This is a genomic window from Micromonospora citrea, assembly GCF_049629545.1.
GTDB classification, from domain to species: Bacteria; Actinomycetota; Actinomycetes; order Mycobacteriales; family Micromonosporaceae; genus Micromonospora; species Micromonospora citrea_A.
Map to the genome: position 1 here is coordinate 188653 of NZ_JBNADX010000007.1, position 55006 is coordinate 243658.

The 55006-nt window shown below is 74.2% G+C and carries 58 protein-coding genes and 1 riboswitch (2 of these 59 running past the window's edge); of the genes, 33 read left to right on the forward strand and 25 right to left on the reverse strand.

The window, feature by feature from the left end; genetic code table 11:
• From ACPFP2_RS10760 to ACPFP2_RS10770, 3 genes are all read left to right on the forward strand, one after another.
• Positions 1-165: the 3' portion of an antitoxin gene (locus ACPFP2_RS10760; RefSeq protein WP_424088519.1), read on the forward strand. It extends 18 nt beyond the left edge of the window; 165 of the gene's 183 nt are visible here — the last part of the coding sequence; its start codon lies beyond the left edge, outside the window; its stop codon occupies positions 163-165.
• A gap of 184 nt (positions 166-349) precedes the next feature.
• Positions 350-1558 (forward strand): cytochrome P450, encoded by a 1209-nt coding sequence (locus ACPFP2_RS10765; RefSeq protein ID WP_424088522.1) that lies wholly within the window; start codon positions 350-352, stop codon positions 1556-1558.
• Positions 1555-1791 carry a ferredoxin gene (locus tag ACPFP2_RS10770; RefSeq protein ID WP_424088524.1) on the forward strand — a complete coding sequence of 79 codons (237 nt, stop codon included), beginning with the start codon at positions 1555-1557 and terminating at the stop codon, positions 1789-1791. The genes ACPFP2_RS10765 and ACPFP2_RS10770 overlap by 4 nt, the downstream gene beginning before the upstream one ends.
• Positions 1792-1853: 62 nt before the next feature.
• Here ACPFP2_RS10770 and ACPFP2_RS10775 read toward each other — a convergent pair whose 3' ends face one another.
• On the reverse strand, positions 1854-2456 hold the full coding sequence (locus ACPFP2_RS10775) for a hemerythrin domain-containing protein (RefSeq protein WP_424088526.1): 603 nt from the start codon (positions 2454-2456) through the stop codon (positions 1854-1856).
• A gap of 209 nt (positions 2457-2665) precedes the next feature.
• On the opposite strand from ACPFP2_RS10775, the gene ACPFP2_RS10780 reads away from it, so the two are divergent.
• From ACPFP2_RS10780 to ACPFP2_RS10810, 7 genes are all read left to right on the forward strand, one after another.
• A complete protein-coding gene (locus tag ACPFP2_RS10780) occupies positions 2666-3925 on the forward strand; it encodes a cyanophycinase (protein ID WP_424088528.1) in 1260 nt (419 codons plus the stop codon).
• Between the two features lie 164 nt (positions 3926-4089).
• Positions 4090-5520 carry a hypothetical protein gene (locus ACPFP2_RS10785; RefSeq protein ID WP_424088530.1) on the forward strand — a complete coding sequence of 477 codons (1431 nt, stop codon included), beginning with the start codon at positions 4090-4092 and terminating at the stop codon, positions 5518-5520.
• A gap of 64 nt (positions 5521-5584) precedes the next feature.
• On the forward strand, positions 5585-6469 hold the full coding sequence (locus ACPFP2_RS10790; protein ID WP_424088532.1) for a MurR/RpiR family transcriptional regulator: 885 nt from the start codon (positions 5585-5587) through the stop codon (positions 6467-6469).
• Between the two features lie 91 nt (positions 6470-6560).
• Entirely contained in the window at positions 6561-7505 is a 945-nt protein-coding gene (locus ACPFP2_RS10795) for a transporter substrate-binding domain-containing protein (protein ID WP_424088533.1), read from the forward strand.
• 116 nt (positions 7506-7621) lie between these two features.
• Positions 7622-8476: an amino acid ABC transporter permease gene (locus tag ACPFP2_RS10800; protein ID WP_424088535.1), complete on the forward strand. Its 855-nt coding sequence runs from the start codon at positions 7622-7624 to the stop codon at positions 8474-8476.
• Complete coding sequence (locus ACPFP2_RS10805; protein WP_424088537.1) at positions 8473-9267, forward strand: amino acid ABC transporter ATP-binding protein; 795 nt, start codon at positions 8473-8475, stop codon at positions 9265-9267. The genes ACPFP2_RS10800 and ACPFP2_RS10805 overlap by 4 nt, the downstream gene beginning before the upstream one ends.
• Positions 9267-10427, forward strand: a complete 1161-nt coding sequence (locus ACPFP2_RS10810) for a M20/M25/M40 family metallo-hydrolase (RefSeq protein ID WP_424088539.1) — start codon at positions 9267-9269, stop codon at positions 10425-10427. Before ACPFP2_RS10805 ends, ACPFP2_RS10810 begins: the two co-directional genes overlap by 1 nt.
• A gap of 67 nt (positions 10428-10494) precedes the next feature.
• Here ACPFP2_RS10810 and ACPFP2_RS10815 read toward each other — a convergent pair whose 3' ends face one another.
• From ACPFP2_RS10815 to eccB, 8 genes are all read right to left on the reverse strand, one after another.
• Entirely contained in the window at positions 10495-11136 is a 642-nt protein-coding gene (locus tag ACPFP2_RS10815; RefSeq protein ID WP_424088541.1) for a C39 family peptidase, read from the reverse strand.
• Between the two features lie 310 nt (positions 11137-11446).
• On the reverse strand, positions 11447-11872 hold the full coding sequence (locus ACPFP2_RS10820; protein WP_424088641.1) for a pyridoxamine 5'-phosphate oxidase family protein: 426 nt from the start codon (positions 11870-11872) through the stop codon (positions 11447-11449).
• Between the two features lie 126 nt (positions 11873-11998).
• The gene (locus tag ACPFP2_RS10825) at positions 11999-12340 is read right to left on the reverse strand and encodes a hypothetical protein (RefSeq protein WP_424088543.1); all 342 of its coding nucleotides are present in this window, start codon (positions 12338-12340) and stop codon (positions 11999-12001) included.
• A 56-nt stretch (positions 12341-12396) separates the two neighbouring features.
• Positions 12397-13194, reverse strand: coding sequence for a hypothetical protein (locus tag ACPFP2_RS10830; protein WP_424088545.1), 798 nt, complete (start codon positions 13192-13194; stop codon positions 12397-12399).
• 139 nt (positions 13195-13333) lie between these two features.
• Entirely contained in the window at positions 13334-13690 is a 357-nt protein-coding gene (locus ACPFP2_RS10835) for a hypothetical protein (protein ID WP_424088546.1), read from the reverse strand.
• 214 nt (positions 13691-13904) lie between these two features.
• Positions 13905-15170, reverse strand: a complete 1266-nt coding sequence (locus tag ACPFP2_RS10840) for a WXG100 family type VII secretion target (RefSeq protein ID WP_424088548.1) — start codon at positions 15168-15170, stop codon at positions 13905-13907.
• Positions 15163-15531 (reverse strand): hypothetical protein, encoded by a 369-nt coding sequence (locus ACPFP2_RS10845; RefSeq protein WP_424088549.1) that lies wholly within the window; start codon positions 15529-15531, stop codon positions 15163-15165. Before ACPFP2_RS10845 ends, ACPFP2_RS10840 begins: the two co-directional genes overlap by 8 nt.
• A gap of 92 nt (positions 15532-15623) precedes the next feature.
• Positions 15624-17102, reverse strand: coding sequence for a type VII secretion protein EccB (gene eccB / locus ACPFP2_RS10850; protein WP_424088550.1), 1479 nt, complete (start codon positions 17100-17102; stop codon positions 15624-15626).
• 161 nt (positions 17103-17263) lie between these two features.
• Between eccB and ACPFP2_RS10855 the strand changes: the two genes are divergently transcribed.
• Positions 17264-18445, forward strand: coding sequence for a type VII secretion protein EccE (locus ACPFP2_RS10855; protein WP_424088552.1), 1182 nt, complete (start codon positions 17264-17266; stop codon positions 18443-18445).
• Here ACPFP2_RS10855 and eccD read toward each other — a convergent pair.
• The gene (eccD, locus tag ACPFP2_RS10860; protein ID WP_424088554.1) at positions 18429-19826 is read right to left on the reverse strand and encodes a type VII secretion integral membrane protein EccD; all 1398 of its coding nucleotides are present in this window, start codon (positions 19824-19826) and stop codon (positions 18429-18431) included. The genes ACPFP2_RS10855 and eccD overlap by 17 nt on opposite strands.
• Positions 19827-19993: 167 nt before the next feature.
• Between eccD and eccCa the strand changes: the two genes are divergently transcribed.
• From eccCa to ACPFP2_RS10890, 6 genes are all read left to right on the forward strand, one after another.
• A complete protein-coding gene (eccCa, locus tag ACPFP2_RS10865) occupies positions 19994-23956 on the forward strand; it encodes a type VII secretion protein EccCa (RefSeq protein WP_424088556.1) in 3963 nt (1320 codons plus the stop codon).
• 266 nt (positions 23957-24222) lie between these two features.
• A complete protein-coding gene (locus ACPFP2_RS10870; RefSeq protein WP_088977186.1) occupies positions 24223-24531 on the forward strand; it encodes a WXG100 family type VII secretion target in 309 nt (102 codons plus the stop codon).
• A 28-nt stretch (positions 24532-24559) separates the two neighbouring features.
• Complete coding sequence (locus tag ACPFP2_RS10875) at positions 24560-24838, forward strand: WXG100 family type VII secretion target (protein WP_091300322.1); 279 nt, start codon at positions 24560-24562, stop codon at positions 24836-24838.
• A gap of 84 nt (positions 24839-24922) precedes the next feature.
• Positions 24923-26332, forward strand: a complete 1410-nt coding sequence (locus tag ACPFP2_RS10880) for a S8 family serine peptidase (protein WP_424088559.1) — start codon at positions 24923-24925, stop codon at positions 26330-26332.
• Positions 26333-26365: 33 nt separating this feature from the next.
• Complete coding sequence (locus tag ACPFP2_RS10885) at positions 26366-26920, forward strand: hypothetical protein (protein WP_424088561.1); 555 nt, start codon at positions 26366-26368, stop codon at positions 26918-26920.
• A gap of 16 nt (positions 26921-26936) precedes the next feature.
• Positions 26937-28259, forward strand: coding sequence for a WXG100 family type VII secretion target (locus ACPFP2_RS10890; RefSeq protein ID WP_424088563.1), 1323 nt, complete (start codon positions 26937-26939; stop codon positions 28257-28259).
• 120 nt (positions 28260-28379) lie between these two features.
• On the opposite strand, the gene mycP is transcribed toward ACPFP2_RS10890, so the two are convergent.
• Together mycP and ACPFP2_RS10900 are read right to left on the reverse strand one after the other, a co-directional pair.
• Positions 28380-29618, reverse strand: coding sequence for a type VII secretion-associated serine protease mycosin (gene mycP / locus ACPFP2_RS10895; protein WP_424088565.1), 1239 nt, complete (start codon positions 29616-29618; stop codon positions 28380-28382).
• 53 nt (positions 29619-29671) lie between these two features.
• Positions 29672-30001: a helix-turn-helix transcriptional regulator gene (locus ACPFP2_RS10900; RefSeq protein ID WP_424088567.1), complete on the reverse strand. Its 330-nt coding sequence runs from the start codon at positions 29999-30001 to the stop codon at positions 29672-29674.
• A gap of 207 nt (positions 30002-30208) precedes the next feature.
• Here ACPFP2_RS10900 and ACPFP2_RS10905 point away from each other — a divergent pair, with 207 nt between their 5' ends.
• Positions 30209-30865 carry a carbonic anhydrase gene (locus ACPFP2_RS10905; RefSeq protein ID WP_424088569.1) on the forward strand — a complete coding sequence of 219 codons (657 nt, stop codon included), beginning with the start codon at positions 30209-30211 and terminating at the stop codon, positions 30863-30865.
• A 66-nt stretch (positions 30866-30931) separates the two neighbouring features.
• On the opposite strand, the gene ACPFP2_RS10910 is transcribed toward ACPFP2_RS10905, so the two are convergent.
• Both ACPFP2_RS10910 and ACPFP2_RS10915 read right to left on the reverse strand, forming a co-directional pair.
• A complete protein-coding gene (locus ACPFP2_RS10910) occupies positions 30932-31951 on the reverse strand; it encodes a coiled-coil domain-containing protein (RefSeq protein ID WP_424088571.1) in 1020 nt (339 codons plus the stop codon).
• 4 nt (positions 31952-31955) lie between these two features.
• Positions 31956-32086: riboswitch (cyclic di-AMP (ydaO/yuaA leader) on the reverse strand.
• Between the two features lie 166 nt (positions 32087-32252).
• Positions 32253-33602 carry a YibE/F family protein gene (locus tag ACPFP2_RS10915; protein WP_424088572.1) on the reverse strand — a complete coding sequence of 450 codons (1350 nt, stop codon included), beginning with the start codon at positions 33600-33602 and terminating at the stop codon, positions 32253-32255.
• 297 nt (positions 33603-33899) lie between these two features.
• On the opposite strand from ACPFP2_RS10915, the gene ACPFP2_RS10920 reads away from it, so the two are divergent.
• The 3 genes from ACPFP2_RS10920 (at position 33900) to ACPFP2_RS10930 (ending at position 37201) form a co-directional block, all read left to right on the forward strand.
• The gene (locus ACPFP2_RS10920) at positions 33900-35924 is read left to right on the forward strand and encodes a heavy metal translocating P-type ATPase (protein ID WP_424088574.1); all 2025 of its coding nucleotides are present in this window, start codon (positions 33900-33902) and stop codon (positions 35922-35924) included.
• 29 nt (positions 35925-35953) lie between these two features.
• On the forward strand, positions 35954-36499 hold the full coding sequence (locus ACPFP2_RS10925) for a hypothetical protein (protein ID WP_424088576.1): 546 nt from the start codon (positions 35954-35956) through the stop codon (positions 36497-36499).
• Positions 36500-36568: 69 nt separating this feature from the next.
• Positions 36569-37201, forward strand: coding sequence for a DUF305 domain-containing protein (locus ACPFP2_RS10930; RefSeq protein ID WP_424088578.1), 633 nt, complete (start codon positions 36569-36571; stop codon positions 37199-37201).
• A gap of 95 nt (positions 37202-37296) precedes the next feature.
• Here ACPFP2_RS10930 and ACPFP2_RS10935 read toward each other — a convergent pair whose 3' ends face one another.
• Positions 37297-37521 (reverse strand): SHOCT domain-containing protein, encoded by a 225-nt coding sequence (locus ACPFP2_RS10935; RefSeq protein WP_424088580.1) that lies wholly within the window; start codon positions 37519-37521, stop codon positions 37297-37299.
• A 125-nt stretch (positions 37522-37646) separates the two neighbouring features.
• Positions 37647-37946, reverse strand: coding sequence for a metal-sensitive transcriptional regulator (locus ACPFP2_RS10940; RefSeq protein WP_091300276.1), 300 nt, complete (start codon positions 37944-37946; stop codon positions 37647-37649).
• A gap of 96 nt (positions 37947-38042) precedes the next feature.
• Between ACPFP2_RS10940 and ACPFP2_RS10945 the strand changes: the two genes are divergently transcribed.
• The 5 genes from ACPFP2_RS10945 (at position 38043) to ACPFP2_RS10965 (ending at position 42828) form a co-directional block, all read left to right on the forward strand.
• The gene (locus tag ACPFP2_RS10945) at positions 38043-38252 is read left to right on the forward strand and encodes a heavy-metal-associated domain-containing protein (RefSeq protein WP_424088582.1); all 210 of its coding nucleotides are present in this window, start codon (positions 38043-38045) and stop codon (positions 38250-38252) included.
• A gap of 32 nt (positions 38253-38284) precedes the next feature.
• Positions 38285-39274, forward strand: coding sequence for a hypothetical protein (locus ACPFP2_RS10950; RefSeq protein WP_424088584.1), 990 nt, complete (start codon positions 38285-38287; stop codon positions 39272-39274).
• Between the two features lie 14 nt (positions 39275-39288).
• Positions 39289-41547 carry a heavy metal translocating P-type ATPase gene (locus tag ACPFP2_RS10955; protein WP_424088586.1) on the forward strand — a complete coding sequence of 753 codons (2259 nt, stop codon included), beginning with the start codon at positions 39289-39291 and terminating at the stop codon, positions 41545-41547.
• 142 nt (positions 41548-41689) lie between these two features.
• Positions 41690-41863 carry a CsbD family protein gene (locus ACPFP2_RS10960; RefSeq protein ID WP_424088588.1) on the forward strand — a complete coding sequence of 58 codons (174 nt, stop codon included), beginning with the start codon at positions 41690-41692 and terminating at the stop codon, positions 41861-41863.
• A gap of 449 nt (positions 41864-42312) precedes the next feature.
• Positions 42313-42828, forward strand: a complete 516-nt coding sequence (locus tag ACPFP2_RS10965; protein WP_424088589.1) for a hypothetical protein — start codon at positions 42313-42315, stop codon at positions 42826-42828.
• A gap of 48 nt (positions 42829-42876) precedes the next feature.
• On the opposite strand, the gene ACPFP2_RS10970 is transcribed toward ACPFP2_RS10965, so the two are convergent.
• The 4 genes from ACPFP2_RS10970 to ACPFP2_RS10985 form a co-directional block, all read right to left on the reverse strand.
• Positions 42877-43512: a dihydrofolate reductase family protein gene (locus ACPFP2_RS10970; protein ID WP_424088591.1), complete on the reverse strand. Its 636-nt coding sequence runs from the start codon at positions 43510-43512 to the stop codon at positions 42877-42879.
• Between the two features lie 29 nt (positions 43513-43541).
• A complete protein-coding gene (locus ACPFP2_RS10975) occupies positions 43542-44786 on the reverse strand; it encodes an RNA polymerase sigma factor (protein ID WP_424088593.1) in 1245 nt (414 codons plus the stop codon).
• Positions 44783-45142, reverse strand: a complete 360-nt coding sequence (locus ACPFP2_RS10980; RefSeq protein WP_424088643.1) for a YciI family protein — start codon at positions 45140-45142, stop codon at positions 44783-44785. Before ACPFP2_RS10980 ends, ACPFP2_RS10975 begins: the two co-directional genes overlap by 4 nt.
• Positions 45143-45241: 99 nt before the next feature.
• Positions 45242-46477, reverse strand: a complete 1236-nt coding sequence (locus tag ACPFP2_RS10985; protein WP_424088594.1) for a DUF2786 domain-containing protein — start codon at positions 46475-46477, stop codon at positions 45242-45244.
• A gap of 163 nt (positions 46478-46640) precedes the next feature.
• On the opposite strand from ACPFP2_RS10985, the gene ACPFP2_RS10990 reads away from it, so the two are divergent.
• Positions 46641-47522, forward strand: a complete 882-nt coding sequence (locus ACPFP2_RS10990) for a DUF3152 domain-containing protein (RefSeq protein WP_424088595.1) — start codon at positions 46641-46643, stop codon at positions 47520-47522.
• A 12-nt stretch (positions 47523-47534) separates the two neighbouring features.
• Here ACPFP2_RS10990 and ACPFP2_RS10995 read toward each other — a convergent pair whose 3' ends face one another.
• The 4 genes from ACPFP2_RS10995 to ACPFP2_RS11010 form a co-directional block, all read right to left on the reverse strand.
• Positions 47535-48722, reverse strand: a complete 1188-nt coding sequence (locus tag ACPFP2_RS10995) for a PP2C family protein-serine/threonine phosphatase (RefSeq protein ID WP_424088597.1) — start codon at positions 48720-48722, stop codon at positions 47535-47537.
• 73 nt (positions 48723-48795) lie between these two features.
• Entirely contained in the window at positions 48796-49224 is a 429-nt protein-coding gene (locus ACPFP2_RS11000) for an ATP-binding protein (protein ID WP_424088599.1), read from the reverse strand.
• A gap of 163 nt (positions 49225-49387) precedes the next feature.
• Complete coding sequence (locus ACPFP2_RS11005; RefSeq protein WP_424088601.1) at positions 49388-49993, reverse strand: STAS domain-containing protein; 606 nt, start codon at positions 49991-49993, stop codon at positions 49388-49390.
• A 117-nt stretch (positions 49994-50110) separates the two neighbouring features.
• Positions 50111-50521: an STAS domain-containing protein gene (locus tag ACPFP2_RS11010; RefSeq protein WP_424088603.1), complete on the reverse strand. Its 411-nt coding sequence runs from the start codon at positions 50519-50521 to the stop codon at positions 50111-50113.
• A gap of 163 nt (positions 50522-50684) precedes the next feature.
• On the opposite strand from ACPFP2_RS11010, the gene ACPFP2_RS11015 reads away from it, so the two are divergent.
• The 5 genes from ACPFP2_RS11015 to ACPFP2_RS11035 all read left to right on the forward strand — a co-directional run bounded on the left by ACPFP2_RS11015 (position 50685) and on the right by ACPFP2_RS11035 (position 53492).
• Positions 50685-50954, forward strand: coding sequence for a GlsB/YeaQ/YmgE family stress response membrane protein (locus ACPFP2_RS11015; RefSeq protein WP_424088605.1), 270 nt, complete (start codon positions 50685-50687; stop codon positions 50952-50954).
• Positions 50955-51047: 93 nt separating this feature from the next.
• Positions 51048-51377, forward strand: coding sequence for a hypothetical protein (locus ACPFP2_RS11020; protein WP_424088607.1), 330 nt, complete (start codon positions 51048-51050; stop codon positions 51375-51377).
• Entirely contained in the window at positions 51374-51808 is a 435-nt protein-coding gene (locus tag ACPFP2_RS11025) for a MerR family transcriptional regulator (RefSeq protein WP_424088609.1), read from the forward strand. The genes ACPFP2_RS11020 and ACPFP2_RS11025 overlap by 4 nt, the downstream gene beginning before the upstream one ends.
• 287 nt (positions 51809-52095) lie before the next feature.
• Positions 52096-52431: a YnfA family protein gene (locus tag ACPFP2_RS11030; RefSeq protein WP_091300237.1), complete on the forward strand. Its 336-nt coding sequence runs from the start codon at positions 52096-52098 to the stop codon at positions 52429-52431.
• Positions 52432-52475: 44 nt separating this feature from the next.
• A complete protein-coding gene (locus ACPFP2_RS11035; protein ID WP_424088611.1) occupies positions 52476-53492 on the forward strand; it encodes a phosphotransferase in 1017 nt (338 codons plus the stop codon).
• Between the two features lie 37 nt (positions 53493-53529).
• Here the strand turns inward: ACPFP2_RS11035 and ACPFP2_RS11040 are convergent, their stop codons facing one another.
• Positions 53530-54282: an FkbM family methyltransferase gene (locus tag ACPFP2_RS11040; protein ID WP_424088645.1), complete on the reverse strand. Its 753-nt coding sequence runs from the start codon at positions 54280-54282 to the stop codon at positions 53530-53532.
• Positions 54283-54551: 269 nt separating this feature from the next.
• Between ACPFP2_RS11040 and ACPFP2_RS11045 the strand changes: the two genes are divergently transcribed.
• Positions 54552-55006 carry the beginning of a cellulase family glycosylhydrolase gene (locus ACPFP2_RS11045; protein WP_424088613.1) on the forward strand. Its footprint extends 1657 nt past the window's final position, so 455 of the gene's 2112 nt are visible here — the first part of the coding sequence; its start codon is at positions 54552-54554; its stop codon lies off the right edge, out of view.

A 55006-nucleotide genomic window follows, 5' to 3' on the forward strand; every position in this document is an offset into this window, starting at 1 on the left:
AAGGCCAAGGACTTCGCCGACAAGCACGACAAGCAGGTCGACCAGGGCCTGGAGAAGGGCGGCGACTACGCCGACCGTCGTACCGGCGGCAAGCACGACGAGCAGATCGACAAGGGCGTCGACATGGCGCAGGCGCGTACCGGTGAGGGCGACCAGGGGCGCTGACCTCGTACGTCCGCTGCCGGGTCACCCGTGAGGTGGCCCGGCAGCGCTGTGTCCGGGGGTCGGTGGTCTGGTCAGCATCGACCACTCTCGCTACCATCCGCAGTCGGGACATGACTCGCTGTCGAGTCGTGTCCGGACCGGTCCGCCCGGCGCGGCGCGCCGCCGACGAGAGGGAGCCACCCCGGTGACCGACACATCCCAGGCCACGATCCCGCAGCGCTACCCGTTCAGTGACCCCCATCGCCTCGACGTCGACCCCCGGTACGCCCTGCTGCGCCGCGAGGAGCCGTTGACCCGGATCCGGATGCCCTTCGGCGAACCGGCCTGGCTCGCCACCCGGTACGCCGACGTGCGGACGGTGCTGGCGGACCCGCGGTTCAGCCGGGCCGCCTCCGTCGGCCGGGACCAGCCCCGCAACACCCCCCGCCAGGCCGACGAGGGCATCCTCGCGATGGACCCGCCGGAGCACACCCGGTTGCGCCGGTTGGTGGCCAAGGCGTTCACCGCCCGCCGGGTGGAGGAGCTGCGCCCGCGTACCACGGCGGTCGCCGACGAGCTGATCGACGGGATGCTCGCCGCGGGGCCGCCCGCCGACCTGGTCGCCCACCTGGCCACCCCGCTGCCGATCCGGGTGATCTGCGACCTGCTCGGCGTGCCCGTGTCCGATCAGGACCGCTTCCACGCCTGGTCGGAGGCGATCGTCTCGACCACCTCGCTGAGCCCGGAGACCGCCGAGAGCTACATCGACCAGCTGCTCGGCTACATGGCGGGGCTGATCGCGCAGCGGCGGGAGACGCCCACCGACGACCTGATCGGCGCGATGGTCCGGGCGCGGGACGAGAACGCCGACCGGCTCACCGAGGACGAGGTGATCCGGCTCGCCGCCGGACTGCTCGCCGCCGGTCACGAGACCACCGTCACCCAGATCCCCAACATGGTGTACGTCCTGCTGACCGAGGAGGGCGGCTGGGAGCGGCTGCGCGCCGATCCGACCCTGGTGCCGAGGGCGGTGGAGGAGCTGATGCGGTTCATCCCGCTCGGCGCGACCGCCGCCTTCCCCCGGTACGCCACCGAGGACGTCGAGCTGGGCGGGGTGCTGGTCCGGGCGGGTGAGCCGGTGGTCGTCTCGCTGCACTCGGCCAACCGGGACGAGCAGGTCTTCGCCGATTCCGACCGGCTGGACCTGGCCCGCGAGGCCAACCCGCACCTCGGCTTCGGACACGGCGTGCACCACTGCATCGGCGCGCAGCTCGCCCGGATGGAACTCCAGGTGGTGCTGGAGACGCTGCTGCGGCGTACCCCGGGGCTGCGCCTCGCGGTGCCGGTGTCGGAGCTGACCTGGAAGAGCGGCCTGCTGGTCCGCGGCCTGACCGCCATGCCGGTGCAGTGGTGAGCGGGGAGGATCCGGGCGGCTGGCGGGTGTTCGTGGACTCGACCCGGTGCATCGGGTCGGGGATCTGCGCGGGCGCCGCACCCGGGCACTTCGCGCTGGTGGGTGGGCTGTCCCGGCCGCTGAAGGAACAGGTCGACCCGGCGGACGAGGTGTTGGACGCCGCCGAGTCCTGCCCGATGGAGGCGATCATCGTGTCCGATGTGGAGGGCAGCCGGATCGCGCCGGAGCCGTGACCCGGACCACGGACGGCCACGTCCCGGGTGAGCCGGGGCGTGGCCGTCCGTGCCGGCGCGGGTCAGTGCTGCTGCTTCTCGCGCAGCTCCCGCATCGAGGTCGGGCGGCCGCTGAGCGCGTCGCGCATCCGGTCCACCAGGCCGGTGCCGGGGGCGAGCAGCTTGTTCGCCGGCGGGTGGTCCGGCGCGGTCGGGTGCGGTCGGGTCGGCGCGGACTTCTTCGCGGCCTGCACCTTGCCGGCCAGCTCGACCAGTTCCTCCTGCGCGACCGCGGCTCGCAGGCGGGGGAACAGGTCCGACTCCTCCTCCTGGACGTGGTGGCGGATCGTGCTGGTGAGGTGGGCCAGCAGCTCGTCGAAGCGAGCGTCGGAGGGGTCCAGCGACTCCAGCTCCTTCATGGTCCGCTCGGCGTCGGCGTGCTCGGTGATCTCGTGGTCGGCGATCTGGTCGCCGTCCGGCAGCGCCTTGCGGGCGGCCGGGTAGACGTACGCCTCCTCGGCGACGGAGTGGCGGACCAGTTCGGCGATGACCACGTCGGCCAGCTGCCGGCGGCGCTCCGGGGTGCCCTGCCGGGTCTCCAGCTCGACGAAGATCGCCTCGACCTCGCGGTGGTCGGCCATCAGAACGTCGACGACGTCCTGATGCGTGGTCTCGTGATGGCTCATGTCGTGCCTCCTACCGGTGCGGACGGTTCGGCTCTGCCGAGGCTCTACCCCGAGGTGGGGGACCGAACCCACCGTCACCGGATCCGGCGTCGGTGACGTCGTCGCCCCGGCGGCCGGGGCGAACGGGTCGTGCGCACCGTTGTCGGCACCGTCGCCCTGCCGTACGCTTCTGCTCGGCCCGCCCTCACGGTCTCCAGTGAGGAGCAGTCATGCCCTTGAACCGCCTGTTGACCCTCGGGGTCAGCGCGGGCGCGGCGGTCGTGCTGAGCGTGCCGACGGTCGCCGTCCCTGCCTCGGCAGCCCCGTCCCACCACCGCACCGGCGGCAGCCTGGTGCTCGTCGGCGGTGCTCTCGCCGACGACAACGCGACCATCTACGGCGACATCGTCCGGCTGGCCGGCGGCCCCGGCCGGGCCCGGATCGGCATCTTCACCGCCGCCGCCCCGGTGCCGTCGGAGGATCCCGACGCCGGCACCCCGGACTGCAACAACAGCGTCTGCAACGGCGACTACTACGCGGCCCTGTTCGAGAAGTACGGCGCGGCCGACGCACAGTGGATCCCGATCGACCTGGACCGTCCGGCCGCTGCGGACGACCCGGCCGTGGTCCGGCAGATCGAATCGATGACCGGCTTCTTCTTCGGCGGCGGCGACCAGTACCGCTACGTCACGACGATGACCCGGGGCGAGGCGCAGCGGGACTCGGCCGCCCTGGCGGCCGTACGCAGGAAATTGCGCGGCGGCGCGGTGGTCGCCGGCACCAGCGCGGGCGCCCAGATCATGGCCGGCCGCGACATGATCACGGGCGGCTCTACCGAGCCGGGCCTACGGGACGGCGCGAAGCCGGGTTACTTCGACGACCCGGGCGTGCTCGGGTACCTGCCCAAGGGGGGCTTCGGCTTCTTCACCGAGGGTCTGCTGGACACCCACTTCTCCCGCCGGGGGCGGGAGGCGCGTTCGATCCGGCTCGCCTCCGACACCGGGCACGACCGGGTGTTCGGGCTGGACGAGAACACCGCGCTGGAGGTGACCGGGGTCGGTGGCCGGCACCGGTCGCTGCGGGTGCTCGGCCAGCGCGGGGTGAGCGTTCTCGACCTGCGCCGGGCGTCCTTGACCAGCACGGACGGTGTCTGGGGCATCGAGGGGGTGCGGTGGAGTCGGTTGACCGAGGGTGACCGCTACCGGGCCGAGCGCTGGCAGCCGGTGGTCGCGGCGGGCAAGGAGCGGGTCGTCCCGGCCGCCGGCCCGTGCACGGTGCCGCCGTCGGACGACGTGTTCTACGACTACGCCCTGGTCGGGCTCGCCGAAGGGTTGGTCGACCGGGCCGGCTGCGCCTCGACCTCCGGCACCTCCTACGAGAAGGACCCGCAGTTCGCGGCCGAGGTGACCCGTGGGCGCGGCTTCGCCGGCTACCGGGTCGGGGAGACGACCTCCTTCGTCGGCGCGGTGATCGGCATCCGCCCGGCCTGACCGGTGGGCCGCCCCGGTCCCCGGACCGGGGCGGCCCGTCACCAATGTGGACGGATGACACCGCCGCCGATCGTCATCGCGCTGTAACAGAAGTTACGTCTTGAGCAGTGAACTTAATAGATGTAACTTCTGTTTCATCGATCCGTGGCCCCTCGGAGGTGCCCATGTCCCCCTTCCGCAACCGCCGCCGCCTGTCGGTGGTGGCCGCCGCCGCCGTCCTGACCACCCTGGCCCCGGTCGGGGTCACCGCCGCCCACGCCCAGGTCACCCGGATCCGGCAGGGCAGCGCCACCGACGTGTCCCGGGCCGCCTGGTCCGGTCCGGCGTACACGATGAACGGTTCGGGCGGCATCGTCACCGCCACCATGACCCGGGCGATCGACGCGATCCGGGGCGGCACCGGCGCGATCGACGTGGTGGTGATCGCCGCCTCCGGCACCACCACCCCGGAGTGCGACGTGATCACCGACCTGGCCGGGGTGAACTCCTGCACCACGCTCACCCTGACCGCCGCCCGGGACGGCAACGACGCGCAGGTCAACACCGACATCCGCAACGCCGAGTTCGTCTACTTCGCCGGCGGCAACCAGTGCAACTACGTGGCCTGGAAGGGCACCGCGCTGGAGGCGTCCGTCGAGTCCGTGGTGGCCAAGGGCGGCGGGGTCGGCGGCGGCAGCGCCGGGCACCACGTCAACAGCGACATCGTGTACGACGCCTGCGCCGCCAGCACCACCTCGGCGACCGCCCTCGACGACCCGTACCACCGCTCGCTGACCTTCACCACCGGCATGTTCCGCTGGCCGCACTACGCCGACACGGTCAACGACTCGCACTTCGTCGAGCGGGACCGGATGGGGCGCACGATGGCCTTCGTGGCCCGGGCGATCAAGGACGGTCGCACCAGCGGCGGTAAGGCGTGGGGCGTCGGGGTGGACCGCGACTCCTCGCTCTACCTCGACCGCAACGGCCTCGCCACGCTCAGCGGCGGCAGCGCGTACGTCGTGCTCGGCGACCACCAGCCGGAGGTGGCGGTGGCCGGTCAGCCGCTCACCTACGCCAACTTCAAGATCTGGAAGCTGACCAACGGCCAGACGTACGACTTCGCCAACCGGCCGACCTGCGGCTACTACCTGAAGAGCGTGAACGCCGGCATCCCGAGCAGCAACCTCTACAGCGGCACCCCGGTCACCGACTGCACGACGCCCCCACCGCCCCCGCCCGGTGGCGGCAGCTTCACCGAGGTGGAGCCGAACGACTCCCGCAGCGCCGCGAACGACGTCTCCGGCAACACCTACCCGCTCACCGTCACCGGCGACATGAAGAGCAGCAGCGACCGGGACTACTTCGCGCTCACCCTCAACAGCAAGCAGAAGCTGACGGTGGCCTGCGCGGTGCCGACGGCGTACGACGCCGACATCTACCTGCTCGACTCGGGCGGCAGCACGGTGACCCGCTCGGTGAACGACGGGGCGGGCGTCGACGAGTCGGCCAGCCTCACCCGCAACACCTCCGGCACCGGCACGTACTACCTGGACGTGGAGGCGTACTCCGGCTCCGGCACCGCCGACTACACCTGCACCCTCACCAAGTCCTGACTCGCACCCCCCGGCGGGCGCGGAGCGGGCTCGGTCCCGCTCCGCGCCCGGCTACGCTCAGCGCGTGTCGAACCCCGATCTTGTCGATGAGCCGCACGGCGTGGGAGTCGCGGCGCTGATCCGGCAGCGGCTCGGTGAGTGCAGTCCGGCTGAGCGACGGGTGGCCCGGACGCTGCTCGCCGCGTACCCCTCGGCCGGTCTGGGCACCGTCGCCGCGCTCGCCGAGCGGGCCGAGGTCAGCGCCCCCACCGTGCTGCGCTTCCTGGCCCGGCTCGGCTTCGGCGGGTACCCGGAGTTCCAGCGGGCGTTACGCGACGAACTGGCCGAGCGGGAGACCTCCCCGCTGTCGGCGTACCGGGCGGCGGAGCGCACCGGGTCGCCACCGGAGGGCGCGCTGCCCCGCGCCGCCGCGACCCTGCCCGAGGCGGTGGCCGGCACGCTGGCCGAGCTGCCCCAGGGTGAGTTGGACGCCGCGGTGCGCCTCTTCGCCGACCAGCAGTTGCGGGTCACCGCGGCCGGCGGCCGCTTCTCGGGGCTGCTCGCGCACTACCTGGTGCTGCACCTGATGCAGGTACGCGGTGGCAGCCGGCTGCTCCCGGCGACCCCGGTGGAGCGCACCGACATGCTGGTCGACGTGGGCCGGCGGGACCTGTTCGCGCTCTTCGACTTCCGCCGGTACGAGGAGCCGACGCTCGCGCTGGCCCGGGAGGTCACGGCGCGGGGCGCGAAGGTCGTGCTGTTCACCGACCGGTGGCTCTCGCCGGTGGCGGGACTGGCCGAGGTGGTGCTGCCCAGCCGGGTCGAGTCGCCCTCGCCGTACGACAGCTTCGTGCCCGCGTTGGCCCTGGTGGAGACCCTGGTGGCGGCCGTGATCGACCGTCTCGGGCCGGTCGCCGGCACCCGGCTCAAGGCGATGGAGGCGGCGCAGCAGACCTACGGGAGCGCCTGAGGTTCGTTACAGAAAATCGTAACCCCGCCGAAACCGTAACGTGCGTTACAGTCCGGGGGCTGGTTCGTTCTGGCCCCCGGAAGGACACCTCATGCGCATCCGCCACTTCGCCCTGGTCGGCGCGACCACGGCCCTCCTGTTCGCCACCGCCGCCTGCGGCGGCACCACCACCTCCGAGTCGGGCGGCGGTGACGTCACGCCGGTCTCCGTCACCATCGACGGCGTCGGCGCGGTCACCACCGACACCGCGCTGGCCGGGAAGGTCCCGGCCGACGTGCGCGCCCGGGGCACGATCACCGTGGCGACCAACGCCCCGTACCAGCCGTTCATCGACTTCAAGGTCGAGGGGAAGAACGACGAGTTCAAGGGCCTCGACTTCGACCTCTTCCAGGCCGCCAGCGCCCGGCTGGGCCTGAAGGCCACCTTCAGCCAGCAGCCGTTCGACGGCCTCGTCCCCGGGTTGCAGGCCGGCAAGTACGACGCCATCGCCGGGGGCATCACCGACAAGAAGGAACGCCAGCAGGTCGCCACCTTCGTCGACTACTCCGCCTCCGGCACCGGCTTCCTGGTCCGCACCGGCAACCCGGCCGGCGTGCGGACCGTCGCCGACCTCTGCGGCCGGACCGTCGCCGTGCAGAAGGCCAGCAACCAGGCGAAGAACCTCGCCACGTACGCCAAGGACAGCTGCGCCGGCAAGGCGATCGAGGTCAAGGAGTACCCGGAGAACCCGCAGGCGGTGCAGGCGCTGATCGCCGGCAACGTCGAGGTGGTCGCCGCCACCCGGGTCAACCTGGTGGACACCGCCGCCACGCTCGCCGGCAAGGCCGAGCTGGTGGCCGACCCGTCCGCCCCCAACGGCTGGCTGGCCAGCCCGAACGGCTTCGGCTTCCTGAAGGCGAACAAGGAGTTGGCCGAGGCGTACCGGGCGGCCGTGCAGAGCCTGATCGACGACGGCACCTACGGCAAGATCCTCGCGCAGTGGAAGCAGACCCCGATCGCCGTCGAGAAGGCCACCATCGACCAGGCCATCGACTGACCCGGCGGACCACCACCCCCTCCAGACCGCGGTCGCCGGACGCCCTCCGACTCCGTGAGGGCGGGCCCGGAGAGGCGTCCGGCGACCGCCGCACTTCCGCCGCAGGAGGCACCGCAATGACGAGCGACACCGAGACCGTACGGGTCGTGCCCGTACGCCACTACGGGCGCTGGCTGACCGCGCTGCTCGTGGTCGGGCTGACCGTCCTCTTCGTCCGGGCGCTGCTGGACAGCCCCAACCTCGAACCCGGCACGGTCCGGGAGTACCTGTTCAAGGACTACGTCCTCGACGGCGTGGTCACCACGCTCTGGCTGACCCTGTTGGCGATGGTGCTCGGCACCGTCGGCGGGGTGGTGCTCGCCGTGATGCGGCTGTCGGCCAACCCGGTGCTGCGCGGCGTCTCCTGGGCCTTCATCTGGGTCTTCCGGGGCACCCCGCTGCTGGTCCAGATCATCTTCTTCGGCTTCCTCGGGGCGCTGATCCCGCGGCTCACCCTGACCGTGCCGTTCACCGGCACCGTCCTGTTCGACAAGCCGACCAGCGTCGTGGTGACCGGCACGGTCGCCGCCGTCCTCGCCCTGTCGCTCAACGAGATGGCGTACGCCGCCGAGGTGATCCGCGGCGGCATCCTCGCCGTCGACGCCGGGCAGACCGAGGCCGCCGCCGCGCTCGGGATGAGCCCGGCGCTCACCCTGCGCCGGGTGGTGCTGCCCCAGGCGATGCGGGTCATCATCCCGCCGATGGGCAACGAGACCATCACCATGCTGAAGTCCACCGCCCTGGTGTCGATCATCGCCGGCCGGGACCTGATGACCGCCGTGCAGACCGTCTACCAGAACAACTACAAGGTCATCCCGCTGCTGGTGGTGGCCGCCATCTGGTACCTCGCCCTGGTCAGCCTGCTGTCGGCCGGCCAGTGGCTGATCGAGCGGCGCTTCGGCCGCGGCTTCGCCCGGGGAGGCGTCCGATGACGGTGACCGACGCGACGACGAGGACCGCGACCCGGCCCATGGTGCGGGCCGAGGGCGTGACCAAGCGGTACGGCCCGGTCGAGGTGCTCAAGGGCATCGACCTGACCGTCGCCCCCGGCGAGGTGACCTGCCTGCTCGGCCCCTCCGGCTCCGGCAAGTCCACCTTCCTGCGCTGCATCAACCACCTGGAACGGATCGACGGCGGCCAGCTCTGGGTCGACGGGGACCTCGTCGGGTACCGCCGGCACGGCGACAGGCTGTACGAGCTGAAGGCCCGCGAGGTGGCCCGCCGCCGCCGGGACATCGGCATGGTCTTCCAGCGCTTCAACCTCTTCCCGCACCTCACCGCCCTCGCCAACGTCATCGAGGCCCCGGTGCGGGTGCTCGGCACCCCGAGGGAGCGGGCGAGGGCCGAGGCGTCACGGCTGCTGGAGCGGGTCGGCCTGGCCGACAAGGCCGGCAACTACCCGGGCCAGCTCTCCGGCGGCCAGCAGCAGCGGGTGGCGATCGCCCGGGCGCTCGCCATGCACCCGAAGCTGATGCTCTTCGACGAGCCCACCTCGGCGCTCGACCCGGAACTGGTCGGCGACGTGCTCGACGTGATGAAAGGGCTCGCCGCCGACGGCATGACCATGGTGGTGGTGACCCACGAGATGGGCTTCGCCCGCGAGGTCGCCGACAACGTCGCCTTCCTCGACGGGGGAGTGGTCGTCGAGTCCGGCACCCCGGCCCAGGTGCTCGGCGACCCGAAGCACGAGCGCACCCGCGCCTTCCTGGACAAGGTGCTCTGATGGATGCCCTGCTCACCGCGGCCGGCGACCGGCTCGGGGCGTACCACGAACGGCTGGCCCGACTGGTGGCCGTGGACACCGGCTCGGGCCAGGCGCCGGGGCTGCGGGAGGCCGCCGACCTGGTGCAGACCTGGTGCCTGGCGGCCGGCATGGCGGTCGAGCGGGAGGCGGTCGCAGACCCGGCCGGAGCGCCCCTCGGCGACGTGCTGGTCGCCCGCCGGCGTGGGCGGGGCCGACGACGCATCCTGCTCGCCGGTCACCTGGACACCGTCTTCCCACCCGGGACGGCCGCCGCCCGGCCACTGCGGATGCACGACGGGCGGGCGTACGGGCCTGGGGTCAGCGACGACAAGGGCGGCCTGCTCGCCGGGCTCGCCGCCGTCGAGGTGCTGGCCGCGCTGGGCCGCGAGGAGTACGCCGAGCTGGTGCTGGTGTGCACCCCGGACGAGGAGATCGGTTCCCCGGGCAGCCGCCCGCTGCTGCGTACCCTCGGATCCGAGGCCGACGTGGCCCTCTGCCTGGAGTGCGCCCGCGACAACGGCGACCTGGTGTCGGCGCGCAAGGGCGTCGCGGACCTGGAGATCACCCTGCGCGGCCGGGCCGCGCACGCCGGCATCGAACCGGAGCGCGGGGCGAACGCGCTGCTCGCCGCCGCCCGGCTCACCGTCGCGCTGGACGCGCTCAACGGGCGCTGGTCCGGGGTCACCGTCAACGTCGGGGTGCTGGAGGCCGGCGGTCGGCCCAACGTGGTCGCCGACCGGGCCCGGATGCTGGTCGACCTGCGGGCCTGGCGGACCGCCGAGTACGCCGCCGCGCTCGCCGAGATCCGCCGGCTGGTCGCGGAGCCGGCCGTCACCGGGGTACGCGCCGAGCTGGCCGTGCACGCGCCCACCCCGCCGTGGGAGCCCGGCCCCGAGGACCGTTGGCTGACCGAGCTGGCCGGCAAGGTCGGCGCGGGGCTCGGGGTGCCGGTCTCGCACACCGCCACCGGCGGCTGCGCCGACGCCAACCTGCTCGCCGAGGCGGGCGCGACGGTGCTCGACGGGCTCGGCCCGGTCGGCGGGGACGACCACAGCCCGACCGAGTGGCTGGACCTGGACTCGGTGGTCCCCCGGGTGGCGCTGCTCGCCGGCCTGATCGACGAGGTGGCCCGCCGCTGATCCGGGGAACGACGCGAGGGCCGGTCTCCCCGTTCGGGGAGACCGGCCCTCGTCGGTCACACGTGGATCAGGAGCTGTAACCGCGGCCCGCGATCCAGTTGGCCAGCTCGGTGACGTCCATCCAGTACTCCGGGGCGTCCGGAGCGGCCGGGTCGGAGATCTTCACCGTGTTGCCGTCGTCCTTGTACTCGACCACGGTCAGGTAGTGACCGGGGTAGCTGTGCTCCTTGCCGTCGACGTCGACCGCGCCGCCGAGGATGTTGGCGACGACCGGCTCACCGGCGTCCACCGCGGCCTTCACGTCGGCCCGCAGCCGCTCGACCTGCTCCTTCGAGGCCTCGTCACTGCTGATCTCGGTGGTCTTGTACTTGCCGCCGGTGTACTCGTTCAGCACCCGGGTGATGTCGATCGCCGAGTCGGTGCCGTTGACGGTGGTGCCCAGCTTGTCGGCCAGCTCGTCCTGGCTGACCGCCTTGCCGTCGGCCGACAGCGCGATCCGCGTCGACGCCGGGCCGCAGTAGTAGAAGTTCGGCTGCGCCTCGTACTCGTAGCCGGCCTTGCGCGCGCCCTTGCCCTTCTCGGACACGACCGACGCGGCCGCCTTCTCGGCCGGCGTGGCCTGCGCGGCCATCGCGGGGCCGGCGATGGCGCCACCCGCCATGACCAGGCCGGCGACGGAGAGCATGCCGTTGCGGATGCTGATGTTCATGTCGAAGCTCCGTTCGGGGGTTGACGCCCGCGTCACTCCGGACGCGCACGCAGCACCTTCAGGGCGCTCGGATTCTCAGGGGACACGGCGGCGGGGCTCTCGGCCCTCCACTCACCGCCGGAGGTGACGACCGGTGGCCCCGGGCCGTCGCGGCCCGTCCGCCGTGCTGCTCGGTCGTACGCAGGGTGTAACGACCGGGGGTGGGCGGTGATTCCGCCGGGCGGGTGGCACCGGTCACCGTCCGCGACCGGACGCCAGGGCACGAACGCCGTACGGCGGGCGCGGGATCGGGCGGCGTTGGGTCAGGCGGTCAGGAACCGGACACCGGGGGCAGACTGCCCATCAGGCGCGTCACGGCGATCTCGATGACGACCCGCTCGGGATTCGGCCGGGGCTGCCGGTAGCGCTCGGCGTAGCGGCGTTCCGCCTCGGCCACCGACTCCGGATCGGTGCGCAGCACCGCCCGTCCCTCGATGGTGAGCCACCACCGGCCGTCGACGTGACACACCGCCACCGGGGTGCCCTCCGGGCCGGCGGCGGCCACCTGCCGGGCCTTCGCGGAGCCGCCCGAGGTGATCACCCGGGCGATCCCGGTGTCCGGGTCGAAGGTGGCCCCGACCGGGACCACGTGCGGGGTGCCGTCCGCGCGCAGCGTGGTCAGCGTGGCCAGGTGCCGCTCCCGGCAGAAGGCGACCACCCGCACGTCGTGCGGGTCCAGCCGATGACCGCCTGCCATGTCGTCCCCCGTCTCCCCGCCGCCGGTGCCCACCGGCCCCGCCGCACCGCACGCCGGCTGGCTGATCTCCGGCTGCCGCATGCCGGCCGCCGAGCCGTGGCGTCACGGGCACACGGCTCCGACCGATCATGGCACGGGACGGCGTACCCGGCTCCGGCCAGGAGGATTGTCCGGCTGCTCGGGCAGCCCTCGGGTGGCGGTCCGCCGCTGACGGGCCAGCCGGGTCAGGTAGATCAGCGCACCGGCGAGGACCCCGATGTCGTCCAGGTAGATCGGGTCGGGCAGCACGTCGACCGGGAAGACCGTGTAGATCAGCGCGCCGTAGAAGGCCACCTTGCCGCCCACGCCGAGGCTGCCGAGCATCCGCCGGGCGCGGACCACCCGGACGGCCAGCAGCACCGCGCCGACCAGCGTCGCCAGCGCCAGAACGCCGCCGATGACGACGAGCACCACCGTCTCCCGGGACATCCCGTCACGCTAACCCACCCGCACCCGAGGGGGCGGGCGGGAGCCGGCCGGGTGGGTCAGTAGGCGGGGACGGGGGCGCGGCCGCGGGCGGTGGAGGCCGGCTCGCGGATCGGCTCGGCGACGGGGCGCCGGGTCTCCGGCATCGGCACCACCGACTCGACCTCCTCCGGCCGGCGGTCGAGCGCGGCGAACGCCTCGGCGCGCAGGCTGCGCGCCGCCGCCGCGGCCAGCTCGGCCGCCCGCCACGCCTCACGCTCCCGCTCCACGGCGGCCCGGTGCCGGGCCGCCAGGTTGTCCCGGACCGCCCGGTGCAGGAGCAGCTCCTGCTCCACCGGGTGCCGGCGGGGGTCCCAACCGTTGCGGTGCGCGAAGACGTCGCTCAACTGCTCGACCGAGAGTTCCTTGCTCCAGTACGCGTCCAGCGCCGCCCGGTGCAGGAACCGCTCCCGGTCGGCGTACTCGGCCGGGGTCTGCGCGGTCTGCGGCAGGGGCATGGCGGCGGCGGCCGAGAGCCGGCGGACGTCCGCCTCGGCTGCCTCGTACGCCGCCCAGGCCGCCTCGACCTCCTCCTGCGCGGTCAGCCACCCGGCCCGGCACCGCTCGGCGGTGGCCCCGGCGCGCCGGGCCGCCACGGCGATCTCCTCGGCGTACCGGACGCGTTCCCGCTCCTCCTCGGCCAGCTCGACGTGACTGGGCAGCGCCGCCTGCCGGATCCGGCCGGCGACGGCGGAACGCAGCCACGCGGGGCGGGCCACCAGGGCACCCACGGCGACGGCCGCGACAGTGAGCAGGACCAGCCAGATCACGGCGGCGGCGGGGACGTCGGGCAGGACGGAGGAGAAGACGGTCTGCATCACCAGCACCTCACGGCGGGGATCGATGTGGACGACGAGCAGGTGCCCGGCGGGGGGCGACGTGGGGGCGCGGGTCGACGTACCCCTGAGGGGCCGCGACCATGCGCGCGGCGGCCGGCGCCCGGAGACGCCGCGGCGCTCAGCCGCGGGGCGGACCGCGCCGGCCGGTGGCGTCCCGGACCGGATCCGTCGCCGCCGCCGGGACCGTCGAGGCGGTCGGCTCGTCGGCGGGGACGGTGTCGCGCCGGGCCGGCAGCGGCCGGTCGGCGGGGGCGTCGGCGACCTGCTCGTCGGTCGACGGCCGGGAGGCGGTGGCCGGCAGCTCGGCCGCTCTGGAGATCGTCACGCCCGGGCCGACCGGGGCGGCGACGGCCGGACCGGCCGCCACGGCGCCGACGCCGACGGCGAGCACCAGAGCGGTCACCGCCAGCCGGGTGAGATCGCGAAGCGCGCGCAGCGTCGCCGTCCAGATCGGGCGGGAGGCGGCTACGGGCACGTCTCCAACCTATCGCCACCGCGCGGTCCGCGCAGCGTCACGACGGCGGCGATCGGGGTGACCCGGGCCACGGCGTGCGATGTGGACGGACTTCTCCCGAGGAGGGGGTGCGGACGGTGGGCAGCCGCCGGATGCATCGACGAGGACGAGAATGGCAGAAAGAGCGACGGCCCACCCGGAGCGTTGCCGGGTGGGCCGTCGTGGTCGGGTCAGCTCAGCGGTCGCCGCCGAGCACCGGTGGCGCGGTCGTGCCGCCGTCACCCCACACCATCTCGTCCTCGGTGAGCCAGGTCATCCGCTCGTCGGTGTCGTCCTCGCCGTGCTGACCCCGACCGCCGATCACGCCGTTGCGACCCGCCCCGCCCGCCGTGGCGGCCCGGTTCGCCGAGCCGGCGCCCGCACCCGGCCGGCCGCCGTTACCGCCCGCGCCGAGCTGATTGGAGGCCAGCCGGCCGGTGCCGGCCGCGGAGCGGTTCTCCATGCCGGTCGGGGTACCGGGGCGGCTCGGCGTGGTGGCCGCCGCCCGGCCGCCCGAGGAGGCCAGCGCGCCGGTGCCGAGCACCCCGCCGGCCACGAGCCCGGCCGCCCCGAACATCGAGCCCGAGCCGGTGCCCGGCCCGCCGGTCGTCGTGGGGCTCGCCCCGGCCAGGCCGGAGCCACCGCCCACCCCGCCGGCGCCGGCGAGCGAGGTGCCGGTGCCGGCGTCGATCACGCCCGGACCGCCCGTCGTGGATCCGACGGTGCCCGTGCCGCCCGTGCCCGTGCCGCCGCCGGACCCGGTGCCCGGGCCCTGGGACACACCGCCCGCGGTGGTGGCGGTGGCGCCGCCGCCGGGCCCGAAGCTCCCCGTGGTCGGCGCGGACGCCGGGCTGTTCACCGCCGGTCCGTGCTGCGCCGGCACGCCACTGCGGTCGGCGTCACCGGGCAGCCGCGTGGGCGGGGCCGGCGGGTCGACGATCCGCCCGTAACGGGCGACCTCGTAGCCGGCCGCCAGGTCGGCGACCACCTCCACCATCCGCTGGTGGGCCTTCTCCTGCTCGGCCTTGTCCTGCTGGTGGCCCATGATGCCGCCGACGATCATGCCCGGCACACCGAGCAGCGCGCCCTTGGTCGCCCCGTCGATCGCCTTGTCGTGGTCGTCGGTCGCCTCGGGGCTCTCCGCCTTCTGCTGCGCGGTGCGCAGCTGGCCGGCCATCAGGTTGAGCGCCTGCCGCACGTCGGCCGTGCCCTCGGCGAGCTCGGTGGAGTAGCGCACCACCAGCGACAGCCGGTCGTGGAACTCGCGGGCCGCGTCCCCCGTCCAGGTGGGGGCCAGCTTCTCGAGGTCGGCGTCGAGGTCGCGGGCCAGGCCGTCGAGGGTGTCCCGCAGCGAACTCCACTGGCTGGCCAGGCCCTCCACCTGCTGTGGGTCACCGGCACGCACCGCGTCGTAGAGCTCGCGGTGGCTCACGTGCTGGTAGCGCTGGGTGTACTCAGACACTGCGGTCCCCCCGCTCCTTGAGCGCCTCGTTCACCCCGTTCAGCGCGGCGTCGATGTCGCTGGCGTTGGCCGCGTTGCGCGCCTCGGTGGTGCGGTAGTTCGTCATGATCGTGTTGGTGGCGGCCCGGGACGCCTCCACCGCGCGGCGCAGCCGCCCCACCCGCTCTGCGTAGCTCGCCTGGATCTCGCTGTAACGGCGGGCGTTGCCGGTGCCGTCGGTGAAGGTGCCGAGAGCCGGCGGGCGGCACTGCAACTCGGTGTTCAGCTTCTTGAGGGCCGCCTCGGCCTGGGTCAGCCGGTCCGCCAACCGCTGGTGAAAGTCCTCCAAGGACAGTACGTCGACTGTCGTACGCCCGGTCATGGCAGCATCCCCGTTGTCCATAGTCGATACCGTCGGCCTCAGGTTAGTCGACCGGTGCCAGCCCGGGCGACCCGCCGACGTGCCGCCCCCGCTCAGCCGCCCTGCGCCGGTGACTCCGGGGCCTCGCCCGGCGCCGACGGCGACGGGCTGCCCGCCTCGTCGCCCGGCGCGAAGTAGGCCAGCGCGTCCTGGCGTTCCAGGGTCGGGCCGGTGGGCACGAGCGAGAGCAGCGACGCCGGCACCACCAGCGGCTTCACCCCGCCGTACCCGAGGGCGGCCACCGCGTCGCCGGAGCGCTTGCCCAGCGGGTACCGCACGCCCTGTGGGGTGATCAGGTAGACCGTCGCGCCGGCCGCCGGCTCCGTGCCCTCGCCGGCGCCCGGCGCGGCCTGCACCAGCGCGCCCCGGCCGCCCGGCAGCAGCACCTCGTCGGCGGTCTCGACGGCGTCGCGCGGGCCCTGCCGTGCCGCCGTCACCCCGTCCGAGTCGGCGAGTTCGGCCGGCGCCCGGTCGAAGACCTCCAGCGTGGTGGTCGGCGGGCCGCCACCCGGGCCGGACCGGTAGGTCGCGCAGATCACCGACTGGCCGGGACGGACCGCGCGCAGCGCGGGCAGCGTCCGCAGCGTCCCCTCGGCCTCCAGCCGCTCGTCGGTCAGCAGCCGGCCGGCCTCGTCCGGCGTGATGTCGGTGACCTGGCCGCCGTCGCTCTGCAACAGCAGCGCGCTGACCTCGCCGATCGAGACCAGGCCGTCCCGGGTCAGCACGTAGTGCTCGCCGGCGGCCCGGAACACGTCGCCGACGCGCGCCTGCCGACCGCCGACCGTCCGGCCGCTCGGCGCGCCGTCACCCTCGATCCCGAGCTGCCGCAGCGCCGGGCCGGCCGGCACCGCGTTGAGCAGCGGCGCGCCCACGTCGAGGGTGGTCGCGTTGGTCATCTTCAGCGCGGCGAGCGCCGGGTCGCCGCCGACGATCTGCGCCCGCGCGCCGTTGGCCAGCAGGAACCGCTGCCCGCCGCCGCGCACCAGCACCGCCTCGTCGCCCAGCGGGGTGCCGCCGGAGATCGGCCGGTCGATCACCAGCCGGGTGGTCGAGCGCCGGGAGTCGCCCGGGTCCGGCACGTCGCAGACCGACCAGGGCAGACCGACCAGCGACTTTCGGTCCGGCAACGCGTCCGGGGCGCCGACGATGCCGACGGTACGACCGCGGGGCCGCTCGGCGATCGACGCGCGGGACATCGTCCGGACCGGCGCGTCGGCCTCGTTCAGGATGAGCCGCGCGGAGGTGTAGTTCAACGTCGGGTGCAGCACCCCGTCGGCGAACACGTACGTCGCCCCGGTCTCCCGCTCGATCACCAGCGTGTTCGTCTCCAGCGGCGCGGTGTTGCCGGTGAACTGGCCGTACGCCCCGGCGCCGCCGAGCACGATGGTGGCGGCGAGCACACTGCCGACCACGGCCATGCCGAGGCGCCGCATCGGGAGGTTGGTGGTCTCCGGGTCGCCGGAGAGCATCCCCGAGACGATGCGTCGGGTGACGAAGCGGTACGCCTGCACCTGATCGCGGCGGGTCCGCATGTTTGACCTCCGACGGGGACGGGTCCACGACGATCAGGGCTCAACTCCGTCGCGGGCTTCCCTACGATAAGGGCCGTCGGCGGGTCGACGGACCCCCGCCCGCCCACCGGCGGCGCACCCACCGGCGGATGCTCCACGATGTCCAGAAGGGACGCTCACCGATGACGCAGCTTGCGGCGCCACCCGGGCGTACGCCCACCACCCCGGCCGTCCCCGACGACCGTCCGGTGGTGCCGGCCGACCGGCGCGGTCGCGGACGGATCGGCCCGGTCGCGGTCGGCCAGCTCGTCCTGGTGGAGCTCTGCGCGCTCGCCGTCTGGGCGGCGACGGGCGGCCCGGGCTGGCTGGTGGGGGTCGTCGGCGGCCTGGCCGTGCTGGTGCTGGCGGCGACCTTCCTGCGCCGCGGTGGCCGCTGGTGGTACGAGGACCTGCTGCTGCGCCGCCGGCTGGGCCGCCGCCGCGACCAGGCGCGGGCCGCGGTCGCGGAGGGCAAGGTCGTCGACCCCCGACTGGCGGCGCTCACCCCCGAGCTGAGCGTGATCGAACTCACCGAGCGTGGCACCCGGCTCGGGATCGGGCAGGACGGCCGGGGCTGGTTCGCGGCGGTGGTGCTGACCGGCCGGCCCGGCGCGCCGGCCGGCTCGGTCGAGGCGGCCACGGTGGACCGGGTGCTGAGCGTGCTGGCGGACTTCTCCGGCCCGGTCACCCTCACCCAGGTCGTCTCGCACACCCTGGTCTGGTACCCGGCGCCCGGCGCGCCGCCGGCGGCCCACCGTACGGTCTGGGTGGCGCTGCGGCTGTCGGTGCCGGACGCCCGGACCGAGGCGGTGACCCGGGGTGGCGGGATGCACGGCGTGCACCGCACGGTGGCGGCCGGCATCGGCCGTCTCGGCAAGGCGCTGAATGCGGCCGGCCTGGGCCACCGGGTGCTCGGCCGGGACGAACTGCGGGCCGCGGTGGTCTCCGCCGCCGGCCTCGACCTGGCCCCGGCGGCCCCGGCCGAGACCTGGACCGGGCTGCGTGGCGGCGGCTGGACGCAGCGCTGCCTGACCCTGCGCAAGCGGCCCGGCGCGTCGCTCGGCACGCTGGTGGACGCGGTCACCGCCACCTCCGCCCCGTCGCACACGGTGGCGACGGTCGTGGTGCCCGGCGGGCGGCCGGTGCCGCCGCTGCTGCGCGTCGCCGCCCTCGACGGACACGTCGAGGCCCTGGTCAAGGTGGTACGCGACGTGGCCCGCCGGTGCGGGATCCCGGCCCGGCCGCTGGACGGCCAGCACGGGCCGGGGGTCTACGCCACCACGCCCGTCGCCACCGCGGCCGGGACGATCAGGGTCGGAGATTGACGATCCACCCGTAGAGGCCGCACACCCAGAACGCCAGCGGCACCACCGCGACGATCAGCAGGATCTCGACGATGTCCAGGACCCGGCCCCAGACCGGCGAGATCCGCTTGCCGGCCACGCTGAGCCCGTAGATCAGGCTGATCACCACGGTCAGCGCGACACCGCCGAGGACCAGGCCCAGCCGGGTCGACAGCGATCCACCGACGAAGGTCGCCCAGGCGGCCAGCGCCAGCCCGAGCGAGCCGGCGAAGAGCACCGGGGTGCGCTGTGCGCGTCCGATGAACGGCCGGGCGCGCAGCAGCGACAGCAGCGCCAGCACCAGGCAGAGCAGCACCGCCGGCAGTCGGCCGTTGCCGGCCAGCACGATCTGGCCGCCCAGCACCAGCAGCGACACCGTCCACAGCAGGCCGGTCAGGAACTGGTCGGCCCGCTCGCTCTGCCGCAGCACCCGCCGCCCGTCGACGGTCTCGGTGTCGGTCTTCAGGTCGTCCGGGCCGGTCGGGATGGAGGGCACCGGGAGCCGGGCCAGCCGGTAGGCGGTCATCGGCAGCGCCGGCAGGGTGGCGAACGCGACGGTGGCCACGATGGCGGCGGCCGCCGCCGCGCCCACGCCGAACGCCAGCGAGAGCAGCGCGCCGACGGCGGTCGCCGCGCCGACGGTGACGGCACCGAGGAAAAGCGGCATCCGGTCGCCCACGGCCAGTCCGGCGATCGCCCCGAACAGCACCACCGCGGTGCCCGCGAGCAGCACGTGCGGGCCGGCCAGCTCGCTGATCCCCCGGTCACCGGCCAGCACCAGCAGGCCGCCGACGGCCGCGTAGCCGACCCCGGCCATCGCCAGCACCGCGCCCGTCCGGCTGTCGCCGGCCGCCCGGGACAGCACCGCCGAGCCCACCATCAGCAGCACCGCCACCAGCAGGGCGGCCACCGCGCCGGGCAGCTGCGGCGGACCGGCGAACAGCGTCACCGCCGCGCCGACACCGAGCGCCGCCGCGGCCAGCAGCACCGAGAACGACCGGGTGGTGCCGACCTGCCAGGTGCCCGGACGCTGGTTGGTGGCGGTCGCCACCGCGTCCACCACGTCGTCGAAGACGATCTCCGGGGCGGCGGCCGAGCGCGGGTTGAAGTAGAGCACCTCGCCGTCGCGGACCCCGAGCTGCGCCGCGGTGCGGCCACCGTCGAGCGGTTGCCCGCCGAGCCGGGCCAGGCTCCAACCCCCGTGCCGTACGCCTTCGTCCGCCAGGTCCTCCCCGGCGTACCGGAGCAGGGTGGGCAGCAGGTCCGCCAGCGGCACGTCGGAGGGAAGGGCCAGATCCATCCTGGTCCGTGGTGCCACGATGGTGATCCGGCTCAGTCCACCGGTCGCCGACTTCGTCGCCACTGTGGCCTCCTCGTGCTCTCTCAGATCCACCTCGGCCGGCGGCTCGCCCCCGCGGGTCCACGACGCCCACGGGAGATTACCTACGATGGCGGGCGCGTACGATGCCCACCCGACGACTCCGGTCGGTCGCGTACCGCGTCAGGGCCGCTCTTGGGGAGGAGACAGCCGTGAGCACGGTCGTGTTCCGTCGGCTTCCACGTAAGGCCGGGCCACCGTTGCCCCGGGGCGAGGTCCTGCTGGAGTCTCCTCCGGAGCTGCCCGAACAGACACCCCGCAGCCTCGGCCAGATGCTGATGATCCTGCCGATGCTCTGCGGCGTCGGCGCGATGGCCTTCCTCTACGCCGGCCGGGGCGGCAGCACCATGACGTACGTCGCCGGTGGTCTGTTCGGTGTCTCCATGCTGGGCATGGCGCTCGGCACGATGAGCCACGGCAACAACGACAAGGCCGAGCTGAACGCCGAACGGCGCGACTACATGCGCTACCTGGCCCAGATGCGCAAGCGCACCCGCCGCGCGGCCGAGCAGCAGCGCGCCGCGATGACCTGGCGGCACCCCGAGCCGGACGCGCTCTGGTCGATCGCCGCCTCCCGGCGCATGTGGGAGCGGCGGATCACCGAGGACGACTTCGGCGAGGCACGGATCGCCACCGGCCCGCAGCGGCTGGCCGTGGAGATCGTCCCACCGGAGACCAAGCCGGTGGAGGACCTGGAGCCGATGAGCGCGATCGCGCTGCGCCGGTTCGTCCGGGCCCACTCCAGCGTGCCCGACCTGCCCACCGCGCTCTCCCTGCGGGCGTTCAGCCGGATCGTGCTGCGCGGCGACCGGGACCCGGTGCTCGACCTGACCCGGGCCGCCCTGGCCCAGCTGGTCACCTTCCACGCCCCGGACGACCTGATCCTCGCGGTGGTCGCCGCACCCGACCGGCAGCCGGCGTGGGACTGGGTGAAGTGGCTGCCGCACGCCCACCACGGCGCGCGCACCGACGCGGCGGGCGCCCGCCGGCTCGTCTTCGCCAGCCTCGCCGAGGCCGAGGAGTCGCTCTCCGCCGACCTGGCCGGCCGGCCCCGCTTCACCCCGGAGGCCAAGCCGCTGACCACCGCCGGGCACGTGGTGGTGGTGATCGACGGCGGTGAGGTCTCGGCGACCTGCCAGCTGATGGGGCCGGGGCTGCTCGGCGTCACCACGATCGACCTCTCCGGCGCCGTCCCGCGCGACGCCGGCCGCTGGCTGCTCTGCCTGGACGCCGGGGACGGCAGCTCGCTGGAGCTGGTCCGGGGCACCGCCAACTCCCGGCTCGGCACGCCGGACCGGCTCAGCGCCGAGGCCGCCGAGGGCCTGGCCCGACAGATCGCGCCGTACCGGCTCTCCCAGCAGCAGACCACCTCCGAGGAGCCGCTGGCGCGCAGCATGGAGCTGCCCGACCTGCTCGGCGTCGGCGACGCGGCGGCGGTGGACGTGCAGCAGACCTGGCGGCCCCGCAGCCACCGCGACCGGCTGCGCATCCCGCTCGGCGTCGGCCCGGACGGCAACGTCGTGGAGCTGGACTTCAAGGAGTCCGCGCACGAGGGCATGGGCCCGCACGGCCTGGTGATCGGCGCGACCGGTTCCGGCAAGAGCGAGCTGCTGCGCACCATCGTCGGCGCGCTCGCCGTGACGCACTCCTCGGAGGAGCTCAACTTCGTCCTCGTCGACTTCAAGGGTGGCGCCACCTTCGCCTCGCTGGAGGCGCTGCCGCACACCAGCGCGGTGATCACCAACCTGGCCGACGAGCTGCCGCTGGTCGACCGGATGCGCGACGCGCTCGCCGGCGAGATGACCCGCCGGCAGGAGGTGCTGCGGGCGGCCGGCAACTACGTCTCCCGGTTCGACTACGAGAAGGCCCGGGCGGCCGGCGAGCCGCTCGAACCGATGCCCAGCCTGCTGATCATCTGCGACGAGTTCAGCGAGCTGCTGGCCGCCAAGCCGGACTTCATCGACCTCTTCGTGATGATCGGCCGGCTCGGCCGGTCGCTCGGCGTGCACCTGCTGCTCGCCTCGCAGCGGCTGGAGGAGGGGAAGCTGCGGGGCCTGGACACCCACCTGTCGTACCGGATCGGCCTGCGGACCTTCTCGGCGGTGGAGAGCCGCATCGTGCTCGGCGTGCCCGACGCGTACGAGCTGCCGAACGCGCCCGGACACGGTTACCTGAAGACCGACACCAGCACCATGCTGCGGTTCCGGGCCGCGTACGTCTCCGGGCCGTACCGGGCGCCCGGGCAGAGCCCGCAGTCGTCCCGGGCGATGGTGCAGCGCCGGATCGTCCCGTACGGGGTGAACTTCGTGCCGGTGCAGGTGCCGCAGACCCCGGTCGAGGCGACGCCGGCGGAGGAGAAGCCGGCCGACGGCAAGGCCGTGGCGATGCTGGACGTGCTGATCGACCGGATCAAGGGTCGGGGCACGCCGGCCCACCAGGTGTGGCTGCCGCCGCTGGCGGAGCCGCCGAGCCTCGTCGAGCTGCTGCCGCCGCTGGCCGTCCACTCGACCTTCGGCCTGTGCACCGCGACCTGGCCGGGACGGGGGCAGCTCACCGTCCCGGTCGGCGTCGTCGACCGGCCGTACGAGCAGCGGCGCGACCCGATGATGGTGGAGCTGGCCGGCGCGGGCGGCAACGTGGTCATCGTCGGCGCGTCGCTGAGCGGCAAGAGCACCCTGCTCCGCTCGATGATCGCCTCGCTCGCGCTCACCCACACCCCACGCGAGGCGCAGTTCTTCTGCCTCGACTTCGGCGGTGGCGCGCTGCGCAGCCTGGACGGGCTGCCGCACGTGGCCGGCGTGGCCGGCCGGCGGGACACCGAGGCGGTCCGCCGTACGGTGGCCGAGGTGGTGGCGATCCTGGACGACCGGGAGACCCGCTTCGCCCAGCACGGCATCGACTCCGTCGCCAGCTACCGGCGGCGGCGGGCGGCCGGCGAGTTCGCCGACGACCCGTTCGGTGACGTCTTCCTCGTGGTGGACGGCTGGAACACGCTGCGCCAGGAGTACGAGGAGCTGGAACAGACCATCACCAACCTGGCCAACCGTGGCCTCGGTTTCGGGGTGCACGTGGTGCTGACCGCGGTGCGCTGGGCGGAGATCCGGATCAACATGCGGGACCTGCTCGGCACCAAGCTGGAGCTGCGCCTCGGCGACCCGAACGAGTCGGAGATCGACCGGCGGGCCGCGGCCAACGTGCCGACCGGCGCGCCCGGACGCGGCCTGACCCGGGACAAGCTGCACTTCCTGGCCGCGGTCTCCCGGATCGACAACCGCCGGGACATCGAGGACCTGACCGAGGCGTCGATCAAGTTGGCCCGCCACGTCGCGGACGCGTGGCCGGGCCAGCCGGCGCCGAAGGTCCGGCTGCTGCCGCGCAAGCTGCCCTTCGCCGAGCTGCTGCGGATCTCCGACCGGTCCGCGCCGGGCCTGCCGATCGGTGTCAACGAGTCGGCGCTCGCCCCGGTCCACCTCGACCTGGCGAACGAGCCGCACCTCACGGTCTTCGGTGACGCCGAGTGCGGCAAGACCAACGTGCTGCGGCTGATCGCCCGGGGCATCGTCGAGCGGTACACCCCGGCCCAGGCCCGGATCGTCATCGCCGACTACCGGCGCGGCCTGCTCGGCGCGGTCGAGGGGGACCACCTGCTCGACTACGCCCCGTCGAACCAGGTCTTCAGCCAGGGGCTCGGCTCGATCCGCTCCGCGCTGCAGAACCGGCTGCCGGGCCCGGACGTCACCACCGCGCAGCTGCGGGACCGGAGTTGGTGGAAGGGGCCGGACCTCTACATCCTGGTCGACGACTACGACCTGGTCGCCTCCGGTGGCAGCAACCCGCTCAGCGCCCTGCACGAGCTGCTGCCGCAGGCCCGCGACATCGGACTTCACCTGATCGTTACCCGACGGGTCGGTGGCGTGGCACGGGCCCTCTACGAGCCGGTGCTGCAACGTCTGCGCGAGCTGGACTCGCCGGGCCTGTTGATGTCCGGCAACCGGGAGGAGGGCGCCGTCTTCGGCACGCTCCGGCCCAGCCCACAGCCGCCGGGACGGGGCACGCTGGTGCGTCGCCGGGACGGTCAGCAGCTCATCCAGACCGCCTGGGTCGAGCCGGTGTGACCGCCGGTGGCCGGGGTGGTTCCCGGCCACCCGCCGCGACTCGGACAGATTGTGAAGTTTGTCGATCGACGGGATCGCCGTGGACGTGACGACGACGGGTGTCCACAATGACACCGAACGCGGCGCGTCCCGCCCCGGGCAGGGCTGCGAGCGTTGGACACGGTGAGCTACCGTCTCCCATGAGTGTCCGTCGGTGGGGTTCGGCCTTGCCGCGGGGGAGGGCGCGGCAGTTTCCGCCGCCACAAGAAGACGGAAGGGTGTGAAGCATGGCGTTCGAGGTCGAAGCAGCGACTCTGCATACCGCCGCGAGTGACGTGCGGTCCACGCGCAGCGAGGTCGACGGCGAGCTGAAGAAGCTGTGGAACGTCGTGGACGACCTGGCCATCGCCTGGAAGGGGCAGGCGTCCACCGGCTTCCAGTCGCTGATGACGCGCTGGAACGAGGACACGGTCAAGCTGCTGACGGCGATGGACAACATCGCCGACCTGCTCGACAAGTCGGGTACGACGCACCAGGTCAACGACGAAGAGCAGCAGCAGATGCTGGACAAGTTCCACTCTGCTCTCAACCCGTGATCCGCCGAGACGAGCAGGGGAGGAATCAATGAGCATCAAGGTCGATTACGCGGTCCTCGAGAGCGCGAACCAGCAGATGCAGTCCATCTCGAAGACCATCGACGAGAAGCTGGACACGCTGCGTTCGATGCTGTCGAAGCTCCAGTGGGACGGTCAGGACCGGGCCGCCTACGAGCAGCACCAGGCGCAGTGGGACAGCGCTGTCCGCGACATCAACCGCATCCTCAACGAGATCGGTGGCGCGGTCGGCGTGGCGCGCGAGAACTACGTCTCCACCGAGATGAGCAACGCCAAGGTGTGGGGCTGAGATAATCAGCCGTCGCGGCTCCGGTCCGGTTAGACCGGAACCGAGACCAAACCCGGTTTTTTTATCCCGAGTTCTGGGAGTGCCATGCGTACGGGGAAGTATCTGAGGTCGACGGTGGCCGTGCTGGCCCTGGTGGCCGCGACCGGCACGGCACCGTTGGTGGCACCGGCCCCGGCCCGCGCCGACACGGTGCGTGGCCTGCAGTGGTACCTCGACGCGCTCAAGATCCCCCAGGCTCACAAGATCACCAAGGGCCGCGGGGTCACCGTCGCCGTGCTCGACAGCGGCGTCGATCCCCGCGTCCCGGACCTGCGCGGTCAGGTCCTCGCCGGGCGGGGGATCGGCGCGGACACCACCGCCGACGGGCGGGGCACCGACGACAAGATCGCCCACGGCACCGGCATGGCCGGGATCATCGCCGGTAAGGGCGGCGGCGCCATGCGCCAGTTGGGCATCGCGCCCGAGGCGAAGATCCTGCCGGTGTCGCTGGGCGAGCGGATGACCGACGACGAGATCGCCGAGGGCATCCGCTGGGCGGTCGACCAGGGCGCGGACGTCGTCAACATGTCCATCGGCGGCCGTGGCAGGGGCACCCCCGCGCTGGTCGACGCCGTCCGGTACGCCAACGACAAGAACGTGGTCCTGGTCGCCTCCGCCGGCAACACCAAGCAGGGCGAACACGCGATCATCTCGCCCGCCAACATTCCCGGGGTCGTCGCCGTCACCGGTCTGGGCAGGAACGGGTCCGCGAACTCCGGCAGCGCCACCGGGCGCGAGGCGGTGCTGGCCGCGCCGATGCAGGACATCATCTCGCCCCGCCCCACCTCCGTGATGGACAACGGGTACAGCATCGGCAGCGGCACCAGCGAGGCGGCGGCCATCATGTCCGGCGTGGTGGCGCTGGTGCGCGCCAAGTACCCCGACCTGAACGCCGCCAACGTGGTCAACCGGCTGATCCGTACCGCCCAGGACCGGGGCCCGACGGGACGCGACGACGACTACGGGTTCGGCGCGGTCGACCCGGTCGCGGCGCTGACCCGTCAGGTGCCGGCCGTGGACGCGAACCCGCTGCTCGCCGGCGCGCCCGCCGGGGGGAGCGCGGCGCCGCTGCCCGGCCGGTCCGAGCCCGACGACGGTCCGGCCGTCTCGTTCGGCGTGACCAACCGGACCGGTGCCCTGGTCCAGGGCGCGCTGTGCCTGCTCGTGCCCCTGGCGGTGGCGATCCTGGTCTTCGTGCTCGTCCGCCGCTCCCGACGTCGGTCGGCCGCCCCGTCGGGCCCGCCGACCGGTGGGCCCGGCTTCCCGCCGCCGGGTGCTCCGGCCGCGTCCGGCCCGTACCCGCCCGCCCCGGCGCCGTACGGGACGCCGCCCGGGGTCCCGCCGCAGGCGGCCGGTCCCTACGCGCCCCCCGCCGCGCCGCCCGGCGTCGGCTGGCCGCCTCCGGGGGTGACGCCTCCGCCGGCCCCGCCCGCCCGGGGCGGACACCACCAGTAAGCCAGAGAGTCTGTCGGCAACGGGGAGGAACCGATGACGGACGACAGGACCAAGCAGCCGGACCAGATCGAGGTCGACACCGTCAACGTGCCGGTCGCGCCGACCATCACGCCGTTCGTCTACTTCGACGGCTACACGGCCGACAACGTCAACAAGGCGCACAAGCCGACGCACCTCACCCCCGCACCGGGCGGCGCCGGCGCCACCACCGAGTGGGACGCGAGCAGCCTCGAAGGCGCGATCAAGTGGCTCAACGACCACGCCGACTTCCTCAACAGCCAGTCGTACCGGATGGAGGAGGACATCCGGAAGTGGATGCGCAACCCGGCGGGCGGCGCGGCCGGGGTCGGTGGCGGCGGTGACGGGAAGAGTCCGCTCGGGACGTTCGACCGGGCGAACGCGCTCGCGCAGCGGCACGCCGGCCTCTACGACGGCACCCAGACCGCGCTCCGCACGCTCGCCGAGGACCTCTGGAACGCCGCCAAGGCGCTCGAGAAGGTCAAGGAGGACTACGAGACCGCGGAAGGGGCCAACAAGATGACCGCCGACCAGATGGCGCAGGCCCTGGGCAACGGCGCGGCAAGCTGATCGGGGGAGATGACAGATGCCGAGCTGGGAAGAGATGTGCCAGCAGATCGTCGTCGACGGCAGGCCCGGCGACGTCACCAGCGCCGCTCTCGGCTGGGAGCAGTTGCTGAAGAACCTGCGCACCGTCAAGGAGAACCTGGAGAAGAACGTCAAGGACCTCGGCGAGACCTGGAAGGGCCCCGCGTACGAGTCGTTCAGGACGCACGTCGAGGGGCTCGCCAAGCGGACCGGCGGGGTCGTCGAGGACGCCGAGAAGCACGACGGCATCGTCCAGTCGCTGAAGCAGGCCGCCAACGACCTCACCGTGGCCCAGCAGAACTTCCCCATCCCGGCGAGCTGCGTCAACGACGTGCTGGAGGCGCGCAACGCCAAGCTCACGATCAGCGCCGGCTTCTTCGAGATGAAGGTCAAGCCCGACTTCCTCGGCTGGGTCGACCCGATCAGCTCGCTGATGGACTGGGTCAACGACAAGACCGAGGACGCGGCGAAGGTCTACGACCAGGTGAGCAGCAACTATCTCGGCATCGAGGAGCGGGCGCCGGGCACGGTGACCGACAACGGCGCCCAGAACCCGAACCTCGGCCGGCCCGACCTGAACACCGGCGGTGGCGGCGGTGGCGCCGGCAGCGTGCCGAGCCTCGGCGGGTCGCCGTCTACCGGCGGCGTGGGTGGCGGCAGCCCGTCGCTGGGCGGCGTCGGGTCGCCCCCGGGCACCGGTTCGGGCGTGCCGGGCATCGGCTCCGGCACCCATCCCGGCCTGGACCCGGGCACCGGCGGTTACGGCGGCGGCTCGGGTGGCGTGGGGGGTCTGCCGGGCACCGGCAGCCTCGGTGACGAGTACGGCAGCGGTCTGGCCGGCGCGGGCGGCGGGCTCGGCACCCTGCCCGGCGCGGGCGGTGGCGGCCTGCCCAGCACCACCGGCCTCGGTGGCGGTGCCGGCCTCGGCGGCGGCGGCCTGGGTGGCGGCAGCGGCATGATCCCCGGCGGCGGCGCGCTCGGCAAGCCGGTCACCGCCGGCATGCCCCCGATGATGGGCGGCGCGGCCGGCGCCGGTGGCGCGGGCCGGGGTGGTGGCGGCCGGGGGGCCGGCCGGCTCGGCGGCATGGGCGCCGCGATGGCCCCCGGCATGGGTGGCGCTGCCGGTCGTGGTGGCGCCGGCAAGGGCGCGGGGGGCGTCCGGGGCGCCACCGCGGGCGCGGGCCGTGGCGGTGTGGCCGGCATGGGTGGCGGCCACGGGGCCGGCTACGGCGAGGAGGAGGCTGCCCGCAACAGCTGGCTGGAGGAGGACGACGACGTCTGGGGCGCGGACGGCGACGCCACGCCCGGCATCCTGCGCTGAGCGACGACGGAGCGCCGCCCACCGGTACCGGTGGGCGGCGCTTTCTCATGTCCGGCGTGGACGGTGGGCCGAATGCCCGGCCCGGCCCGCGCCGCGCCCCGGCCCGAGGCTCCGGGAAGGTCAGGCGTCGGCGGGCTCGGTGCGGCGTCCCGGTCGCCAGCCGCGCCGCCGGCCCAGAGCCACGACCGGCCGGGCGATCAGCAGCCCGGCGGCGAGCAGCGCCGCCGCCCCGGCCGCCCAGAGGGCCACGGTCCACTGCCGGCCCAGCGGGTCCTCGTTCGAGGCGGGAGGTGGCATCACGCCGGCCGGCGGGTCGGTACGGGTGCCGAGCAGGCTGGTCAGCGCCCGGTACGGATTGACCACGCCGTAGCCGAGCTGGGCGTTGTGGCCGTCGGGCGGGTTGTCCGCCGTCCGGGTCAGCCGGTAGGCCACCTGCTGCGGGGTGAGGTCGGGGCGGGCGGAGCGGAGCAGCGCGGCGGCGCCGGAGACGTACGCGGCGGCGAAGCTCGTCCCGCCCTCCGGCTCGGCGAGGTAGCCCTGCCCGCCGGGGGCGGGGCCGACGATGTCCAGCCCGGGGGCGGCGATGTCGACGTAGTTGCCGCTGACCGAGCTGCCGACGTGGCCGCCCTCCCGGTCCACGCCCGCCACCGCGATCACGCCGGGGTACGCGGCCGGGTACGCCGGCAGGTCCCGCTGGTCCTGTGCCCGGTTGCCGGCGGCGGCGACCACCACGACGCCCTTGTCCAGGGCATACTGGACGGCGGCCTTCAACTGCGGGTGGTCGATGGTGACGAGGGACAGGTTGATCACCTGGACGTCCTGGTCGGCCGCCCACTTGATCGCCGCCGCGATCTGCACGGGCAGCCCGGGGTCGTTGGTCCGCTGCGTGTCGGGCAGTACGCGTACCGGCAGGATGCGTGCGCCGGGCGCGACGCCGCTGTACGGGGCGCCGGTGTCGTCGCGGCCGGCGATGATGCCGGCGACGATCGTGCCGTGCCCGGCCTGGTCGCACCGACCCTGCATCTGGGCCAGGCCGTTGAAGTCCCGGCCTTCGCCCACCTGCCCCTTGAGCAGCGGATGGGCCGGGGACACACCGGAGTCGACCACCGCCACGGTGACCCGTTCACCGCGGGTGATCCGCCAGGCGGACGCCGGGTCGAGCCGGCGCAGCGCCCACGGCGTCTCGGTGGGGGCCGCCCCGCCGGCCGGGGCGGGGCACTTCGGCTCCGCCCGGGCCGGGGCGGGCGGTACGACGAGCGTGGCGAGCAGGGCCGCCACCACTCCACTGAGGACCGTCCGGGACGGGCGCCGGGCGGGCCCGGTCACCGCCGTCCCGCTCGGCCGGAAGCTCTCGCGCACGCGGTGAGACTACCGCCGTCGCGCCCGTGGCGGTGACGGGCGACCCGGGCGGATCAGGGGGTGGCGTCGGCCGGGTCGCCGGTGAAGAGGGCGAGCAGGTCGCCGACCTGGCGGTCCGACTCGGCCGGGTGCCGGAAGTGGCCGCTCGGGTTCACCGTGTACTCGTTGCGTCGCCCGACCCGGGTCCGGCGCAGGTAGCCACCGGCCTCCAGGTCGGCGACGATCGCCTGGGCGGCCCGTTCGGTGACGCCCACCTCGTCGGCCACGTCCCGCAGCCGCGCGGTGGGGTTGCGGGCGATGGCGAGCAGGACGTGTGCGTGGTTGGTGAGGAACGTCCAGTGTCGGGTGCTCCCGTTCTCCGCTGTCGTCGCCATGCCCGCCATCGTATGGTCCCTCCTTCGGATTTACGGTCCGGGCCTCCCCGGACCGCGACGTTTCCGGTCCCACTCGGGGGTTGGCGGACCAAAGCATGAAATGTGTATCACGTAAACCTTGACGTACCTTTGGCTGCGTGTGACGGTGGGGGCGCGGCCGCCTCCGTCGCCGGCCGGTGTGACCAGGCCGATCACGCGCAGGACCGAGGTGAGGCAATGACCCTGACCGATCCGACCGAGGCGCTCGCCGAACTGCTCGCCGGTAACCGGCGTTTCGTCACCGGCGCCCCGCGCCACCCCAACCAGGACGCCGTGCACCGGGCCGCCGTCGCCGACGGTCAGCATCCCTTCGCGGTGGTCGTCGGCTGCTCGGACTCCCGCCTCGCCGCCGAGATCATCTTCGACCGCGGCCTGGGTGACCTCTTCGTCGTCCGCACCGCCGGGCACACCGCCGGCCCCGAGGTGCTGGGCAGCGTCGAGTACGCGGTCAGCGTCCTGGGCACCCCGCTGGTGGTGGTGCTCGGCCACGACTCCTGCGGGGCGGTGCAGGCGGCCCGGCAGGCGGCCCGTACCGGCACCACGCCCCCGGGTCACCTGGGCGCCGTGGTCGACGCGGTGACGCCCAGCGTGCGGCGGGCCGCCGCGCAGGGCGTCGACGACGTCGACGGCATCGTGGACATCCACATCGCGCGCACCGTCGAGGCGCTGCTCGACAACTCGTCCGTCCTGGCCGCCGAGGTGGCCGCCGGGCGGTGCGCGGTGGTCGGCCTGTCGTACCGGCTCGCCGCGGGCGAGGCCCGGACGGTGGCCGCGGCGCCCGCCGGCCTGCCCGACCGGGCCGGGGACGACCACGTGGCCGCGGTCACCGGCTGATCCCCGACACGCGACGAGGGCCGCCCCGCCTGGGGACGGCCCTCGTTCCGTACGCGCGCCGGGTCGCTACAGCAGCGACATGTGTACGTGGTCCGTGTGGTTCGACGGTCCGCTGTACGAACTCCAACCCGTCGCCGGGAACCAGATCTGCCGGTTCCAGATGACGTAGTAGATGCCCAGCCGGTCCGCGTTGCGGATCAGGAAGGCGGTGAGGTTGTTGCCGTACATCCGGGTGTCGTTGTTGTGCCAGGGGGAGAAGCCGCTGTTCTGCAGCGACCAGTCGCAGGCCTTCCCCTTCGGGTGCTCCCACGGCCCACCGGGGCGGTAGCAGCCCGCGAACCGCTTGAAGCCGGCCCGCCGGACCTCCTTGTACGCGTGCAGGGTGCGCGGCGTGACACAACCCGAGGTGGTCGGGTCGTCCTCGCTGCACGACTCGGAGCGCCAGCCGCCGTCCGCCGTCCGGCCGGGGGCGATCCGGGCGACCGGGGACGTCGCGTCCACCAGGCCGCCGGTGAAGCCCTTGCCGCCGACGAGCGCGAGGGCCTTCTCCGCCTCCCGGCTCTCCCGGGCCATGTCGTTGGTGAGCTTCTGCTGCTCGCGGACCTCGGCGTCGAGCGCCAGCTTGGCCTGCTCCGCGCGGTTCTTGGCGGCGGTCACCTCGGCCAGCTTCTGCCCGTTGACCATGTTCAGCTCGTCCAGGGCCGCCGCGCGCTTGACGAACGTGTCGGGCTCGTCGCTCTGCAGCAGCATCGACACCGCCCCGATCCGACCGGTCCGGTACGACTGGGCGGCGATCTGGGTGACGTGCGGCTTGAGCGCCTCCAGCTCGTCCTGCGCCCGCCGTACCTCCATGGCGAGTTCGAGCTGGCGCTTCTTCGACTTCTCCAGCTTCGACTTCGCCTTGCTGTACTCGCGGTTGCGCAGCTCGATGACGTCGGTGAGCAGCTTGGGCTCGTCGTCCTCCTCGTGCCCGGAGGGGCTGGGCGTCGAGGGGGCGGCAATGGCGGGAGCCGCGCCGGCGAGGATGGCCAGGGCGGCGAGCACGGACACCACCGGAGTCATCCAGCGGCGCAGGGGTGCCGTCACAGTGTTCCCTTCCGTCGACCGCCGACCGGGTTAGCTGACGGGTTCGGGACGGAAGTGGCCCCTACCGCTGTCGCGGATTCACCCCAGATACCTGGTTCCCCGGCTCGCCTCGCGGCGATTGGGCGGCGGCACCGCAGGCGCCGCTGCGCGCCTTCGGCGGTGACCGGCAGCGAGGTTACCTGACAGTCGTGCCGGTGAGCTACGTCCTGAACCCGACTAAAAGCGTTATTTCGTCGTGGCTTTGCGTGACGAGTGACGCGTTCGTCAGGTTCCGGGTCGTCGGCGGTCACGCTGCGGAGTTTCACCATGCGGTGTCCGTGCTCCTTCCGGGGTCGGGCCACCGTGCGGAGGCCGGGGTGGACGGGTCGCCGTGACGCGGCGCGCCCAGCGCCTCGAGGGCGGCGTGCCGGTCGACGGCGGGGCGGGGCTTCGGCGGGGGGTCCGCACCGGGCGCCGGGTCGGCGTCGGGAGCGCGACCGGCCGTGGTGACCAGTGCGGCCAGACCGGTGGTCAGCGGTACGGCGGCGATCAGGCCCAGCGTCGCCACCGCGCTGCGGACGATCTCCTGGGCCAGGAACTCGCTGGTGAGGATCTGCCCCACCGGCCGGCTGTCGGCGGTCAGCAGGAGCAGCAGCGGCAGCGAGGCGCCGGCGTAGGCGAGCACGATGGTGTTCACCGTGGAGGCGATGTGCGCCCGGCCGACCCGGGTGGCGGCCCGGTAGAGCTGCACCCGGGACAGCCCGGGATTGGCGTGCGCCAGCTCGGTGACGGTGGCCGCCTGGGTGACCGTGACGTCGTCGAGCACGCCGAGCGAGCCGATGATGATGCCGGCCAGCAGCAGCCCGTGCAGGTCCACGTCGCGCTGGTACATCGACAGCGTGGTGGCCTCCTCGCTGCCGAACCCGGTCAGGTGGGTGGCGGCGGTGGCCAGGCTGCCGAGGACGCCGGTCAGCACCAGGCTGCCGAGGGTGCCGAGGACGGCCACGGACGTCTGCGCGGTGATCCCGTGGGTCAGGTACAGCACCACGAACATGATCAGGGCGGAGCCGGTGATCGCGATCAGCAGCGGTGAGCCGCCCCCGGAGATGCCCGGCACCACGAAGGTGAGCAGGATGGCGAAGCTCGCGGCCAGCCCGGCGAGGGCCGCGAGGCCGCGCAGCCGCCCGAACGCCACGATCGCGGCCGCGAAGAGCGCCACCAGCCAGATCATCGGTTCGCCCCGCTGGTGCTCGGCGATGTTGTAGCTGCTCGCCGTCGGGTCGGCCGGGTCGGTCAGCTCCACCAGCACGACCTCGTCGCCCACCGCGACGGTCGGCGCGCCCGGGCCGGTCGGCACCGGCGTCTGCACCTGCTGCCCGGCGTCCGGGCCCTGTTCGACCTTGACGGTCACCGTCCCGCACGGGCCCTCCGCCGTGCCGGGCGCCCCCTCGGGACTCTCCGGCGCCGGCGGGCAGGGCTCGGACACCACCCGGGTCACCGTGCCGTGGTAGCGCGGCACGTCACCGCCCGTGTCCCGCTCCGGCGTGTCCCGCGGCCAGAGCACCAACGCGACGATCACCGTGAGGACGAACAGCGGGACCACCGTCGCGACGAGGATCCGTCGCACCCCGGGTGGGGTGGACGGAGCGGGACGGGTGTGGTCGGCGCCCATTGCGAGTCTCCCAACGATCCAGAGCGAGGTACGTGTCAGCCGGCCGGTCGGTTCAGCGGATGGTGCCGGTTGTCGTCGCCGGCACCGCCGGATCGCCGGGGAGTGCCGGCGTCGTCACGTACCGCGAGCGGACGGCGTGTCCGACGGATGGCGACGTGCCGACGACGGGCCCCGGCGCGGTACGCGGGGTGGTCGCGGCGTCGGGCGGGCGTCATCGTCGGTGAATGGTAGCCAGGGCGGGTGTCGGCTCGCCCGGTTCGCCCTGTCCGGAGCGCCCCGAAGCGGCATGTTGGAGGCATGGACCAGCATGCCGGGCACGGCCAGCAGGGCGCGCGACACGGTGGGCACGACAAGCACGCCGGCCACGATCCCGAGATGTTCCGCCGCCGGTTCTGGGTCTGCCTGGTGCTGACCCTGCCGGTGGTGCTCGTCGGTGACATGGTGATGGACTGGTTCGGGTACTCCCTGGAGTTCCCGGGGCGCTCGCTGGTCGGACCGGTGCTCGGCTCGGTGGTCTTCTGGTGGGGCGGCTGGCCGTTCCTGGCCGGGGCCGTCCGCGAGGTGCGCGACCGGGCCCCGGGCATGATGCTGCTGGTCGCGATGGCGATCACGGTGGCGTACGTGGCCTCGCTGGCGACCAGCCTCGGCGCGTTCGACCTGGACTTCTGGTGGGAGCTGGCCGCCCTGGTCACCATCATGCTGCTGGGGCACTGGCAGGAGATGAAGGCGATCGGCCAGGCCCGGGGCGCGCTCGCCGCGCTGGCCGCGCTGCTGCCCGACGACGCCGAGCGGGTCGGCCCGGACGGTGCCGTCGAGCGGGTGCCGGTCGCGGAGTTGGGCGTCGAGGACGTCGTGCTGGTCCGCCCCGGTGGCCGGGTGCCGGCCGACGGGCGGGTCGTCGAGGGCGCCGCCGAACTGGACGAGTCGATGGTCACCGGGGAGTCCCGGCCGGTCGCCCGCGAGGTGGGGGACCGAGTGGTGGCCGGCACCGTCGCCACCGACTCGGCGATCCGGGTCCGCGTCGGGGCCGTCGGCGACCAGACCACGCTGGCCGGGATCCAGCGCCTGGTGGCGCAGGCCCAGCAGTCCGGTGGGCGGGCCCAGGTGCTCGCCGACCGGTTCGCGGCGCTGCTCTTCTACATCGCCACCGCCACCGCCGTGCTGACCGCCGTGGCCTGGTCCGCACTCGGCGACCGGGACCAGGCGGTGGTGCGTACCGTCACGGTCCTGGTGATCGCCTGCCCGCACGCGCTGGGTCTGGCGATCCCGCTGGTGATCGCACTCTCCACCGGGATCGCCGCCCGCTCCGGGGTGCTGGTCCGCGACCAGCTCGCGCTGGAGCGGATGCGTACCGTCGACGCGGTGCTCTTCGACAAGACCGGCACGCTGACGAAGGGCGAGCACGTGGTCACCGGGGTCGCCGCCGTGCCCGGCACGAGCGAGGACGAGGTGCTGCGGCTGGCCGCCGGGGTGGAGGCCGAGAGCGAGCACCCGCTGGCCCGGGCGATCGTCGCGGCCGCCGCCGACCGTGGCGGCCCGGCCCCGGCCACCGGCTTCCGGTCCCTGCCGGGTCGCGGCGTCCGCGCCGAGATCGACGGTACGGCGTACGCCGTGGGTGGGCCCGCCCACCTGCGGGAGCAGGGGTTGACGCTGCCCGACGCGCTGACCCCGGAGGCCCGGCGCTGGGCGGAACGCGGAGCGGCGGTGCTGCACCTGGTCCGCCTGCCGGACACCGTCCTCGGCCTGCTCGCCCTCGCCGACGAGGTGCGGCCCGAGGCGCGGGAGGCGGTCGCCACGCTGCGCGCCGAGGGGATCCGGACCATCGCGATGATCACCGGCGACGCCCGACCGGTCGCCGACGCCGTCGCCGCCGACCTCGGGTTCCGCCCGGGTGACGAGGTCTTCGCCGAGGTGCTCCCCGCCGACAAGGACGAGAAGGTGACCGAACTCCAGCGTCGGGGGCTGCGGGTGGCCATGGTCGGCGACGGGGTCAACGACGCGCCGGCCCTGGCCCGGGCGGACGTGGGCATCGCGATCGGCGCCGGCACCGACGTGGCCATCGAGTCGGCCGGTGTGGTGCTCGCCTCCTCCGACCCGCGCGGCGTCGGTGGCGTGGTCCGACTCTCCCGGGCCGCCTACCGGAAGATGCTGCAGAACCTGGCCTGGGCGGCCGGCTACAACGTGGTGGCGCTGCCGCTGGCGGCCGGGGTGCTGGCCGGGGTCGGGTTGACGCTCGGCCCGGCGCTCGCGGCGGTGCTGATGTCCGGCTCGACGATCGTGGTGGCGCTCAACGCGCAACTGCTGCGGCGGGTACGCCTCTGACTCCGCCCGGGGTCGGTTAGCTTTGTCGGGTGCGGACGGCGACGGTGGCGACGACCGGGTGGTGCACCCGGCTGCTGCTGCTCGTCTGCACCCTGCTCGGGCTGGCCGCCATGCACACCATCGGCCACGGCTCCCACGGCTCCGGGCACTCCGACGGCCACGCCGTCGCGCAGGGCGCGGCGCTGCCGGAGGCGCTGCCGGCCGTGGCCCATGTCGCCGCTCCGGAGCAGGTCCGGGCCGAACGGCCGACGACCCCGACCGCGGCGGGAGCCGGGACCACCGCCGTCGGCCCGCCCGTGGTCCCGGTGGCCGGTGACGGGTGTCCGGACGACGGCTGCCGGCACGGGGCGGCGCTGCCCGCCGGTGACCCGGGCGGTCACCCGGGGGTGCTCGGCGTCTGCCTGGCGGTGCTCGGCACCCTGACGGTGACCCTGCTGCTCGCGGCGCTGGTGTTCCGGTGGCGACGACCCGTCCCCGACGCCCGCCGTTCCATCGGGCGGTCGGCCGGGTCGCGCGCGCCTCCGGGCCGCCCCGTCGGGCTCCGGCTCGCCACGGTGTCGGTGCTGCGCAGATAGGACGCCCCGGCGCGGTTCCGCCGCGCCCGCCGTCCGCTGCGTACGTCCTCACACCGAAAGGCTCGATCCATGCTCACTCGTACCATCGCGCGCCGTGCCGCCCTGGCCGGCGTGGCCGTCACGGCCGTCCTCGCCCTCGCCGCCTGCGGCGGCGACGACCACCCGTCCGACTCCGGCCACGGCACGCCGGGCACGGGCGCCGCCACCGGTGCCGCCTCCGCGAGCGCGGCGGCCGGCTTCGACGACGACGACGTGATGTTCGCGCAGATGATGATCCCGCACCACCAGCAGGCGGTGCAGATGTCCGAACTGGCCGACGGCCGGGCCCAGGACCCGGAGGTCAAGAAGCTCGCCGCGCAGATCAAGGCCGCGCAGGCCCCGGAGATCGCCACCATGACCGGCTGGCTGAACACCTGGGGACGGCCCGTGCCGTCCGGCAGCCCGGCCGCCGGTCACATGGACCACGGCATGCCCGGGATGATGTCGGACGCCGACATGGCGAAGCTGAAGGCCGCCTCCGGCACGGAGTTCGACCGGCAGTTCGTCACCATGATGATCGCCCACCACGAGGGTGCGATCACCATGGCCAAGGAGGAGATCGCCAGCGGTGTCAACGCCGAGGCCAAGGTCATGGCGCAGCAGATCGTCACCGCCCAGCAGGGCGAGATCGACGCCATGAACAAGATCCTCGCCCGGCTCTGAGCCTCGCGGCCGGGGACGCCCGGGGCCCGCTCAGGGGTCCCGGGCGCTCCGCCGTGCGGCCCGCGCGGGCCGCCGGCTCGTCGTGGGCGGAGCGGTCAGCCGGCGGTCCGTAGCACGTCCCGGCGTCGGTGGTACTCCTCGTCGTCGATCTCGCCGCGCGCGTAGCGCTCGTCGAGGATCGTCCGCGCTGCGGAGTCCACCGGCGTCCGGGGCTGCCCCTGGGTCAGGCGGTACGCCAGATAACCCAGTCCCGCCAGCACGGCCAGCGCCAGCAGCGTCCAGACCCACATGGCGCCCATCATCGGGCCGTACCCCATCATGGCCGCCCTCCGTCCACGACTCGGGTGGCCGGTCCGGTGCTCCGGTGGCGCCGGTCCCGGTCGCCACCTGCGACGTTAGTCCCGCACGCCGCCCGGCGGTCGGGCCGAAGGTCCCGACGTGCGGGTCAGCCGCGCTTCATCAGGCGACCGACGGCGGCCATCATCTCGCTGGCCATCTCGTCGGCCCGCCCCTCGGCCGCGCCCTCGTGCATGCAGTGCCGGGCGTGCCCGTCGAGCAGGCCGAGGGCGACCTTGTCCAGCGCGGCCTGGATCGCGGAGATCTGGGTGAGCACGTCGATGCAGTACCGGTCGTCGTCGACCATCTTCTCGATGCCACGGACCTGCCCCTCCACGCGGCGCAGCCGCGCGAGCAGTTGGTCCTTGCTGGCGGTGTAGCCCCGGGTCGGGGTGCTCGGTGTGGTCATGACGACAAGGATAGCGTACCCCTAGGGGGTATGCTACGGTCACTGGGCGAGCTACCCCAGGGGGGTATAGCATCGCCTCAGGAGAGGAGAACTGCCATGGTCACCACCACGTACCAGGTGAAGGGCATGACCTGCGGGCACTGCGTCAACTCGGTCAGCACCGAGGTGAGCGCGATCCAGGGCGTCCAGGACGTCCAGGTCGACCTGGCCACCGGCCGGGTCACCGTCACCAGCGAGAGCCCGTTGGACACCGACTCCGTGCGCGCCGCGGTCGACGAGGCCGGATACGACCTCGTCGAGGCGTGACGGGTCACCCACCCGAGAACTGAGGTACCACGATGAACACGGCGACGAAGCTGAGCGGTTTCGCCCTCGGCCTCGCGGCGGTGTTCGGCACGGCGTACGGGGTCGGCCACCTGGCCGGCCCCGTCACCCCGGCCGCCGACACCCGCCACGACTCCGCCGGCACCCACTCCGACGACTCCCACGGCGATGGCGGACAGGCCACCGCCGCCACCCACCTCCCCGGTGGCCTGCTCGTCTCCGACCAGGGCTACACGCTGCAACCGGTGACCGCCCCGACCGGCGAGTTCGCCTTCCGGATCACCGGCCCCGACGGCGCCCCGGTCACCCGGTACGACGTCGCCCACGACAAGCGGATGCACCTGATCGTCGCCCGACGCGACCTCTCCGGCTTCCGGCACGTCCACCCCGAGCTGGACGCGGACGGCACCTGGCGGGTCGCCTCGCCGCTCGACGGGCCGGGCGTCTGGCGCGCCTTCGCCGACTTCACCCCGTCGGGCGGGCAGCCGCTCACCCTCGGGGTCGACGTGGCCGTGCCCGGCACGCTGGAGCCCCGGCCGCTGCCCGCCCCGGCGACCAGCACCACGGTCGACGGCTACACGGTCACCCTCACCGGGACCCCGCAGCCGGGCCGGACCAGCACCCTGACCCTGACGATCAGCCGGGACGGGAAGCCGGTCACCGACCTGGAGCCCTACCTGGGGGCGTACGGGCACCTGGTGGCGCTGCGCCAGGGTGACCTCGCGTACCTGCACGTGCACCCGGAGGGCGCGCCCGGCGACGGGCGGACCCCGGCCGGCCCGGCGGTGAGTTTCGCCGCCGAGGTGCCCTCCACCGGCGCCTACCGGCTCTACCTCGACTTCCGGCACGGCGGCGCGGTGCACACCGCCGAGTTCACCGTGGTGGCGGGCGACACCGCCGCCACCCCGACCACCGCCGCCCCGGCGGCCACCGCGACCGCTCCGGCCGCACCCACCCCGACCGCCGACGCCGACCACGGCGCCCCCGGTCACGGGCACAGCTGACAGGAGGTGCAGCGATGACATCGACCGCCAAGTCACTGCCGGTCGCCCCGAACCTGATCGAACTCGCGATCGGCGGCATGACCTGCGCGTCCTGCGCCGCCCGGATCGAGAAGAAGCTCAACCGGATGGAGGGCGTCGAGGCCACGGTCAACTACGCCACCGAGAAGGCCACCGTCCGGTACGCCGACGACGTCACCACGGACGACCTGATCGCCACGGTGGAGAAGACCGGCTACACCGCCGTCCTGCCGCCCCCGCCCGCGCCGGCCGGTACGGCCGGACCGACCGCCGAACCGGTGGACGAGCTGCGCGGTCTGCGTACCCGGCTGTGGGTGTCGGTCGCGCTGGCCGTACCGGTGATCCTGCTGGCCATGGTCCCGGCCTGGCAGTTCACCCACTGGCAGTGGCTGTCGCTGACCCTGGCCGCCCCGGTGGTCGTCTACGGCGGGCTGCCGTTCCACCGGGCGGCCTGGATCAACCTGCGGCACGGCGCGGCCACCATGGACACCCTGGTGTCGCTCGGCACCCTGGCCGCCTTCGGCTGGTCGCTCTGGGCGCTCTTCCTCGGCACCGCCGGCACGCCCGGCATGACCCACCCCTTCAGCTTCGACATCAGCCGCACCGACGGGGCGGGCAACATCTACCTGGAGGCGGCGGCCGGCGTCACCGTCTTCATCCTCGCCGGGCGCTACTTCGAGGCCCGGTCCAAGCGGACCGCCGGCGCGGCCCTGCGCGCCCTGCTGGAACTCGGCGCGAAGGACGTCGCGGTAGTGCGCGGCGGCGTCGAGACCCGGATCCCGGTCGACCAGCTCGCGGTGGGGGACCGGTTCGTGGTCCGCCCCGGCGAGAAGATCGCCACCGACGGGGTGGTCGACGAGGGCACCTCGGCGGTCGACGCCAGCATGCTGACCGGCGAGTCCGTGCCGGTCGAGGTCGGCCCCGGCGACACCGTGGTCGGCGCGACGGTCAACGCCGGCGGCCGGCTGGTGGTCGCCGCCACCCGGGTCGGCGCGGACACCCAGCTCGCCCAGATGGCGAAGCTCGTCGAGCAGGCGCAGACCGGCAAGGCGGCCGTGCAGCGCCTCGCCGACCGGATCTCCGGGGTCTTCGTCCCCATCGTGATCGCGTTGGCGGCCGGCACGCTGGGCTGGTGGCTCGGCAGCGGCGCGGGCGCGACCGCGGCCTTCACCGCCGCCGTGGCCGTGCTGATCATCGCCTGCCCGTGCGCCCTCGGCCTGGCCACGCCGACGGCGCTGCTGGTCGGCACCGGGCGCGGCGCCCAGCTCGGCATCCTGATCAAGGGGCCGGAGGTGCTGGAGTCGACCCGCCAGGTCGACACGGTCGTGCTGGACAAGACCGGCACCGTCACCACCGGTCGGATGACCCTGGTCGACGTGCTCCCCGCCGCCGGGCAGGAGCGCGCCGAGCTGCTCCGGCTGGCCGGGGCGCTGGAGGCCGGCTCCGAGCACCCGATCGCCCGGGCCGTCGCGGCCGGCGCGGCCGAGGCCGGGGCGCTGCCGCCGGTCACCGGCTTCGCCAACGCCGAAGGGCTCGGCGTCACCGGCGCCGTGGACGGCCGTGCGGTGGTCGTCGGCCGGCTCCGGCTGCTGCGCGAGCGGGGTCTCGACGTACCGGAGGAGGTCGTCCGGGCGGCGACCGACGCGGAGGCCGCCGGCCGGACGGCGGTGCTGGCCGGCTGGGACGGTCGGGCCCGGGGAGTCCTGGCGGTCGCCGACGTGGTCAAGCCGACCAGCCGGGCGGCGATCGACGGACTGCGCGCCCTGGGACTCACCCCGGTCCTGCTCACCGGCGACAACGCCACGGTCGCGGAGGCGGTGGCCGCCGAGGTCGGCATCGACGAGGTGATCGCCGAGGTGCTTCCGGCCGACAAGGTCGCCGTGGTCGAGCGGCTCCAGGCGGAAGGGAAGACGGTCGCCATGGTGGGCGACGGGATCAACGACGCCGCCGCGCTGGCCCAGGCCGACCTGGGGCTGGCGATGGGCACCGGCACCGACGTGGCGATCGAGGCGTCCGACCTGACCCTGGTCCGGGGTGACCTCACCGCGGCGGTGGACGCGATCCGCCTCTCCCGCCGGACCCTCGCCACCATCAAGGGCAACCTGTTCTGGGCCTTCGCCTACAACGTGGCCGCCCTGCCGCTGGCCGCCACCGGACTGCTCAACCCGATGATCGCCGGGGCCGCGATGGCCTTCTCGTCGGTCTTCGTGGTGGCCAACAGTCTGCGGCTGCGGCGGTTCCGCCCGGCCGCCTGACCCGCTGCCCCGCCGGTCGCTCCACGGGAGACCGTCGTCCCGGTGCTCACCGACGGTGAGCACCGGGACGGGTGGCGGTTTCCCACCGCGGACCCGGGGGTACCTCACGGGCGTCGGAGGAACTGCTGATCAGGAGGTTCGCATGAGTTACGACGAGAAGATCGGTAACGCGACCGAGAACACCGCCGGCAAGGTCAAGGAGGGCGTCGGCCGGGCGACGGACAACGAGCGCCTGGAGGCCGAGGGCCGCAACGACCAGGCCAGCGCCAACCTGAAGCAGGCCGGCGAGAAGATCAAGGACGCCTTCAAGAGCTGACCTACGCACCTCGTGCCACGCCGGACCGGCCACCCCGCCGACCCGGCGTGGCACGCGTACATCCCACCCCCACCCCACCCCCCACCCCACCCCCCAACGCGACGATCTTGCACTTTGGGTGGGCATGAACTGGCGCAGACCGCCCATAACCCTCACCAAAACTGCAAGATCGCCGAGGCCGGGAGGGCGGGGAGGGCGGGGAGGGCGGGGAGGGCGAGGGAGGGCGGGGGCGGTGGTGCGGGGGGTGGGGGCTGCCGGGGTAGGGTCGCGGGCGGCCGGTCCGCTGTCGCCGTGGCGGTCGTCCGACCGCGCCGACGGCCGGTTCCGGCGACGGTGGGGGCGCCATCGGGCCGTGATCAGATCGTTGGGCGGGTCGGCAGGTCACCGTGCCACCGCCCGCGCCACGCCGTCCCCGTCCGGGACGGCCGACGACCGAACGGGGAAAGTCGATGTCCCGCACCGCCCGCACCGTGCTCGCCCTGCTCACCCTCGGCGCCCTGACGGCGGGCTGCCAGAGCGGTGACGGGGCCGCCGACCCGGCCGGCGCGCCGACGGACACCGCCACCACCGGCGCCGCAGCGCCGACCGACGCAGCGCCGACCGACGCCCCGCCGGCCAGCGCCTCACCCACCGGACCGAGCGCCGCCAACACCGTCGCCGTCTGCCGCGAGGTCGACCGGCTGATCATCGAGGGAAGCCGGAAGATCACCGCCGACTCGGCTGCCGCCACCCGCCGGGAGCTGACCCCCGAGCAGCTCAACGGCCAACTCAAGGGCAGCCTCGCCAGGCTCGCCGACGACGTGCGCGCCCAGGCGGCCAAGGCCGAGGACCCGCGGATCAGGACACTGGTCGGCGACGCCGCGAAGCAGATCGACGCCGGGGCCGGCGCGGCCAGCCCGGCGACCTGGATGAGCCGCAGCTTCGTCGGCATCCCGGAGAAGCTCAGCCGCGACTGCCACGTCTGACCGCACCCGGGACGCACGTCGGCCACGCCGCTCTCCACGGTGGACCGGCTAGCGCCGGACCCGGTACGTCACGTGGGTGACCGTCGGTCCACCGACCACCGACACCTGCTCCAGCCGGGGATCCCCAATCCCCTCGAAGAGCCGCTCACCGGCGCCCAGCACGATCGGCACCAGGTGCAGCTGAAGGGTGTCCAACAGCCCCGCGGACAGGAACTGCCGCACCGTGTCCGCCCCGCCGGCCACCGACACCACCTTGTCGCCGGCCGCCTCGCGGGCCCGGGCCAGGGCCGCCTCGACGCCGTCGGTGACGAAGTGGAACTCGGTGCCCCCGCTCATCCTCAGCGTCTCGCGTGGATGGTGGGTGAGCACGAAGACCGGCGTACGGAACGGCGGGTCCTCGCCCCACCAGCCGCGCCACCCCGGGTCCCACGGGCCGTCACCCCCGCCGAACATCCGGCGGCCCATCACGTACGCCCCGACGTCGCGGGTCATCTCCTCGACCACCTCGGCGTCGACGCTGCGGTCCCCGCCGGCCGGGCCGTGCCGCTCCCGCCAGGCGTCCAGCCCGAAGAACCACTCGTGCAGGCGCAGCCCGCCCCGGCCCAGCGGATCCTCGCGGCTCTGCTCCGGCCCGGCCACGTACCCGTCCAACGACATCGAGATCTGGCAGCTCACCGTACCCATGCGGGGTGGACTCGCGGCGCGGCCGCAACTCATCGGTGTTCCCCGAGTCGCGCGGCGCGCAGTTCCAGGTAGCGCTGCTCGGGCAGGCTCGTCGTCCGGCGGGCCGCCAGCAGGTACGCCTCGCGTGCCGCCGCCGGCTCCCCGGCCAGCTCCAGCAGGTGCGCCCGGACGGCGGCCAGCCGGTGGTGGCCGGCGACCCGGTCGTCGGCGTCGAGCGGGGCGAGCAGGGCCAGCCCGGCGCGCGGCCCGTCGACCATCGCCACCGCGGCGGCCTGGTTGAGGGTGACCATCGGGTTGGGCGCCAGGGTCGCCAGCACCCGGTAGAGCGCGACGATCTGCCGCCAGTCGGTCTGCCGCGCCGTCGGCGCCTCCGCGTGCACCGCCGCGATCGCCGCCTGGAGCTGGTACGGACCCGGCGGCGACCAGGTCAGCGCCTCGGTCACCAGGGCCACCCCCTCGGTGATCGCCGCCCGGTCCCACCGGTCGCGGTCCTGCTCGGCCAGCGGCACCAGCTCGCCGCCCGGCCCGGTACGCGCCGACCGGTGCGCGTCGGTGAGCAGCATCAGCGCCAGCAGCCCGGCCACCTCGCCGTCGTCGGGCAGCGCCCGGCGCAGCTGCCGGGTCAACCGGATCGCCTCCCCGGTCAGCTCCGCCCGGTGCAGCTCCGTGCCGCTGGACGCGGTGTAGCCCTCGTTGAAGATCAGGTAGAGCACGTGCCGCACGGTTCGCAGCCGCTCGTCGCGTTCGGCCGGCGACGGCATGACGAACCGGGCCCCGGCCGCCTCGATCCGCTGCTTGGCCCGGCGGATGCGCTGGCTCATGGTCGCCTCGGGGACCAGGAAGGCGCGGGCGATCTGGGCGGTGGTGAGCCCACCCACCGCGCGCAGGGTCAGCGCCAGTTGCGCCGACCGGGGCAGCGCCGGATGGCAGCAGAGCAGGAGCAGGGTGAGGCTGTCGTCCGAGTCGGACCGGTCCGACTCGGCGGGCGGGGCCACCGCCGCGTACGCCGGCTCGCGGAGCGCGACGGTCACCTCCCGGTCGCGGCGGGCCCGTTCGCTGCGCCACTCGTCGGTCAGCCGCCGACCGGCGACGGTGAGCAGCCACGCCCTCGGATTCTCCGGCGCCCCCTGGCCGGGCCACCGGGTGGCGGCCGCCAGCAGCGCCTCCTGGACGGCGTCCTCGCAGGCGGAGAAGTGGCCGTGCCGGCGGACCAGGATGCCGAGGACCTGCGGCGCGAGCGTGCGCAGCAGGTCCTCCACCTCCCGGCCTGTCACATCTCGGCCCCGGCCTCGTCCATCACCGGCCGGACCTCCAGCACGCCGAGACCGAGGCGGACGTCCGGCCAGCGGGCGGCGATCTCCACGGCCCGTTCCTCGCTGTCGCAGTCGACCATCAGGTAGCCGGCGAACTGCTCCTTGCTCTCCAGGAACGGCCCGTCGGTCACCTCCGGGTGCTCACCACGACGCTGGACCGTCCGGGTCTGCGACGGGTCGGCCAGGGCCTGACCGCCGAGCAGCTCGCCGGACTCGGTCAGCTCCTTCATGATCTCGTCGACCTCGGCGAAGATCTCACTGCGCTCCTGCTCGGAGAGTTCCTCGACGAAGCCGGGCCGGTTCCAGATCAGCAACATGTACTTCACGACGGTGCTCCTCGGGTACGGCCACCGGTGTGGCCTCTCGGAAGGGGTCGGAGCCGGGCCGGTGGATCCGACACCCGCACGCGGATCCTCTCAGCGGCGTCCGGGCAGCGGCCGGGCGGACGCGCCGGGGTCGAGCCGGGCCCGGTCGGCGGCGGAGGTGCCCGAGTGCCAGCCCTCCGTGTCCCGGATCGTCAACCGGGAGCTGGTGGCCCGGGGGAAGAGGGTCTCCATCCGCTCGCGGACGGCGTCCGAGCGGGCGGCCAGCACCGGCAGCAGCCGCTGCGGGCCGGTGACCTCGGCGGCCTCCCGGTCCGCCGCCTCGGTGGCGGCCCGCAGCCGCTCGCCGATGCGCAGCGCGAACGCGTGCAGGAAGGACTCGTCGTACGCCTTCGTCCGGCGGCCCTTGCGGGTGCGCTCACCGCGCCCGCGCAGCATCGCGGCGGTGGCCTGCACCAGCAGCGAGGTGTACAGCAGCTCGACCGCCTCCAGGTCGGCCGGGAAGCCGAGCACGGTGGCGAAGCCGAGATCGTCCGACCAGACCGATTCGCACCGGTTCGCCGCCGCCACCTCCTGCACCAGCAGCGCCTTCGCGCCCGCGTACGGGGCTTCGGTGCCCAGCCGCACCCCGCCCGGCTGGTCGGGCCGTTCGGCGGTCGCCTCGACCAGCGCCCGGTCCAGGCTGTGCCGGGCGATCAGCTCCTGTGCCTTGCCGGTGAGCGCCTCCGCCTCGGCGGGGAAGGTGGTCGACTCCGCCTTGGCCAGCAGCGCCCGGACCCGGTCGAGCATCGGCGAGCCGCTCCTGCCGGCCGCGCCGCGCCGGGGCACGCCGGTGCCGCCGCCGCCCGGTGGCGGGCGCAGCACCGCGACGGGGGGAAGGCCGTCCAGCAGCGCCAGCACCTCCACCGCGTCGCGCAGCGCGGTGATCCGGTCCTCACCCTGCCGGGCCGCCCAGCGGCCCAGCCACCGGGCGTCGTCGTCCCACCAGACCCGGGTGGCCAGCGCGTCGAGCTGGTCGTCCCACCACTGCGGGACGTCGCCGGCCTGGCCGCGCCGCTGGGCGGCGAGCGCGTCCACCACCAGCCGTCCCGGGCGCGGACCGAGCCGCCGGGTGACGATCCGGGCCACGTCGACCGGCTGCCAGCCGCGTGGCCAGAGCCGGGCCAGCGCGTCCACCAGCCGGCCCAGCAGGGCGGCGTCGACGGCCGCCGTGCCGTCCGTGGCGCCGGTGCCGACCACGAGCCGGTCCAGCTTCCGCTCCGCGTCGCGTACGTCGGTGCCGCGTACGGCGGTGACCGCGGCGACGATGAGGGCGTCGGCGTCCGGCACGGGGGTTCCTTCCTGCGGGTGACGGCCGGGCGCTGTCCGGATCGTCGGGAGTGTCTGCCCGGCAACGGTACCGGGTGCCGAATCGTCGGCCGGATGACTCATCCGCACGGGCCTTCCCCGCGTACTCCTGCCGGGAAGCGGACGATCGGGACGGAGGCCGAGGGTGGGGAGCCTGACCGTGAGCGGCATGGCCGAGGCGACCGACCGGGGCCGGCACCGTGGGCGACGCCGGCTGCTGCGGCGGGCCGGCGGGTTGACCGCGGTGCTGGTCCTGGCGGTCGGGGTGGCCGGCGGTGGGGTGGCCGCGCACCGCGCCGGCCTGGACCTCGGCGACGTGGTCGGTGACGTCCGGCGCCCGCCCGGCGCGGCCGCGCCGGCGGCGGCCGCCGCGCCCGCCCCGGCCACACCGTCGGCGGCCGCTGCGCCGGTCGGGCCGGCCCCGCGCGCCCTGCGCTACCCGCAGCGGGGTACGGGGACCTTCCGCACCGCCACCGCCACCGGTCGGGTGGCCGGGCGCGGCGGTGAGCTGATGCGCTACCGGGTGGCCGTCGAGCGCGGCATCGACGAGGTGGACGTGGAGCGCTTCGGCCGGGAGGTGGCGGTGGTGCTCGCCGACCCGAAGGGCTGGACGGCCGACGGCCGGTGGCGGTTGCAGCGGGTCGGCCCGGACGGCCCGGCGGACTTCACCGTGCTGCTCACCACCCCGGTCACCCGGGGCGAGCTCTGCGGCGACCCGGCGGACCGCTACACCTCCTGCCGCAACGGCGACCGGGTGGTGATCAACGTGGCTCGCTGGGCGCGGGGCGTCCCCGGGTTCGGCGGCGACCTGGCCACCTACCGGGCGTACGTGCTCAACCACGAGGTCGGCCACCGGCTGGGCCGGGGACACGAACTCTGCCCGGGGCGGGGCGACCTCGCCCCGGTGATGCAGCAGCAGACGCTCGGGCTGCACGGCTGCACCCCGAACGCCTGGCCGCAGGTCGGTGGTGAGCTGCACGTCGGCCCGCCCGGCGAGTACGACGACCCGGTCCCGGCCGAGGACTGAGCCCGCGCCCGGTCAGTCCGGCGGGCCGTGCCAGCGGACCAGCAGCACGGTGGCGTCGTCGCCGAGCTGGTCGTCCTGGTACGCCAGGATCGCGTGCACCAGCCGCCGGGCGGCCTCCGCCAGCGGCAGGTCGTCGGCGAGGGCCCGCACGGTGAAGTCGACCAGCCGGTCGACGCCGAACGCCGCGCCCTCGCCGGAGCGCGCCTCGGTGATCCCGTCGGTGTAGAACAGCACGTCGTCGCCGGGTTCCAGCGCCTCCTCGACGACCACCGGGGCCCGGTGCTCGCCTAGGGTCACCGGCAGCGCCGTCGGCGTGGGCAGCACGGTGGCGACCCTGCCCCGCCGCAGCACCAGCCCGCTCGGGTGTCCCGCGGAGATGACCCGCAGCCGGCCGGTGCGCTGGTCCAGTTCGGCGAGGACGCCGGTGATCAGGCCCCGCCGGTCGTGGTCGCGGACGGCGGTGTCGATGTGGTGGTACGTGGCGATCAGGTCCCGGCCGGCCCGCCGGGCGTTGCGGTACGCCGCCAGCGCGAGGCTGGCCAGCGTGACCGCCCGCATCCCGCCGCCGGATCCGTGCCCCACCGCGTCGAAGAGCGCCAGGTGGGCGATGTCGCCGTTGACGGCGTAGTCGAAGGCGTCGCCGCCGACGTCGTAGCTGGGCTCCAGGATGCCGCTGATGGTCATGCTGCCGGTGGAGAAGGTCAGCGGCGGCAGTTGGGCGCGGAGCATCTCGGCGGCCAGCCGCATCGGGGCGCGGCGGCGTAACCGTTCGACCGTGTCGCTGTAGCTGGACCGGGTGACCACCAGCTCGGCCAGGAGGGAGCAGGCCGCCTCGAACTCGGGCACCCGGTCGGCGGGGACCGGCCGGGTGGCGACGACCTCCACCACGCCCATGCGTTCCAGCCCGTCGAGCAGCGGCACCCAGAGCCGGGCGCCGCCGGGTCCGCCCTCGGCCGGGTACGGGCGCATCAGCGCGTACGCCCGGCCGGCGAGGGTGCCCTCGATGGTCAGCACGTCCCGGGGCGGCGACTCGTCGTCCCCCATCGGTAGCAGCTCACGCTGTTCGTGGTCGACGAGGTAGATGATCATGTCGGTGGCGCCCAGTTCCCGTGCCGTCCGCCGGGCCAACCGGGGCAGGTCCTCCGGGCGGGCGTGGTGGGAGCGGTGCAGCAGGCCGTGCAGCGCTCTGCGCTCGCTCATCTCCGCCTCCGTCGGTGTCCGTGCCGGGTACCCACCGGGCCGCCTCCACGAACCCCCGGCGACCACGCGGGTCTCAGCGCCGGGGGAACGACGCCCAGATGTTCTTGGTGGTCTCGGTGGCGTACCAGCCGACGTCCAGGGAGACGGCCTGGGCGATCTGGAGGCCGCGCCCACCGGCGCCCATCGGCCGGGTGTCGGCCAGCTCCGGGATGCTGCTCAGGTCGTGGTCGGCCACGTCCAGGATGAACCGGTCGTCGGCGACCAGCAGCCGCACGATCGTGGGCGGGATGCCGTGCCGCAGGGCGTTGGTGGCCAGCTCGCTGGCGACCAGGGCGATGAGTTCGGGGACCTCGTCCAGTTGGCTCCCGGCGGGCAGTTCCTCGCCCGTCAGGGCCTCGTGCAGGGACGCGCGCAGCTCGCGCAGGTCGGCCGGATCGGCCAGCTGCCAGCGCCGCAGCTCGGTGGCCTGCGGTGGGGGCGGAGAGGTGCGCAGCTGTCCCATGATCTCGCCTTACCCTCCGTAGCCGCTTCCTAAGCGACCTCCGGAGGGGGGCGGGTGTGATGTCGGGTATCGGTCCGTACGCACCGGCGGGCGGGCGGCTGCGCACCCTGAACCCTGAGCGTCGGCCCGCCGCGGGGGGTGCGGACGGAGCGCGGGCCGACGCTCAGGAGCCGGTGGCCCGGGTGGCCGCCGCGAGCGGCCGGTCGGGCGTCAGCCGGGCCAGGGCCTCCTCCCGGCTGTCGTAGATCGGGAAGACCGGGTCCAGCCGCATGGTGTGCAGGACGGTGCGGACGAACCGGGACGGCCCGACGAGGCAGAGCGTGGCACCACGGTCGCGGGCCTCGCGGTGGGCCCGGACGAGCAGGCCGAGACCGGTGGAGTCGATGACGTGCACGTCGGTGAGGTCGACCACCACGTGGCCACCCATGTCGGCGGCGTGCCGCAGGGCGATGCGCAGGGTGTCGCCGGTGTCGAGGTCGATGTCGCCGGTGGCGGCGACGACCGTCGTGTCGTCCAGGTGGTCGATGCCCAGGATGCCGCCGGGGCCGTGGCCCTCGCAGGGGACGTGCCCGCCGCCGGAGGACGGGAGCAGGCTGCAGTGGGGGCAGCGGTGCGGGCCGACGGCGAACGGGGAGCCGCTCCAGCCGTGCTCGGACACCAGGGTCCAGACGACCTCGGCGTCGGGGAGCACGCAGGTGGGGCCGGTGACGGTGTCGCCGCAGCTGTCGCAGATCAGCGTCATCAGGTGGTCGTGCGGGACGACGGTCATCCTGCTGTCCTTCCTACGCCACGCCGGTCGAGGTGGCGGGCGTCCGTCGACGGGAGCCGGAGGTCGTGGTCCGGCGCCCGGTGGGCGGTTCGGGTGCTGCCGTACGGGCGGTCGTGGTCACTGCCGGGCGGGGACCGCCGCTCTGCCCCGGGCGGCCGGACCGGGCCGCACCGCCTCCTCCTCCTCCACCGCGCCGGTGGTCGTACCGGCCGACGGGGCGTCGACGACGGGCAGGACCCGGTCCAGGTGGGCGGTCGCCAGGATGCGTCGGATCCGGGGATTCGGATCACGCAGGGTGAGGACGGCTCCGGCGCGGACCATCCGCCGGTGGGTGTCCAGCAGCAGACCGATGGCGGCGGCGTCGATGTGCCGGCACCCGGACAGGTCCACCACGATCTGGCCGGGGTGCAGAGCCAGCAGGCGGTCGAAGACCGCGCCGGTCTCCGGCAGGCAGGCCAGGTCGAACTCGGTGAGGCAGATCTCGACCAGGGGGACGGTGCACCCGGCGGACGGCTGTGGCGAAGCCATGGTCGGTACCCCCTTCTCCCGGTCGACCCCTACCGTCGCGGGCCAGGTTGGCGGCCACCGCGCGGATCCATGACAGTTGCGTGACAATTCGGCGTCGCGGTTTCGACGGCGTGCGCCGGTGGGCAGGGAGGGGGCGACGACAACGATCGGAAGGACGGCTCCCGTGGAAGTGACCGGCATCCTCACCGCCATCATCATCGGCCTGATCATCGGCGCGCTGGGTCGACTGGTGGTGCCCGGCAAGCAGCACATCCCGATCTGGTTGACCCTGGTCATCGGTGTGGTCGCCGCCCTCCTCGGGACCCTGGTCGCCGCCGCCCTCGGTGTCGACGACACCGCCGGCGTCGACTGGATCGAGCTGCTCATCCAGGTGGTCTTCGCCGCGGTCGGCGTCTGGCTGGCCGCCGGCGCGTACGGTCGCCGCCGCCACTGACATCGTCCCCGCCGGCCCGTCCCGCCCGGGACGGGCCGGCGGCGTGTCCGCCGCTTGCATCCGGTACCCGGGTACCGGCCTACCGTCGACACCATGAGCGACGAGCAGGACTGGGTGCCCGTGTCGTGCACCCTGCCCACCCCCGAACGGCCGCTGCGGGTGGCCGAGTTCGACGAGCTGTTCGCCACCGCCCTGCGCCGGCAGGAGCGGCCGGACCCGACCCGGCTCCGCTGGACGTTCGACCCGGCGGCCGAGGAGAGCGTCCGTGACCTGACCGCCCGGGAGTCCGGGTGCTGCGGGTTCTTCACCTTCACGCTGGTGCCGGCGGTGGACCACGTCGAGGTGCGGGTGCAGGTCCCGGCCGCGCAGGTGGCGGTGCTCGACGCCCTGGCCGCCCGGGCCGCCGCGAGGATCGGCCGGTGAGCGGGGGGCTGCGCAGCAGCCAGGTCGCCGCGGCGGCCGGGGTGAACCGGCAGACGCTGCGCTACTACGAGCGTCGCGGCCTGCTCGCCGAGCCCGACCGCACGCTGGGCGGGCACCGGCTCTACCCGGCCTCGACGATCACCGTGCTGCGCGTCATCAAGGCCGCCCAGCGGCTGGGCTTCCGCCTCGACGAGGTCGCCGACCTGCTGCGCACCGACCGGCACCGTCCCGCCGTGCCGGCCGGGCTGCGGGCCCGCGCGGAGGCGAAACTCGTCGAGGTCGAGCGCCGCATCGCGGACCTGACCGTCGTCGCCGCCACCCTGCGGGCGGCCGTCGAGGCGGGCTGCGACGACCTGGTGGCCTGCGCCGGCAACTCCTGCTGCCCCATCCCCTTCGTGCCGACCGTAGACACCGATGACGAGCCTCGTTGACCTCGCCCGCCGTACCCTGCCGCCCGGGCTGACCGGCCTGGCGAGCCTCGCCTGCGCGGCCTGCTGCGTCGTATCTCTGCTGCTGGTCGCGGGGTCCTCGGCGGCGCCGGCTGGGCCGCCCTCGGCTGGGCCGCCCTCGGCCGGGCGCTGCCCGGCCTCGCGGTCGCCCTCGCCGTCGCGGCCGTCGCCGCCTGGTGGTGGGCCCGCCGCCCGCACCGGCGTGGCTGCGCGTGCGGGGCCGGCTGCGCGTGCGGGGGCGACCGGACGACCGGGGTACGGTCCGGAGGGTGACCGTCCTCCGTTCGCTGCTGCTGTTCGCCCTCGCCGCGCTCGCCGAGATCGGCGGGGCCTGGCTGGTCTGGCAGGGCTGGCGCGAGAACCGGGGCCTGTGGTGGATCGCCGCCGGGGTGATCGCCCTCGGCGCGTACGGCTTCGTCGCCACCTTCCAGCCGGATCCGAACTTCGGCCGCATCCTCGCCGCCTACGGAGGGGTGTTCGTCGCCGGTTCGCTCGCCTGGGGCGTGCTGGTGGACGGGTTCCGCCCCGACCGGTGGGACCTGGCCGGCGCGGCGATCTGCCTGCTCGGCGTCGCCGTCATCATGTACGCCCCGCGCGACGCCTGAAACCCACCTGACCGAGGCGCGGGGACCGGGCACAATCCCGCCGCATGAGGGACCGACCGGTGGGTCTGACGGAGGCCGAGCTGACCGGGGCGCTGGCCGAGGGCTGGGCGGTCGAGGCGCGGGCGGTCGAGTTCCGGCCGGTGGGGGCGGGCAGTCACCACTGGTCGGTGGTGGACCGGGCCGGGACGGCCTGGTTCCTCACGGTCGACGACCTGGGTGTGCGTCCCGCCGACTCCGACGCCGCCTTCGCCCGCCTCACCCGGGCGTACGGCACCGCGCTGGCCCTGCACCGCCACGCCGGTCTCGACGCCGTCGTCGCGCCGACCCCGGACCTCGGTGGCGCGGTGCTCCGGCGGCTCACCGCGCGGTACGCCCTGTCGGTGTTCCCGCTGGTCGACGGGAGCGCCGGGCCGTTCGGCCCGCACCGGCCGGAGGACCGGGCCGACGTCGTCGACCTGCTGGCCCGGCTGCACCGGCTCACGCCGGTCGTGGCGGGCGTCGCCGGCCGTGCCGACCTGGTGCTGCCCGACCGGGAGCGGCTGCACGAGGCGCTGCGGGACCTCGACCGGGAGTGGACCGGCGGGCCGTACGCCGAGCGGGCCCGCATGCTCCTCGCCGCGCACGCGGGGCACGTCGGGCGGCTGCTCGCCGACTTCGACCGGCGGGTCGAGCGGGTACGCCGGACGGCGTCGGACTGGGTGGTCACCCACGGCGAGCCGCACCCGGGCAACGTCCTGCGCACTCCGGCCGGGCTCCGGCTCGTCGACTGGGACACCGTGCTCCTCGCCCCGCCGGAACGTGACCTGTGGATGGTGACCCCCGCCTTCGCCCGGATGCTCGGCGCGGAGCCGGCCGACGACGGTGACGACCTGCTCGCGCGCTGGAGCCGGGCCACCGGGCGGACCGTCGATCCGGCGGCTCTCGCGCTCTATCCGTCGTGGTGGCGGCTCGCGGACATCGCGAGCTACGCCGCCGAGCTGCGGGCGCCGCACGGTGACGGGGAGGACCCGGCCGCGGCGCTGCGCCACCTCGCCGGCGCTCTCGCCTCCGGCCCGGACTGACCGCGCCCGGCGCGGTGGCCGGCCGCCGGGCGTCCCGTCATCGGGGGCCCGGTCCGGTGCGCAGCGGGCGGGACAGGCAGTAGACGTCGCCGGAGTTCGTCTCGTGCGGCAGCGCGAGCAGGTGCGCCGCCACCTCGCCGGCGGTCGTCCAGGCCGGGAGTGCCAGCGTCATCTCGTCACCGAGGGCGAGGTTGTACCGGTCGAAGCCGAGTGCCCGCACCCGGTCGAGGCAGCGTCGTGCCACCGGGCGTCCGATCGTGGTGAACTCGAAGGAGAGCGCGGCCGGTGGGCGGCTCAGCCCGGCCAGCACGTCGTCCTCGAAGCCCTCGACGTCGACCTTCACGAAGGCCGGTTCGCCGTACGCGTCGACCAGCGCGTCGAGGGTGGTGGCGGCGACGGTCAGCTCCGCGTCCCAGGACTCGTCCTGCCAGCCGTCGGCGCCGTCGGCGGCACGGAGGAAATCGGCGGAGGCGGTGGAGACGGTGGGGTTGGCGGAGTTGACGTGCAGCCGGACGTGTCCGGTCCGGCCACCGCACGCCGCCTCGACCAGGGTGACGCCGTCGTCGTCGCCGTGGATGGCGCGCAGGGCCCGCAGGCAGAGCGGTTGCGGCTCCACCGCCACGACCCGGGCCCCGAGCCGGCGGAAGCTGCCGACGCGGTCGCCCACGTGCGCGCCGATGTCGAGGACGAGGTCGCCGGGCCGGACGAAGGGCGCGTAGAGCGCGTCCATCGCCGCCTCCCGGTCCGGGTCGCCGTAGTACGACTCCAGGGATCGGCACAGGGACGACATCGCCGGATCGGCCTGGAGAGCCCGGATCACGCCGGCACGAGCGCCCACGTCACGACCCTAGCCCGCACGGTGGGGAGGATGCCCGGTTCCAGGTGATCTCCCGTCCGTGATCGGGGGGTCGTCGAGGGTCGGCCGGCCGCCCCTCGCATAGGTCGCTACCGATTGACAAAGTTTGGAATCCAAACTTAACCTCGGATCGACCTGGGTGTCCCGTACGGCACCACGGCCACCCGCCACCCCGCGCACCACCACCGTCCCTGAGGAGAGTCATGTCCGGTCTGCACGGCACCCTGCGAAGAACACGATGGCGGCTGGGTCTGGCCGCGGCGGGCATCACGACGCTGCTGGTGGGCCTCGGCATGACGGTCGCCGGCAGCGCCCAGGCGGCGGTGGGCTGCAAGGTCACGTACACCACCACCAGCCAGTGGCCGGGCGGTTTCGGCGCGGACGTCGCCGTGACCAACCTCGGCGACCCGCTCAACGGCTGGCGGCTGACCTGGACCTTCCCCTCCGGGCAGCGGGTCACCCAGGCGTGGAACGCCACCATCACCTCCTCGGGTGACCAGGTCACCGCCGCCAACGTCAGCTACAACGGCAACCTCGGCACGAACGCCACCACGTCGTTCGGCTTCAACGGCTCCTGGTCCGGCGCCAACACCGCGCCCACGACGTTCGCGCTCAACGGCGTCACCTGCACCGGCTCCGTCGGCACCACGCCGCCGCC

What these genes read in the sequence shown, in the direction of transcription:
- ACPFP2_RS10875 (WP_091300322.1), top strand. Translation starts at nt 24,560, where the DNA reads ATGAGCATCAAGGTCGATTACGCGGTCCTCGAGAGCGCGAACCAGCAG.
- ACPFP2_RS10785 (WP_424088530.1), top strand. Translation starts at nt 4,090, where the DNA reads ATGTCCCCCTTCCGCAACCGCCGCCGCCTGTCGGTGGTGGCCGCCGCC.
- ACPFP2_RS10780 (WP_424088528.1), top strand. Translation starts at nt 2,666, where the DNA reads ATGCCCTTGAACCGCCTGTTGACCCTCGGGGTCAGCGCGGGCGCGGCG.
- ACPFP2_RS11040 (WP_424088645.1), bottom strand. Translation starts at nt 54,282, where the DNA reads ATGTCGTCCCTGTGCCGATCCCTGGAGTCGTACTACGGCGACCCGGAC.
- ACPFP2_RS11005 (WP_424088601.1), bottom strand. Translation starts at nt 49,993, where the DNA reads ATGACCGTCGTCCCGCACGACCACCTGATGACGCTGATCTGCGACAGC.
- ACPFP2_RS10965 (WP_424088589.1), top strand. Translation starts at nt 42,313, where the DNA reads ATGTCCCGCACCGCCCGCACCGTGCTCGCCCTGCTCACCCTCGGCGCC.
- ACPFP2_RS10775 (WP_424088526.1), bottom strand. Translation starts at nt 2,456, where the DNA reads ATGAGCCATCACGAGACCACGCATCAGGACGTCGTCGACGTTCTGATG.
- ACPFP2_RS11035 (WP_424088611.1), top strand. Translation starts at nt 52,476, where the DNA reads ATGAGGGACCGACCGGTGGGTCTGACGGAGGCCGAGCTGACCGGGGCG.
- ACPFP2_RS10900 (WP_424088567.1), bottom strand. Translation starts at nt 30,001, where the DNA reads ATGGCGGGCATGGCGACGACAGCGGAGAACGGGAGCACCCGACACTGG.
- ACPFP2_RS10800 (WP_424088535.1), top strand. Translation starts at nt 7,622, where the DNA reads ATGACGAGCGACACCGAGACCGTACGGGTCGTGCCCGTACGCCACTAC.
- ACPFP2_RS10795 (WP_424088533.1), top strand. Translation starts at nt 6,561, where the DNA reads ATGCGCATCCGCCACTTCGCCCTGGTCGGCGCGACCACGGCCCTCCTG.
- ACPFP2_RS10820 (WP_424088641.1), bottom strand. Translation starts at nt 11,872, where the DNA reads ATGGCAGGCGGTCATCGGCTGGACCCGCACGACGTGCGGGTGGTCGCC.
- ACPFP2_RS10890 (WP_424088563.1), top strand. Translation starts at nt 26,937, where the DNA reads ATGCCGAGCTGGGAAGAGATGTGCCAGCAGATCGTCGTCGACGGCAGG.
- ACPFP2_RS10845 (WP_424088549.1), bottom strand. Translation starts at nt 15,531, where the DNA reads ATGACCGGGCGTACGACAGTCGACGTACTGTCCTTGGAGGACTTTCAC.
- ACPFP2_RS10915 (WP_424088572.1), bottom strand. Translation starts at nt 33,602, where the DNA reads ATGGGCGCCGACCACACCCGTCCCGCTCCGTCCACCCCACCCGGGGTG.
- ACPFP2_RS10825 (WP_424088543.1), bottom strand. Translation starts at nt 12,340, where the DNA reads ATGTCCCGGGAGACGGTGGTGCTCGTCGTCATCGGCGGCGTTCTGGCG.
- ACPFP2_RS10980 (WP_424088643.1), bottom strand. Translation starts at nt 45,142, where the DNA reads ATGTTGCTGATCTGGAACCGGCCCGGCTTCGTCGAGGAACTCTCCGAG.
- ACPFP2_RS10995 (WP_424088597.1), bottom strand. Translation starts at nt 48,722, where the DNA reads ATGAGCGAGCGCAGAGCGCTGCACGGCCTGCTGCACCGCTCCCACCAC.
- ACPFP2_RS10905 (WP_424088569.1), top strand. Translation starts at nt 30,209, where the DNA reads ATGACCCTGACCGATCCGACCGAGGCGCTCGCCGAACTGCTCGCCGGT.
- ACPFP2_RS10935 (WP_424088580.1), bottom strand. Translation starts at nt 37,521, where the DNA reads ATGATGGGGTACGGCCCGATGATGGGCGCCATGTGGGTCTGGACGCTG.
- ACPFP2_RS10855 (WP_424088552.1), top strand. Translation starts at nt 17,264, where the DNA reads ATGACGCAGCTTGCGGCGCCACCCGGGCGTACGCCCACCACCCCGGCC.
- ACPFP2_RS11000 (WP_424088599.1), bottom strand. Translation starts at nt 49,224, where the DNA reads ATGGGACAGCTGCGCACCTCTCCGCCCCCACCGCAGGCCACCGAGCTG.
- ACPFP2_RS10920 (WP_424088574.1), top strand. Translation starts at nt 33,900, where the DNA reads ATGGACCAGCATGCCGGGCACGGCCAGCAGGGCGCGCGACACGGTGGG.
- ACPFP2_RS10815 (WP_424088541.1), bottom strand. Translation starts at nt 11,136, where the DNA reads ATGAACATCAGCATCCGCAACGGCATGCTCTCCGTCGCCGGCCTGGTC.
- eccB (WP_424088550.1), bottom strand. Translation starts at nt 17,102, where the DNA reads ATGCGGACCCGCCGCGATCAGGTGCAGGCGTACCGCTTCGTCACCCGA.
- ACPFP2_RS10970 (WP_424088591.1), bottom strand. Translation starts at nt 43,512, where the DNA reads ATGGGTACGGTGAGCTGCCAGATCTCGATGTCGTTGGACGGGTACGTG.
- ACPFP2_RS10830 (WP_424088545.1), bottom strand. Translation starts at nt 13,194, where the DNA reads ATGCAGACCGTCTTCTCCTCCGTCCTGCCCGACGTCCCCGCCGCCGCC.
- ACPFP2_RS10870 (WP_088977186.1), top strand. Translation starts at nt 24,223, where the DNA reads ATGGCGTTCGAGGTCGAAGCAGCGACTCTGCATACCGCCGCGAGTGAC.
- ACPFP2_RS10955 (WP_424088586.1), top strand. Translation starts at nt 39,289, where the DNA reads ATGACATCGACCGCCAAGTCACTGCCGGTCGCCCCGAACCTGATCGAA.
- ACPFP2_RS11010 (WP_424088603.1), bottom strand. Translation starts at nt 50,521, where the DNA reads ATGGCTTCGCCACAGCCGTCCGCCGGGTGCACCGTCCCCCTGGTCGAG.
- ACPFP2_RS10950 (WP_424088584.1), top strand. Translation starts at nt 38,285, where the DNA reads ATGAACACGGCGACGAAGCTGAGCGGTTTCGCCCTCGGCCTCGCGGCG.
- ACPFP2_RS10945 (WP_424088582.1), top strand. Translation starts at nt 38,043, where the DNA reads ATGGTCACCACCACGTACCAGGTGAAGGGCATGACCTGCGGGCACTGC.
- ACPFP2_RS10940 (WP_091300276.1), bottom strand. Translation starts at nt 37,946, where the DNA reads ATGACCACACCGAGCACCCCGACCCGGGGCTACACCGCCAGCAAGGAC.
- ACPFP2_RS10960 (WP_424088588.1), top strand. Translation starts at nt 41,690, where the DNA reads ATGAGTTACGACGAGAAGATCGGTAACGCGACCGAGAACACCGCCGGC.
- ACPFP2_RS10930 (WP_424088578.1), top strand. Translation starts at nt 36,569, where the DNA reads ATGCTCACTCGTACCATCGCGCGCCGTGCCGCCCTGGCCGGCGTGGCC.
- ACPFP2_RS10880 (WP_424088559.1), top strand. Translation starts at nt 24,923, where the DNA reads ATGCGTACGGGGAAGTATCTGAGGTCGACGGTGGCCGTGCTGGCCCTG.
- ACPFP2_RS11020 (WP_424088607.1), top strand. Translation starts at nt 51,048, where the DNA reads ATGAGCGACGAGCAGGACTGGGTGCCCGTGTCGTGCACCCTGCCCACC.
- ACPFP2_RS10805 (WP_424088537.1), top strand. Translation starts at nt 8,473, where the DNA reads ATGACGGTGACCGACGCGACGACGAGGACCGCGACCCGGCCCATGGTG.
- ACPFP2_RS10885 (WP_424088561.1), top strand. Translation starts at nt 26,366, where the DNA reads ATGACGGACGACAGGACCAAGCAGCCGGACCAGATCGAGGTCGACACC.
- ACPFP2_RS10810 (WP_424088539.1), top strand. Translation starts at nt 9,267, where the DNA reads ATGGATGCCCTGCTCACCGCGGCCGGCGACCGGCTCGGGGCGTACCAC.